This is a genomic window from Euzebya rosea (genome assembly GCF_003073135.1).
In the GTDB taxonomy this organism is placed as follows: Bacteria; Actinomycetota; Nitriliruptoria; order Euzebyales; family Euzebyaceae; genus Euzebya; species Euzebya rosea.
Map to the genome: position 1 here is coordinate 1 of NZ_PGDQ01000019.1, position 57,671 is coordinate 57,671.

The 57,671-nt window shown below is 71.2% G+C and carries 48 protein-coding genes (1 of these 48 running past the window's edge); 27 read left to right on the forward strand and 21 right to left on the reverse strand.

All coding sequences use genetic code 11. From position 1 onward, the window contains the following. Positions 1-83 precede the first annotated feature (83 nt). A complete protein-coding gene (locus tag CUC05_RS20895; RefSeq protein WP_108668081.1) occupies positions 84-1,019 on the forward strand; it encodes an RluA family pseudouridine synthase in 936 nt (311 codons plus the stop codon). 33 nt (positions 1,020-1,052) lie between these two features. Here the strand turns inward: CUC05_RS20895 and CUC05_RS20900 are convergent, their stop codons facing one another. Continuing rightward, entirely contained in the window at positions 1,053-1,643 is a 591-nt protein-coding gene (locus CUC05_RS20900) for an ATP-binding protein (RefSeq protein ID WP_157965843.1), read from the reverse strand. Positions 1,644-1,804: 161 nt separating this feature from the next. Between CUC05_RS20900 and CUC05_RS20905 the strand changes: the two genes are divergently transcribed. Continuing rightward, the gene (locus CUC05_RS20905) at positions 1,805-3,034 is read left to right on the forward strand and encodes a saccharopine dehydrogenase family protein (protein ID WP_108668083.1); all 1,230 of its coding nucleotides are present in this window, start codon (positions 1,805-1,807) and stop codon (positions 3,032-3,034) included. A gap of 56 nt (positions 3,035-3,090) precedes the next feature. Here the strand turns inward: CUC05_RS20905 and CUC05_RS20910 are convergent, their stop codons facing one another. The 4 genes from CUC05_RS20910 to CUC05_RS20925 all read right to left on the reverse strand — a co-directional run bounded on the left by CUC05_RS20910 (position 3,091) and on the right by CUC05_RS20925 (position 5,825). Continuing rightward, positions 3,091-4,182, reverse strand: a complete 1,092-nt coding sequence (locus tag CUC05_RS20910; protein WP_157965844.1) for a DUF3048 domain-containing protein — start codon at positions 4,180-4,182, stop codon at positions 3,091-3,093. A gap of 145 nt (positions 4,183-4,327) precedes the next feature. Beyond that, positions 4,328-4,936, reverse strand: a complete 609-nt coding sequence (locus CUC05_RS20915; protein ID WP_157965845.1) for an IMPACT family protein — start codon at positions 4,934-4,936, stop codon at positions 4,328-4,330. Positions 4,937-5,020: 84 nt separating this feature from the next. Then, entirely contained in the window at positions 5,021-5,263 is a 243-nt protein-coding gene (locus tag CUC05_RS20920) for a hypothetical protein (RefSeq protein ID WP_108668086.1), read from the reverse strand. A 91-nt stretch (positions 5,264-5,354) separates the two neighbouring features. Further along, positions 5,355-5,825 (reverse strand): Lrp/AsnC family transcriptional regulator, encoded by a 471-nt coding sequence (locus CUC05_RS20925; RefSeq protein ID WP_108668087.1) that lies wholly within the window; start codon positions 5,823-5,825, stop codon positions 5,355-5,357. Between the two features lie 64 nt (positions 5,826-5,889). On the opposite strand from CUC05_RS20925, the gene CUC05_RS20930 reads away from it, so the two are divergent. Beyond that, entirely contained in the window at positions 5,890-7,119 is a 1,230-nt protein-coding gene (locus tag CUC05_RS20930) for a trans-sulfuration enzyme family protein (protein WP_108668088.1), read from the forward strand. A gap of 151 nt (positions 7,120-7,270) precedes the next feature. Further along, complete coding sequence (gene dnaE / locus CUC05_RS20935; RefSeq protein WP_108668089.1) at positions 7,271-10,768, forward strand: DNA polymerase III subunit alpha; 3,498 nt, start codon at positions 7,271-7,273, stop codon at positions 10,766-10,768. Positions 10,769-10,828: 60 nt separating this feature from the next. Here dnaE and CUC05_RS20940 read toward each other — a convergent pair whose 3' ends face one another. The 5 genes from CUC05_RS20940 to CUC05_RS20965 form a co-directional block, all read right to left on the reverse strand. Next, entirely contained in the window at positions 10,829-11,965 is a 1,137-nt protein-coding gene (locus CUC05_RS20940; protein ID WP_157965846.1) for a CBS domain-containing protein, read from the reverse strand. A gap of 202 nt (positions 11,966-12,167) precedes the next feature. Further along, complete coding sequence (gene kaiC / locus CUC05_RS20950) at positions 12,168-13,661, reverse strand: circadian clock protein KaiC (protein ID WP_108668091.1); 1,494 nt, start codon at positions 13,659-13,661, stop codon at positions 12,168-12,170. Continuing rightward, positions 13,658-13,969: a circadian clock KaiB family protein gene (locus CUC05_RS20955; RefSeq protein ID WP_108668092.1), complete on the reverse strand. Its 312-nt coding sequence runs from the start codon at positions 13,967-13,969 to the stop codon at positions 13,658-13,660. Before CUC05_RS20955 ends, kaiC begins: the two co-directional genes overlap by 4 nt. A gap of 6 nt (positions 13,970-13,975) precedes the next feature. After that, the gene (locus CUC05_RS20960; RefSeq protein WP_108668093.1) at positions 13,976-14,779 is read right to left on the reverse strand and encodes a response regulator; all 804 of its coding nucleotides are present in this window, start codon (positions 14,777-14,779) and stop codon (positions 13,976-13,978) included. A 124-nt stretch (positions 14,780-14,903) separates the two neighbouring features. Further along, positions 14,904-15,128 carry a hypothetical protein gene (locus CUC05_RS20965; protein WP_108668094.1) on the reverse strand — a complete coding sequence of 75 codons (225 nt, stop codon included), beginning with the start codon at positions 15,126-15,128 and terminating at the stop codon, positions 14,904-14,906. A gap of 569 nt (positions 15,129-15,697) precedes the next feature. Here CUC05_RS20965 and CUC05_RS20970 point away from each other — a divergent pair. After that, the gene (locus tag CUC05_RS20970) at positions 15,698-16,654 is read left to right on the forward strand and encodes a sensor histidine kinase (protein ID WP_170128078.1); all 957 of its coding nucleotides are present in this window, start codon (positions 15,698-15,700) and stop codon (positions 16,652-16,654) included. 25 nt (positions 16,655-16,679) lie between these two features. On the opposite strand, the gene CUC05_RS20975 is transcribed toward CUC05_RS20970, so the two are convergent. Beyond that, positions 16,680-17,270 carry a DNA-3-methyladenine glycosylase I gene (locus CUC05_RS20975; protein WP_108668096.1) on the reverse strand — a complete coding sequence of 197 codons (591 nt, stop codon included), beginning with the start codon at positions 17,268-17,270 and terminating at the stop codon, positions 16,680-16,682. Positions 17,271-17,274: 4 nt separating this feature from the next. Next, positions 17,275-17,955 (reverse strand): LON peptidase substrate-binding domain-containing protein, encoded by a 681-nt coding sequence (locus CUC05_RS20980; protein ID WP_157965847.1) that lies wholly within the window; start codon positions 17,953-17,955, stop codon positions 17,275-17,277. Positions 17,956-18,033: 78 nt separating this feature from the next. Here CUC05_RS20980 and hisD point away from each other — a divergent pair, with 78 nt between their 5' ends. The 6 genes from hisD to hisF are packed head-to-tail and all read left to right on the forward strand — an operon-like array spanning position 18,034 to position 23,227. After that, entirely contained in the window at positions 18,034-19,386 is a 1,353-nt protein-coding gene (gene hisD / locus CUC05_RS20985; protein WP_205712468.1) for a histidinol dehydrogenase, read from the forward strand. Beyond that, complete coding sequence (gene hisC / locus CUC05_RS20990) at positions 19,383-20,465, forward strand: histidinol-phosphate transaminase (protein ID WP_108668099.1); 1,083 nt, start codon at positions 19,383-19,385, stop codon at positions 20,463-20,465. The genes hisD and hisC overlap by 4 nt, the downstream gene beginning before the upstream one ends. Then, complete coding sequence (hisB, locus tag CUC05_RS20995; protein WP_108668100.1) at positions 20,462-21,052, forward strand: imidazoleglycerol-phosphate dehydratase HisB; 591 nt, start codon at positions 20,462-20,464, stop codon at positions 21,050-21,052. The genes hisC and hisB overlap by 4 nt, the downstream gene beginning before the upstream one ends. Next, positions 21,052-21,705, forward strand: a complete 654-nt coding sequence (gene hisH, locus CUC05_RS21000; protein ID WP_108668101.1) for an imidazole glycerol phosphate synthase subunit HisH — start codon at positions 21,052-21,054, stop codon at positions 21,703-21,705. Before hisB ends, hisH begins: the two co-directional genes overlap by 1 nt. Continuing rightward, positions 21,705-22,430 carry a 1-(5-phosphoribosyl)-5-[(5-phosphoribosylamino)methylideneamino]imidazole-4-carboxamide isomerase gene (gene hisA / locus CUC05_RS21005; protein ID WP_108668102.1) on the forward strand — a complete coding sequence of 242 codons (726 nt, stop codon included), beginning with the start codon at positions 21,705-21,707 and terminating at the stop codon, positions 22,428-22,430. The genes hisH and hisA overlap by 1 nt, the downstream gene beginning before the upstream one ends. Positions 22,431-22,459: 29 nt before the next feature. Next, entirely contained in the window at positions 22,460-23,227 is a 768-nt protein-coding gene (hisF, locus tag CUC05_RS21010; RefSeq protein ID WP_108668155.1) for an imidazole glycerol phosphate synthase subunit HisF, read from the forward strand. Here the strand turns inward: hisF and CUC05_RS21015 are convergent. Further along, positions 23,224-23,922 carry an alpha/beta fold hydrolase gene (locus CUC05_RS21015; protein ID WP_108668103.1) on the reverse strand — a complete coding sequence of 233 codons (699 nt, stop codon included), beginning with the start codon at positions 23,920-23,922 and terminating at the stop codon, positions 23,224-23,226. The two genes, hisF and CUC05_RS21015, sit on opposite strands and share 4 nt — an antisense overlap. An 89-nt stretch (positions 23,923-24,011) precedes the next feature. Here CUC05_RS21015 and CUC05_RS21020 point away from each other — a divergent pair, with 89 nt between their 5' ends. The 5 genes from CUC05_RS21020 to CUC05_RS21040 are packed head-to-tail and all read left to right on the forward strand — an operon-like array spanning position 24,012 to position 32,613. Next, on the forward strand, positions 24,012-30,539 hold the full coding sequence (locus CUC05_RS21020; protein ID WP_108668104.1) for a tandem-95 repeat protein: 6,528 nt from the start codon (positions 24,012-24,014) through the stop codon (positions 30,537-30,539). Positions 30,540-30,553: 14 nt separating this feature from the next. Next, positions 30,554-31,054, forward strand: coding sequence for a phage tail protein (locus tag CUC05_RS21025; protein ID WP_108668105.1), 501 nt, complete (start codon positions 30,554-30,556; stop codon positions 31,052-31,054). 9 nt (positions 31,055-31,063) lie between these two features. Then, positions 31,064-31,585, forward strand: coding sequence for a phage tail protein (locus tag CUC05_RS21030; protein ID WP_108668106.1), 522 nt, complete (start codon positions 31,064-31,066; stop codon positions 31,583-31,585). Positions 31,586-31,594: 9 nt separating this feature from the next. Further along, positions 31,595-32,113, forward strand: a complete 519-nt coding sequence (locus CUC05_RS21035; protein WP_108668107.1) for a phage tail protein — start codon at positions 31,595-31,597, stop codon at positions 32,111-32,113. Continuing rightward, positions 32,110-32,613: a GNAT family N-acetyltransferase gene (locus CUC05_RS21040; protein ID WP_157965848.1), complete on the forward strand. Its 504-nt coding sequence runs from the start codon at positions 32,110-32,112 to the stop codon at positions 32,611-32,613. Before CUC05_RS21035 ends, CUC05_RS21040 begins: the two co-directional genes overlap by 4 nt. 3 nt (positions 32,614-32,616) lie before the next feature. On the opposite strand, the gene CUC05_RS21045 is transcribed toward CUC05_RS21040, so the two are convergent. Both CUC05_RS21045 and CUC05_RS21050 read right to left on the reverse strand, forming a co-directional pair. Then, positions 32,617-32,925 carry a DUF6916 family protein gene (locus CUC05_RS21045; RefSeq protein WP_108668109.1) on the reverse strand — a complete coding sequence of 103 codons (309 nt, stop codon included), beginning with the start codon at positions 32,923-32,925 and terminating at the stop codon, positions 32,617-32,619. Next, positions 32,922-34,025 (reverse strand): ABC transporter substrate-binding protein, encoded by a 1,104-nt coding sequence (locus CUC05_RS21050; protein WP_108668110.1) that lies wholly within the window; start codon positions 34,023-34,025, stop codon positions 32,922-32,924. Before CUC05_RS21050 ends, CUC05_RS21045 begins: the two co-directional genes overlap by 4 nt. A 140-nt stretch (positions 34,026-34,165) precedes the next feature. Here CUC05_RS21050 and hisI point away from each other — a divergent pair, with 140 nt between their 5' ends. From hisI to trpA, 7 genes are all read left to right on the forward strand, one after another. Beyond that, positions 34,166-34,507, forward strand: a complete 342-nt coding sequence (gene hisI, locus CUC05_RS21055) for a phosphoribosyl-AMP cyclohydrolase (protein ID WP_108668111.1) — start codon at positions 34,166-34,168, stop codon at positions 34,505-34,507. Continuing rightward, positions 34,504-35,994: an anthranilate synthase component I gene (trpE, locus tag CUC05_RS21060; RefSeq protein WP_108668112.1), complete on the forward strand. Its 1,491-nt coding sequence runs from the start codon at positions 34,504-34,506 to the stop codon at positions 35,992-35,994. The genes hisI and trpE overlap by 4 nt, the downstream gene beginning before the upstream one ends. Next, on the forward strand, positions 35,991-36,545 hold the full coding sequence (locus CUC05_RS21065) for a hypothetical protein (protein ID WP_157965849.1): 555 nt from the start codon (positions 35,991-35,993) through the stop codon (positions 36,543-36,545). The genes trpE and CUC05_RS21065 overlap by 4 nt, the downstream gene beginning before the upstream one ends. Further along, on the forward strand, positions 36,542-37,531 hold the full coding sequence (locus tag CUC05_RS21070) for a Ppx/GppA family phosphatase (RefSeq protein ID WP_157965850.1): 990 nt from the start codon (positions 36,542-36,544) through the stop codon (positions 37,529-37,531). Before CUC05_RS21065 ends, CUC05_RS21070 begins: the two co-directional genes overlap by 4 nt. Positions 37,532-37,550: 19 nt before the next feature. Next, entirely contained in the window at positions 37,551-38,360 is an 810-nt protein-coding gene (locus tag CUC05_RS21075) for an indole-3-glycerol phosphate synthase TrpC (RefSeq protein WP_108668156.1), read from the forward strand. A 128-nt stretch (positions 38,361-38,488) separates the two neighbouring features. Beyond that, complete coding sequence (trpB, locus tag CUC05_RS21080) at positions 38,489-39,637, forward strand: tryptophan synthase subunit beta (RefSeq protein ID WP_205712475.1); 1,149 nt, start codon at positions 38,489-38,491, stop codon at positions 39,635-39,637. Next, positions 39,634-40,449 (forward strand): tryptophan synthase subunit alpha, encoded by an 816-nt coding sequence (trpA, locus tag CUC05_RS21085; RefSeq protein WP_108668116.1) that lies wholly within the window; start codon positions 39,634-39,636, stop codon positions 40,447-40,449. The genes trpB and trpA overlap by 4 nt, the downstream gene beginning before the upstream one ends. A 21-nt stretch (positions 40,450-40,470) precedes the next feature. Here the strand turns inward: trpA and glgB are convergent, their stop codons facing one another. From glgB to CUC05_RS21100, 3 genes are read right to left on the reverse strand one after another with little or no spacing between them, the layout of a single operon-like run. After that, positions 40,471-44,124, reverse strand: a complete 3,654-nt coding sequence (gene glgB, locus CUC05_RS21090) for a 1,4-alpha-glucan branching protein GlgB (protein WP_108668117.1) — start codon at positions 44,122-44,124, stop codon at positions 40,471-40,473. After that, complete coding sequence (gene treS / locus CUC05_RS21095; RefSeq protein WP_108668118.1) at positions 44,124-45,770, reverse strand: maltose alpha-D-glucosyltransferase; 1,647 nt, start codon at positions 45,768-45,770, stop codon at positions 44,124-44,126. The genes glgB and treS overlap by 1 nt, the downstream gene beginning before the upstream one ends. A gap of 52 nt (positions 45,771-45,822) precedes the next feature. Further along, a complete protein-coding gene (locus CUC05_RS21100; RefSeq protein ID WP_108668119.1) occupies positions 45,823-47,862 on the reverse strand; it encodes an alpha-1,4-glucan--maltose-1-phosphate maltosyltransferase in 2,040 nt (679 codons plus the stop codon). A 111-nt stretch (positions 47,863-47,973) separates the two neighbouring features. On the opposite strand from CUC05_RS21100, the gene glgP reads away from it, so the two are divergent. Continuing rightward, positions 47,974-50,541: an alpha-glucan family phosphorylase gene (glgP, locus tag CUC05_RS21105; RefSeq protein WP_108668120.1), complete on the forward strand. Its 2,568-nt coding sequence runs from the start codon at positions 47,974-47,976 to the stop codon at positions 50,539-50,541. 208 nt (positions 50,542-50,749) lie between these two features. On the opposite strand, the gene CUC05_RS21110 is transcribed toward glgP, so the two are convergent. Then, a complete protein-coding gene (locus CUC05_RS21110; RefSeq protein WP_108668121.1) occupies positions 50,750-51,724 on the reverse strand; it encodes an aldo/keto reductase in 975 nt (324 codons plus the stop codon). A gap of 357 nt (positions 51,725-52,081) precedes the next feature. On the opposite strand from CUC05_RS21110, the gene CUC05_RS21115 reads away from it, so the two are divergent. Further along, on the forward strand, positions 52,082-53,656 hold the full coding sequence (locus CUC05_RS21115; protein ID WP_108668122.1) for an outer membrane protein assembly factor BamB family protein: 1,575 nt from the start codon (positions 52,082-52,084) through the stop codon (positions 53,654-53,656). On the opposite strand, the gene CUC05_RS21120 is transcribed toward CUC05_RS21115, so the two are convergent. After that, complete coding sequence (locus CUC05_RS21120) at positions 53,647-54,066, reverse strand: Lrp/AsnC family transcriptional regulator (RefSeq protein ID WP_170128079.1); 420 nt, start codon at positions 54,064-54,066, stop codon at positions 53,647-53,649. The genes CUC05_RS21115 and CUC05_RS21120 overlap by 10 nt on opposite strands. A gap of 110 nt (positions 54,067-54,176) precedes the next feature. On the opposite strand from CUC05_RS21120, the gene lat reads away from it, so the two are divergent. Together lat and CUC05_RS21130 are read left to right on the forward strand one after the other, a co-directional pair. Further along, on the forward strand, positions 54,177-55,490 hold the full coding sequence (gene lat, locus CUC05_RS21125) for an L-lysine 6-transaminase (protein WP_108668124.1): 1,314 nt from the start codon (positions 54,177-54,179) through the stop codon (positions 55,488-55,490). A gap of 13 nt (positions 55,491-55,503) precedes the next feature. Next, complete coding sequence (locus CUC05_RS21130; RefSeq protein WP_108668125.1) at positions 55,504-57,060, forward strand: aldehyde dehydrogenase family protein; 1,557 nt, start codon at positions 55,504-55,506, stop codon at positions 57,058-57,060. A gap of 13 nt (positions 57,061-57,073) precedes the next feature. Here CUC05_RS21130 and CUC05_RS21135 read toward each other — a convergent pair whose 3' ends face one another. Then, positions 57,074-57,671, reverse strand: partial view of an HAD family hydrolase gene (locus CUC05_RS21135; RefSeq protein WP_108668126.1) — the 3' portion only. Its footprint extends 128 nt past the window's final position; only the last 598 of its 726 coding nucleotides appear in the window; its start codon lies off the right edge, out of view; the stop codon is at positions 57,074-57,076.

The following is a 57,671-nucleotide window of genomic DNA, read 5'->3' on the forward strand; positions in this document are numbered from 1 at the left end:
CACCGAGCAGGCCCGCACCGAGCAGGCCCGCACCGACCGGTCCGACGACGCCGAGCGCCCCGTGCAGGTGCCGCCCGGCGACGATGCCTGACCCGGTGGCGGACGACACGACCATCCGCGTCGTCGGCCCCGGACACGCGGGCCAACGCTTGGACAAGGTGCTGGCCGCGCTGCTCGGCGAGTCCCGAGCCCACGTCCAGCGCCTGATCGACGCCGACCTCGTGACCGTGGACGGCGAGGCGGCGAACAAGTCCATGAAGCCCGAGGAGGGGCAGACGATCGCCGTCGGCACCCCCGCCCCCGTGGTCGTCGCACCGCCGCCCGAGGTCCCGATCCGCTGGGAGGACGACCACCTCGCGGTCGTCGCCAAACCTGCGGACCTGGTGGTGCACGCAGGAGCCGGTGTCCGCGGACCCACCCTCGTCGACGCGTTGCTCGCCCAGGGCATGGTGCTCGCGCCTGGCGAGGATCCCGAGCGACCGGGCATCGTGCACCGGCTCGACCGCGGCACGAGCGGCCTGCTGGTCGTCGCAAGGACCGCCGAGGCCATGGCCGGGCTGAAGGCCATGTTCCGAGTCCACGACGTCGACCGTGCCTACTGGGCGCTGGTCGAGGGCCTGCCCGACCCGCCCGAGGCCACCATCGATGCGCCGATCGTGCGGTCACCCCGCAACCGCACGACCTTCACCACGGGTGACGGCGGCCGTGACGCGGTGACCCACTACCGGGTCGAGACCCATCACCCCGTGACCGACACCACCGAGCTCGAGGTGACCCTCGAGACCGGACGCACGCATCAGGTGCGCGTCCACATGCGCGCGGTGGGTCGGCCGGTCGCCGGCGACATCGCCTACGCGGCCAACACCCTCCTCAGCCGACGGCTGCGCCTGGAACGCCAGGCCCTTCACGCCAAGCGGCTGTCGTTCGTCCACCCGATCACCGGCGAGGCCGTCGACGTGACCGAACCCCTGCCCGATGACCTGGAGCACGCCCGCCTCCGGGCGTCCGGGTCCAGCTGACGCACCGACCGCCCAACCCGACGGTCCGGCCGGTCAGCTGGCGGCGCCCTCCTCGACCAGCGTGTCGACAAGCGCCCGCACCAGGCCCGGGTTGCCGTCGGTGGCCCGCTGCACGGCACGGCTGACCCGGCTGCCGGGTGTCCCGAGCCCTGCGCTGGCGACCAGCTCGTCCACGTGGTGGGGCGACAACGGCGGCAGGCGCGTGACCTCCAGCCGCGGGTCCTCCAGCATCTCGTGCACGACGGTCGGCGTGGCGTCTGAAGTGCACAGCTGGGCGATGACCAGCAGCTGATCCGCCCGCACCGATTCGACGACGTCGGGCAGGGCCAGCAGTGCCGGCAACGGCAGCCGTTCGAGGTCCTCCAGCACGACGATGTGCGGGGCGGGAGGGACCACCGCCGGGGGGATCAGGTTGCGGAGCGCCGACAGCCCCCGGCCGGGCACGTCGGGATGGGCATGGCGCACCTCGACCGGGTCGTGATCACGCAGGCCGGACAGCACGACATCGACCAGCGCCGACTTGCCGATCCCCGGCGGACCGGCCACGACGAGGACACCGGCCTCGCCGTCCAGCCCGCGGAGGGCACGGGCAGTCAGGGCGTCGACCTCGCGTCGACGCCCCACGAACGGGCTCCTGGCGTGCAGCTGACCTTCTCCTCGGCGACGCACCGTCCAGCGGCGGGTGGGGGCGCCGGGCCGACGCGGCGACGACGGGGGCAGGGGGCGCGATCCCGGGATGGTGCGGTCGATAGCCTAGTGGCCTCCCGACCCGAGAGCGAGACACCGTGTCCGACCGTTCGTACGACCTCGTCCTGTGGGGCGCCACCGGGTTCACCGGCCGCCTCGTCGCCGCCCACGTCCGTGACCATGCCCCCGCCGACCTGCGGTGGGCCATCGGCGGACGTCGCCGCGATGCCCTCGAAGGGGTTGCCGGCGACCTCGGCCTGCCCGACCTGCGCGTCGTCGTCGCCGACGCCCACGACGACGCGGCCATGCGGACGCTGGCGGCCGACACCCGCGTCGTGTGCAGCACCGTCGGACCCTACGCCGTGCACGGATCGGCGCTGGTCGCCGCGTGTGCCGCGGAGGGCACCGACTACTGCGACCTCACCGGCGAGCTGCAGTGGATGCGCCGCATGATCGACGCCCACCAGTCCGAGGCGGAGGCGTCGGGGGCGCGCATCCTCCATGCATGCGGGTTCGACTCCATCCCCTTCGACCTCGGCGTCGTGTTCACCCAGCAGGTCATGGTCGACCGGCACGGGGCGCCCGCCACGGCCGTGCACGGACGGCTGAAGGCCATGCGTGGCAGCGCCAGCGGCGGGACCATCGCCAGCATGGTCAACATCCTCGGCGAGGCCGTCACCGACGCCGACACCAGGGCGCTGCTGCGCGACCCCTACGGGCTGAACCCGGCGGGGGAGCGGACGGGACCCGACGGGCTCGAGCGAATGCTGCCGCAGCGCGACGAGGACACCGGCCGCTGGTCGGGGCCGTTCCCGATGTCACCGGTCAACACGCGCGTGGTCCGTCGCACCCACGCCCTGCTCGGCCACCCCTGGGGCCGGGACTTCCGCTACGACGAGGCGATGGTGACCGGCAGCGGGCCCGTCGGGGCGCTGACGGCGGCCGGGATCGGCGTCGGCATGTCCGTGGGCGGCGTCGTCGGCGGCCTGCTGTCCGCAGCGGCGCCGACCCGCAAGCTCCTGGAGCGGGTCCTGCCCGATCCCGGTACGGGACCGTCGCCGGCCGCACAGGAGAAGGGGTTCTTCGACGTGCGCTTCGTGGCCGAGGGGCCCGCGGGTACCGACCGGACGCTGCGGACCCGTGTGCTGGGTGACCGTGACCCGGGGTACGGCGCCACGTCGCGGATGCTGGGCGAGACCGCCCTGGCGCTGGCCGCCGGCGAGGCGACGGTCGGCGGTGGCCACTGGACGCCCGGTGCGGCGCTGGGCGACAGCCTCCTGCGACGGCTCCCGGCCAACGCGGGGGTCACGTTCTCCGTCCTCGACTGAGGACCGGGACGCGCCGGCCCGGGGACCCCGGCAGACGGGGCCCCCGACCCCGGACGCTAGCCCTCGGTCGGGCCGCCCTCGACGACGGGCGCGCCCGGGACGTAGGTACCGCTGGCGGGATGGATCTCCAGCCAGGTCGTCCCGGGTGCGAGCGGCAGCTCGGTGCCGTCGGCGGCGAGGAAGCGGTACTGGTCCTCGGCCGTGGGCTTGGACCAGGTGCCCTCGAAGACCTGCCCGTCGCGGTGGATGCGGGCCGGGCCCTCGCCCAGGACGACAACCGGTTCGGCCTGGCTGCCGGTGGTCTCGACGGTCAGCACGACCACGTTGTCGGCCACGATCGGGTCGCCCTCGACGGTGCGGTCGGGCTCGCCCGAGCGGTGCGGCGTGCCGTCCTGGGAACGGACCCAGCCCTCGTCGGTCCAGGTCCAGCCGCTCAGGGTACGGAACCGGCCGTAGTCGACGGTGAACCCGTCGGTTTCCGTGCCGCCCGCAGGCGCGGTCTCGTCGAAGGCGAAGACGGGCGTGGCGCCGGGTCCCGCGGCGTCGGGGAACCGCTCCCGGATGGTCTCCAGCGGGATGAACAGGTTGTGCGGCGCCGAGCGGGTGCCCTCGCGGCGCCAGCCGGCCTGGTTGCGGTCGTTAACCACGGTGTTGGGGAACCCGCCGTCGATCGCCGGGTAGTTGGGGCCGGCGGCGCCGGAGAAGGCGAAGATCGGCTGGAACGCCCCGAACAGCTGCGGGTCGACCCGTCGGCCGCTGCGGACCGGTCCGACCTCGCCGCTGCCGTCGGAGTGGAGGATCGCCACGAGGCGCGTCAGGCCCTCGATCGGCTCGACGATGACGACGTCGGCGGCGTCCAGGCCCACCTGGGGGCGGGCGTCGATGTCGTTGTCGATCTTGACCGCCACGACCGGCAGCTCGAACAACGTCTCGTCGGTGATCGCCTCACCGGTCAGGGGCGCGACGGGGCCGGGTTCCTCCGTCGGCTCGGGTGTCGGCTTCACGGTCGGCGTCTCCGTCGGCTCGGGTGCCGTGGTGGTGACCTCGGCGACGGGGGTCCCGGTGGCCTCAACCTCGGGGTCGTCGCCACCGCAGGCGGCAAGGAGCGACACGAGCAGGAGCAGGGTCAGGAACGATCGCAGGCGCAACGGAACATCCAGGAGTCGGGGGCATGCAGGGCGGGCCAGCGGTCCTCACCCGCCGGTCGGCCTCCCATCTTGCCTCAGGACGCGCACGATTCCGCCGGGGGGGCATGCCCCTGGTGGACCGACCCCCGATCCCACCGAACGACACTCACCCGGCCGGGCGTGCCTCGACCCGTCCTGCCGTGGCCTCCTGGAGGGCGGCGGGGAACCCCTCGGCCAGCGCCAGCGGCAGCTGGACCCGCAGGCTGACGGCCGCCCCGTAGTCGGCGTCCAGCACGGTGGCGTCGTGGGCGGCCAGCACCCCCTCGATCGGGCCGGAGAGGTCGTAGGGGTGGTCCACGGCGAACACCACCACGCGTGGACGCACCACCCGTTCGGCGGCGTCGAGGACCGCACCCGCGCAGCCGCCGTAGGCGCGCACCAGGCCGCCGGTGCCGAGCTTGGTGCCCCCGTAGTAGCGGGTGACGACGACCACGACGTCGGACAGGTCCGCACCACCGATGCGGCGCAGGATCGGGGCGCCGGCCGTCCCACCCGGCTCCCCGTCGTCACTGGACCGCTCGCGTCCGTCGGCAAGCCTGAACGCCCAGCAGTGATGGGTGGCCGACGGCTCGCGTTCGCGGATCGCCGCCACGAACGCCAGCGCGGCGTCGTCGTCGCCGGCGGGTGCGGCGTCGCCGATGAACCGCGACCCCTTGATCCGGTCGATCTCGAGGGTCAGCGGCCGGCCGAGGCCGGTGATCTCGTGGCTGGACACGAGCCGAATGGTGGCACGAGTCGCTCGTCGGTCCCGGGGCGCGTCCCTGCGCCCGGTTCGAGGCCACGGCGCTGCGAACCGGCGTCAGGTGTCGTTGGCCTCCTTCTGGCGGATGAAGGCGATGAGGCCGTCGACGGTGCCGGTGCCCTCTCGCTCGACGTAGGCCGCGGCCCATTCGAACACCTGCTCGCGGGTGAACCCCGCGTCGGCCAGGCGGTCGGCGGCCTGGTTGGCCAGGAGGTGCACACCCTCCTGCTGGTCGGCGTCGGGATACGTCGCGTCGACGCCCTCGTCCGCCGGTCGTTCGGGATCGAGGTGATCGTCCATCTGGCGCTCCTGTTCGTTCGGTCGGGGATCGTGGTCGTCCCGACGGGTACCCGACCCCGGACGCCGGCAACCGACGGCCACCCGTGGGAGATCAGGACTCGTTGAGGTTGGGCCAGGCCGTGCGGTGGGTGTGGCTGAAGACCATCGACGTCTCGATGCTGTCGATGTGGGCCCACGACGTGAAGGCGTCCATCGCGAAGTCCCGCAGGTGGTCGGCGTCGCGCAGCACGACGTGCACCAGGAAGTCCCGGGCACCGGAGACGTGCCAGACCCCGACGACCTCCCGGAGGGAGACGGCGTGCTGCTGGAAGGCCTCCACGACGTCGCGGGTGTGCTTGGTCAGCCTGACCCCGACCAGGGCCTGCAGCCCCACGCCGAGGACGTGCGGGTCGACCCGCGCGTGGAATCCCTCGAAGGCGCCGCGCTCCTCCAGGTGTCGTACCCGCCCCAGGCACGTGGAGGGGGCCAGGCCGACCCGCCGGGCCAGCTCCTTGTTGGGGGTCCGTGCATCGTTCTGCAGAAGGGCCAGCAGGTCGAAGTCCGTTCGATCCAGTTCGCGCATGAGAGGACGATACCGTGAACTATTCGATGGACAGGTACCGGTATCGCACAGGATCATGGAATACATGAGCCACGTCGAACCCGATGCCGCCACGCACGTCCTCACCCGCACGGTGCACGCCGGTCGCGAGCAGCTGCGGTCCCTCGGGGTGCACACCCCGCCGCTGGACCGCAGCACCACCTACCCCCTGACCAGCCTCGACGGGGGAACCGAGTCGCTCGACCAGCTCGCCGGGGGTGCCCGCATCGCCGACAACCCCGTGTACCAGCGGCTGCACAACCCCACGGTCGCCCGGTGGGAGGACGCCATCGCCGGGCTCGAACACGCCGAGGCAGCCGTCGCCTTCTCCTCCGGCATGGCCGCGATCACCGCGACCGTCATGGCTGCGCGCCTGCGGGGCGGGGACCATGTGGTCGCCGTCCGTCCGATCTACGGGGGCACCGACCACCTGCTGGCCACCGGGTTGCTCGGCGGCAGCGTGACCTGGGCACGGCCCGACGAGGTCGCCGAGGCCATCCGACCCGACACCGGCCTCGTGCTGCTGGAGACGCCGGCCAACCCGACCCTCGCGACGGTCGACATCGCCCGTGTCGTCGCGCAGGCCGCAGGGGTCCCCGTCGCCGTGGACAACACCTTCGCCACGCCGATCCTGCAGAACCCGCTCGACCACGGCGCCGCCTACGCCATCCACTCCGCCACCAAGGCCCTCGGTGGGCACGGTGACGTGACCGGGGGAGTGGTGGCCTGCAGCGAGTCGCTCGCCCAGCCCCTGCGCCAGGTGCGAATCCTCACCGGTGCGCTGCTGGACCCGCAGGCTGCCTGGCTGCTGCACCGCGGCCTCCCGACGCTGGCGCTGCGCGTCAACGCCGCCCAGGACGGCGCCTGCACCCTGGCCCAGCGCCTTGCACTGCACCCCGACGTCATCGACGTCCGCCACCCCTCGCTGCCGGGACAGGACCCCCTCGACCTCGTGCCGAGGCAGATGGCCGGCCCCGGGCAGATGATCGCGTTCCGCGTCCGCGGTGGCTACGCGCGCGCCGCCCGCATCGTCGCTGCGGTCGACCTGATCACCCCCGCGGTCAGCCTGGGGTCGGTCGACACCCTGATCCAGCACCCGGCAGGCCTGACCCACCGCGTCGTCGACGCCGGTGCACGGGACGCCCACGGCATCGGCGATGACCTGCTGCGGCTGTCGGTCGGCATCGAGCACCCCGACGACCTGTGGCACGACCTGACCCGCGCGCTGGCCGTCTCCGCACCCGCGGATCGGCCCCTGGAGACCGCCTCCCGCTGACCCCCGACCGGGGGACGGGTTCGCCCTTGTCCGCCCCGGCCCGGACGGGTACCGTCCGAAGCGCTTCCCCCACGAACTCCATCCGTGTAATTCGCGGACCCTCGTCGCGCCGTTCGAGGGGGCACCCACCCGCGGGAAGGTCTTTGCGCACATGGGCGACTTCGCACATCTCCACGTCCACACCGAGTACTCGATGCTCGACGGCGCCAGCCGGGTCAACCAGCTGATGGAGAAGGTCGCCCAGATGGGCATGACGGCCTGCGCGATGACCGACCACGGCGTCATGTTCGGCGCCATCGACTTCCACCGGGCCGGCAGGAAGCACGGGGTCAACCCGCTCATCGGCTGCGAGCTGTACCTCGCCCCCGGGCCGCGGCACAACACCACCGAGCTGACGCTGGAGGGCAAGCGCTACTACCACCTGACGGTCATCGCGGAGAACCAGGTCGGCTACCGCAACCTGATGAAGCTGTCCTCCCGCGCCTACACCGAGGGGTACTGGTACAAGCCCCGCGTCGACCGCGAGCTGCTGGAGGAGCACAGCGAGGGCCTGATCGTCCTCTCCGGCTGCCTCGGTGGCGAGGTCAACCAGAAGCTGCTGGCCGACAAGCGCGACGACGCCCGCGACACCATGGGCTGGTACAGGGAGGTCTTCGGCGACCGCTACTTCGTGGAGCTGCAGGACCACGACATCCCCGAGCAGCACGCCACCAACGGGCACCTGATCGACCTGGCCGGCAAGCTCGACATCGGGCTGGTCGTCACCAACGACAGCCACTACACCGAGCAGGCCGACTACGACGCCCACGACGCATTGCTGTGCGTCCAGACGCAGTCACTGAAGGCCGACACCGACCGCTTCAAGTTCCACAACGACCAGTTCTACGTCAAGCCGGCCGAGCAGATGCAGTCGCTGTTCCCCGACCACCCCGAGACGTGGAAGAACACGCTGCTGATCGCCGAGCGGTGCAACGTCGAGTTCGACTTCGACACCATGCACCTGCCCAAGTTCCCGTGCCCGCCCGGGCACGACGAGAAGAGCCTGCTGCGCGAGAAGGTGCGTGTCGGTGCCGTCCGCCGCTACGGGGCCGAGGACAACTCCACCTCCTACGACGGCCTGCGCGACGAGGTCCGCCAGCGGCTGGAGTACGAGCTCGGCGTCATCGAGCAGATGGGCTTCTCCGCGTACTTCCTGATCGTCGCCGACATGATCGAGCACGCCCGCAACGTGGGCATCCGTGTCGGTCCGGGTCGTGGGTCGGCCGCAGGCTGCGCGGTGTCCTACGTCACGGGCATCACCGACCTCGACCCCATCCACCACGGCCTGCTGTTCGAACGCTTCCTCAACCCCGAGCGCATCTCCATGCCCGACATCGACATGGACTTCGACGAGCGCAGGCGCGTGGAGATGATCCGCTACACCGCCGACAAGTACGGCCAGGACCACGTCGCCCAGATCGTGACATTCCAGACCATCAAGGCGAAGCAGGCCATCAAGGACGCCACGCGGGTGCTCGGGCTGCCGTACTCCTTCGGCGACCGGCTCTGCAAGATGTTCCCGCCGGCGGTCCAGGGCAAGGAGGCGCCGCTCGACGATGCGCTGGAGCAGTCCGGCGAGCTGAAGGACGCCGCGACCAAGGACCCCGATGGCCGCAAGGTCATCGCGCTGGCCAAGGGCCTCGAGGGCCTGCGGCGACAGCATTCCATCCACGCCGCCGGTGTGGTGATCGCCGACGAGCCGATCACCGACATCGTCCCGACGCTGCAGGTCGACGGCAACGGCGAAGTCGTCACCCAGTACGACGGCCGCCAGGTCGAGGACCTCGGCCTGCTCAAGATGGACTTCCTGGGGCTGCGCAACCTCACGATCATCTCCGACGCGCTGGAGCACATCGAGGCCACGACCGGTGAGACCGTCGACATCGACCACCTGCCGCTGGACGACGAGAAGACCTACGCCCTGATCAGCTCGGGTGACACCGACGGCGTCTTCCAGCTGGAGTCCTCGGGCTACAAGGCGCTGTGCCGGCTGATGAAGCCCGACCGCTTCGAGGACATCACGGCGCTGGGTGCGCTGTACCGGCCGGGGCCCATGAGCGCCAACCTGCACACCGAGTACGCCAACCGCAAGAACGGCCTGGCGAAGGTCACCTACATCCACCCCGACGTCACCGAGATCCTCGAGGAGTCCTACGGCCTGCTGATCTACCAGGAGCAGGTGCAGAAGATCGCGCAGAAGATCGCCGGCTTCACGCTTGGCCAGGCCGACATGATCCGGAAGGCCATCGGCAAGAAGCTGAAGGACAAGATGGATGCCCTGAAGGGCGACTTCGTCGACGGCACGGTCGCCTCGGGGTACGACAAGAAGCTCGGCATCGACCTGTGGGCGCAGATCGAGGGCTTCGCCTCCTACGCGTTCAACAAGTCCCACTCGGCTGCCTACGGCATGGTGACGTACCAGACCGCGTGGCTGAAGGCCCACTACCCGGTGGAGTACATGGCTGCGCTGCTGACCAGCGTGAAGAACAACAAGGACAAGCTGCCCACCGCGCTGCACAGCTGCCGGACCATGGGCGTGGAGGTCCTCGTCCCCGACATCAACGACTCGATGATCAACTTCTCGCCGGTCATCGGAGTCGACGAGGACGGCAACAGGACCCGTCCCCGGCAGATCCGCTTCGGGATGTCGGCGGTCCGCAACGTCGGTGAGGCCGTCGTGTCGGAGATCATCAGGGCACGGACCAGCAAGGGGCTGTTCACCGACTTCCACGACTTCGTCGACAAGGTGCCGATCGGCGTGCTCAACAAGCGCACCATCGAGTCGTTGGTCAAGGCGGGCGGGTTCGAGTCGCTCGGCCACACCCGCAAGGGCCTGCAGATGGTCGTCGAGCCGATCATCGACAACGCGCTCACGATCAAGCGCAAGGAGGAGGAGGGGCAGTACGACCTCTTCGGCGGGCTCGGCGGCGGGTCCGACGACGCCGGCGACAGCGTGACCGTCGACATCCCCGAGATGGAGTACGACCGCAAGGAGAAGCTCAACGCCGAACGCGAGATGCTCGGCCTGTACGTCTCCGACCATCCGCTGTTCGGGCTCGAACGTGCCCTGTTCGAGCTGGCGTCCGCCCCGATCCCGTCGCTGCAGGAGGCCAAAGGCGGCAGCGAGGCGACGATCGCCGGCCTGCTGACGTCGGTCACCAAGAAGTTCACCAAGAAGGGCGAGACCTACGTCGTCGGCACCGTCGAGGACCTGGCCGGCGGCATCGAGGTCATGTTCTTCCCGTCGTGCTACCAGACCTACGCCGACCTGCTGGTCGAGGACGAGATCCTCGTGGTGCAGGGCCGGCTCGACGACGGCCGCGACACCATGCAGGTCATCGCCGACCGGGTGTCACGGCCCGACCTGTCGGAGGCCACCGGTGCGCCCATCCAGCTGCGGCTCGACCCACGCCAGTGCGCGCCAGAGCTGATCGGCCGCCTCAAGGGGGTCCTCGTCGAACACGCCGGGGCAGTCCCCGTGACGCTGACGGTCGCCAACGGCGGCCCTCGTGTCACCCAGCTGGCGGTGCCGGAGACCCTGGCGGTGACCCGCAGCCCCGGCCTGTTCGCCGAGCTGAAGATGCTCCTCGGGGCAGAGGCCGTCAGGTGAGTCCCGTGCCGGCACCCGTGGGTGCCGGCACGTCGAGGCGGTTGACGTCAGCGCCTGGTGTCAGGGCGTGACGTCATCGGTGGCCCAGCCGAGCTGGGAGCCGTCCACAAGCAGCACGCCATCGCACCGTTCCACCTCACGGCACACCGGCGTGACGCGGCTGCGCAGCTTCACGGTGCCGCTCAGGTGCACCCGCCCGTCCTCGACGGTGTGGCGCACGCCGTCCTCGCCGCGGTCGGCCAGGACGGCCGTGACCGCGGCGCTGATCTCCTCGTCGTCGCGAACCAGCACCCGCAACATGTCGGATCGGGTGACGATGCCGACGACCCTCGCGCCGTCCATGACGACCAGCCGGGCCACGTCGCGGGTGGCCATGAGCGTGGCGGCCTGCCGCACGCTGGTGTCGGCCTCCGTCGTGACCGCAGGCTTGCTGCAGGCCTCGCCGGCGTTGCGCGCCGACCACCGCTTCCACGCACGGTGGGCGGCCGGGCCGAGCCCCAGGCGTTCGTCGGCGACGCGATCCAGCAGGTCGCGTTCCGACAGCACGCCGATCACCTGGTTGCGGGCGTCGACGACCGGCACCCCACCGTGTCCCGCGGCGAGCAGGACGCCGGCGGCATCACGCAGCGATTCGCCCTCGGACACGACGACGAGCTCGGGGCTCATGACGTCGCGGACGGTCAGCGCAGCGCGGCTGGGGTCGGACTGGAGCGGCCGGTCGAGGTCGTAGACGTCCTCGACGAGCTCGCGTGCCAGGTGCCGCACCAGGCGGATGGCCGACGCCCGGGCGGTATCGCTGAGGTAGGTGTCCACCGCGTCCCCGATCGGGCCCAGCGGTGGCTCGTAGTACCCCACGAGGGACAGCTCGCAGCGCCCGTTGCCGAGGGTCAGCAGCTCGATGACGCCGTCGAAGGTGGGGAACAGGTGGGGGGCTGGATCAGCCCGCCAGCGCACCGGGATGCGGAGGACGTCCTCGCCCTCCACGCCCTGGTCGATGTGCACGCGGACACGCTTGTGGACGTCGACCCCGCCCCGGTTGCTGCGCAGCGTCATCAGCACGCTGCCGTCGCCGTCGGGCTGGGTGACGTCGTCACCCGCGGCCTGCTGGAGAAGCTCGGCGGTCCTCGTCATCAGCGCGTCCCGGAAACGTTTGGGTTCTCCGAAGATCTCGTGGCTCGTGGCGAGTGTGCGACGCACGGGCGATCACCTCCATGTCGGCAGGTGTCGATCGTGCACGGTTCGGGCCCGCCGGTCAGGGGCCGAAGGTCCCGCTGCCGCAGGGCCCCCCGTCGACCGCGACCCGCGACCCGCGACCCGCGACCCGCGACCCGCGACCCGCGACCCGCGACCCGCGACCCGCGACCCGCGACCCGCGACCCGCGACCCGCGACCCGAAAATCTACTCGGAGAACAACCCTCGGAGGCGGTCCTCGTCCTGGCCCACGCGGACCGGGGTGCCGCCGAGGATGCCCTCGACGAAGCGGAACGGCATCCCGATGTTCATGCCCTTGCCGTCGATGACGACCTCGCGGATCTCCTTGTCGTGGGCCGATCCACGCATCTTCAGCACCGTGAGGCCGCGCTTGATCTCGCCGTACACCTCCACGTACCGCAGCAGGATGATGGAGTCAGTCAGGGTGGAGATGTGGGACACCGTGATGGAGTCGCCACCAAGCAGGGTCGGCGTCGTCGCGGTCATGATCCCGGTGATCTGGCGCTCCTTCAGGATCGCCGTCACTCCCATCATGTACTGGCGGAACGCACGTGGGCTGGCGATGTGCTCCATCGCCGACAGGCTGTCCAGGGCCACACGGTCCGGCTCGAACTCGTCGATCTGTCGCTTCATGACCAGCAGGTGGTCCTCGAGGGACCGCACCTCCGGGTACTCACACACCACCCGGAGCTGCCCGGCCTCCTCGGCGCCCTGGAAGTCGAAGCCCCACCCGTGGGCGTTGCGGAACAGCTGCTCGCGGCTCTCCTCGTAGCCGAACAGCAGCGCGCGTTCTCCCTGCGCCACACCACCGGCCAGGAACGTCGTCGCGGTGAGGGTCTTGCCGGTGCCGGTCGCGCCGGACACCAGGATGACGGAGTCCCGCAGGACCCCCCCGCCGCACATCTCGTCCAGCACCGGATCGCCGCTCGGGACGCGTTCGGTGGTGGAGGACTCCTGGCGGGTCTGGCCCGTCACCGGGATCACGACCATGCCCTGCTCGGGGTCGATGGTGAACGGGAACTCGCCCTTGCGGTGGGTGGTGCCCCTGAACTTCAGGATCTGGATGGTTCGGCGGACCTCCTCCTGGCGGAGCACGTGGCGAAGTACGAGCACGTCGTCGGCCACGAACTGCTCGACCCCGAAGCGCGAGATGGCACCGTACTCGTCGTCACGCTCGGCGGTGACCATGCACGTGACCCCCATCCGGGAGAGCCCCTTCGCCAGGCGGTGCAGCTCGCGACGGACCGAGGAGGTGTCGTCGAACTCGGCGAAGACCGCGCCGATGGAGTCCAGCACGATGCGGGTGGCGCCCGTTCGCCGCACGGCATCCTCGATGCGGGCCATCAGCGCCGCGAAGTCGTACTCGCCGACGATCGTCGTCCCGACCGTGGTCTGCATGGACGCGTCGATGAACGTCCACTTGCCCTGCTCCGTCCAGCCGTCGATGTCCCAGCCGAAGCTGGACAGGTTGCGGGCGATGTCCACCGGTGGTTCCTCGAACGTCACGAAGACGCCCGCGGCGTCGTCCTCGGTGATCGCCGCGACCAGGTACTGGCCGGCCATCACGGTCTTCCCGGAACCCGCGGATCCCGACACCATGGTGGTGCGGCCCTTCGGCAGCCCCCCATGGGATATCTGGTCCAGCCCCGCGATGCCGGTGGTGGTCTTCTCGATGGTCATGATGGGTGTGGTCCTCTGTGTGCCTGAGGTGGCAAGGGGATGAGCAGCAGTTCGTGTGCCAGCACGTCGGCGGATCGTGGCATGCCGATGATCCGTCGACGGGGCAGGGGGGCGAGCAGGTCGTAGGTGGGCGTGGTGATCACGCCCGCGGCATCGGCCAGGGCCGGTTCGCTGGTGACGTCGATGACGGTGATCTCGGCGTCGCCCCCGAAGTGGGTGTCAGCGACGTCCCGGAGCAGGGCGACGGCTCGGGAGGCGTGGTTCGACCCGCCCACGACATAGACGTTGACTCGGAAGCGAAGTGGCACCGGACGTCACCGCTGCCCGCGGTTGTTGGCGTGCAGCCGGTAGTGCAGTGCGAGGTAGCCGACAACCTCCAGCAGCACCATCCGGCCTTCCTCCGCCAACGCCGACAACCGTTCGGGGTGCACACGGTCGCTGAGGCGGTGGAGGGCGCTGATGTGGACGTCGATGACGTCACGTGGCACGGCGTTGAGGATCCCGAACTCGCGGCCCAGGGTCTTCATCGCGGGGACCGGACGGCGTCCGTCGGCGTAGGCAAGGGCTTCCACGGTTGACTCCAGCAGCTCGACGTAGCGGTCCACCAGCAGGCCGTACACCTCGGGCAGGGCCGTCTTCAGGCGCTGGTCACCGAGCATCTCCAGCGTGATCGGCGTCGCCGACGCCAGGATGTCGTCGCCGATCTCCGGCTCGCCGATCTCCGCGTACTCCAGGGACACCGACAGGGCCCGTGCCACCGCGTGGTTGCGATGCCGCTGGCGGACGATGGCCGCCTCCACCCGAGGGGGCAGCCCCTCGATGTCGGACTTGAGCACGAAGTCCTGTGCTCCGGCCTCGATGGCCTGCGGCCCGATCGCAGGGTCCTCGTTGCCGGTCAGCACGACGACCGGGATCTGGGGTGCCTGCGCCAGCAGCTGTGCGAGCGTCTCGAAGCCCTCCGAGTCGGGCAACCCGAGGTCCAGCAGCACGACGTCGACGCCCTCGAGTCCGACGAGCGCCTTCGCGACGCTCCTGACGTGCTGGACGTCGAACGTCGGGAACTGGGCGGTCACGAAGGCGGCGTCGTCGGCTTCGTCCTCGACGAGGAGCATCTTCATCCAGTCTTGCTCCTTGGATCGACGGGGCGAACGGGCCGAGCTCGCCCTTGAATGTGGTTCATGGCGAAACTCGGCCCAGAAGGATACCGCACCGGTTGTGCACGTACCGTAGGTGATGCTGAGCTCACCGTAGCAGCGCCGTCGGGTCGACGAACCGAAGGCCAAGGCGGATCAGCGCCAGGCCCAGGGCCTGCCGCAGTCCACCTGCCAACGTGGTGGACAGGGATCGAGCGGTGCCGGCCCGACGGGCCGGCCGACGACTCGGGGGGTGCTGGCGGCGCAGCGCAGCGGCACGCGAGAGCTCCTCGCGGTGCAGCCGGGCCATCTCGCCGTGGATGTGGGGCAGCATGACTGAACAGACCTTTCGAGCAACGTGGGTCCTCGTGGACCCGGGAAGCACGCCACCGCGGGATGCGGCGGCCCGAGCCGTCGAGCGGCTCGTCTACAACGACGAGGCGTGGCCCGCCCACGGAGCTGGGGCGGGGGTCGTTGGAGCTGGAGGGGAGGGTGGGCGGCCTAGGCCGCGGCGCGACAGCCCGGACGGTTCGTCTGCGATCCGGCCTGATCGGTCGGTGCCGTGGTGACCACGGCCGTATCGAGCGACATCGAGGTGTCGAGGTGGGTGATACGCATTACGGGCTGCCTCCTTTCCGGTGCTCGGGGTTCGTGTAGCCGGCTGACATTGCCACGACGGTGACGGCGCTGTCAACGACCTTCCGCCAGAAAGTTCCTGCGGTCGCCTGCTGGGCCGTCCGGGGTAGGCTCCCGACGCCCCCTCCAGGAGACGAAGTGACGACAGCCCCGACCGACCCACCGCCCGACGCTGCCGCCGGCGTTGCGGGCACGGAAGTGTGGGTTCAGGCAGCGGACGCGGCCCGATCCGCGGCATTGCGAGACGCCATGCCGGAGGCGTACCGCGTGACCCACTTCACCGCGCATGACCTGCAGGAACGCCTGGCTGACGGGCAACGCCCGACCGCGCTGCTCGTCGACGGGGAGGAGCTCGACGCACGGGCGTTCGTGGTCCACGCACCCGCGACGGCGGTGCTGGTCGTTGGCGCCTCCGACCCTGCCGCTGGCCTCGGCGATCCGGCGACCGACGCCGTGCCAGCAGGGGTCCCGGTTGCCGAGGTGGTCGCACGGCTCCAGCGGGTCGTGCAGGCTCGGCAGCTGCGACGGGAGCTGACGCGCACCACCGAGGTGCTGACCCACACGAGCCATCAGCTGGAGCGGTTCGTGTACACGGCATCCCATGACCTCAAGGAGCCGTTGCGGGCGATAACGGGGTTCTCCAAGCTGCTGGTCACCCGCCATGCCGACCAGCTGGAGGACCAGGCCCGCACGTACCTCGACTTCGTCACCGACGGCGCGGAGCGCCTCGGGCGGATGATCGGGTCCCTCACGACGTTCTCGGTGCTCTCCCGCCACCAGGTCACGACGACCGAGGTCTCCCTCGACGCCGTCGTAGCTGACGTGCTCGAGCGGTTGGAGACCGACGGGACCGAGGTCACCGTCACCGACCTGCCCGCTGTCCGCACGGACAAGACCCTGGTCAGCGAGGTCGCTCGGGTCCTGATCGACAACGCAGTGCGGTACCGCACCGACGACCCCGGCCACCGCGTCACGGTCACGGCGACGGTGGGCCCCGAATCGTGGACGCTGGCCGTCGCCGACACCGGCATCGGCGTGGCCCCGTCCGACCAGGACCGCATCTTCGACATGTTCTCGAGGCTGCACACCCGCGAGGCCTACGACGGTCAGGGGATCGGGCTGGCGGTCGCCCGCATGGCCGCTGGTCGGCTCGGTGGTCGCATCCAGGTCGAGTCGCGCCCGGGGGAGGGATCGACCTTCACGGTCACCGTTCCCATCGTGTGAGACCGGTCCCGGACCGCAGCTGGGGTCAGCCGAAGTCGCAGGCGGCCAGGTGGTCGTTGACCATGCCCATGGACTGCATGAAGGCGTAGGCGGTCGTCGGGCCGACGAACCGGAAGCCGGCCCGTTTCAGGGCCTTGGACAGGGCCGTGGACTCCTCCGTCGTCGCGGGGATGTCGTCCCTCCGGGCGGGTCGGGGTCCGCGGCGGTCCGGCGCGAACGCCCACACGAAGGTGTCGAGGCTGCCGTGGCTGTCCTGGATCGCAAGGGTCGCCCGGGCGTTGGCGATCGTCGCCTCCACCTTGCCCCGATGGCGGATGATCCCCGGATCGTCGAGCAGTCGCGCGACGTCCTCGTCGTCGTACCCGGCAACAGCCGCAGGCTCGAAGCCGTCGAACACCTCGCGGAACCGTGGCCGCTTGCGCAGGATCGTCAGCCACGACAGGCCGGACTGGAAGCCCTCCAGGCACAGCTTCTCGAACAGGCGGATGTCGTCGTGGACCGTCCGGCCCCACTCGGTGTCGTGGTAGGCGACGTAGTCGGGGTGGGTTCCCGGCCACCAGCACCGCGCGGTCCCGCCCTCGTCGACGATGACGTCGTCCCGCGCCTCGTCGCCCATCGTGTCAGTTCAGCTGGGCGCCGCCGGGGCCGGCTGGGCGGAAGGACCCGACCATGCCGAGGTGGCGGATGATGCCGGTCTCGCGCCGGATGATGCGGGCGGTGGCGTCCATGCGCTCGGCATGGGTCGGCAGCTCCAGCAGCTGCTGCTGCACGGGCACCTCGACCTGCAGGGCGCTGCAGGCCATCCACGACAGCTCGCACGGGTCGACCGGCAGCCGGTCGGTGTACTCGCGCGGCACGCCCAGCCCCAGCAGGTACGGCACCAGGACGTCCCGAAGGTTCTCCGCGGCGATCCGGTCACGGGTCGCCGCGCGGTCCTCGGGCAGCACCTCGACGTCGGCCCGCAGGTAGGCACGGTCGTTGAGGGGCTGCACCAGCCGGAAGCGCTCCGACCCCTTGGTGATGATGTCGAACCGCCCGTCGGGCCGCTCGGCCACCGTGCGGATCTCCGTGACCGTGCCGACCTGGTGCAGCACCGAGTCGGCGGGCACGTTGTTGCCGTCGGCGTCGGTGTACCAGTCGCTGCCGACCTCCCGACCGGAGCGGATCGCGACCACGCCGAAGCGCCGGTCACCGTCCAGGCAGTCGCGCAGCATCGCCAGGTAGCGGGGTTCGAAGAGGTGCAACGGCAGCGGACGGCCCGGAAACAGCACCAGATGGAGCGGGAAGATCGGGAGGTCCACGAAGCGCCAGACTAATGGGCTTGCAACGATCCTGCTCCGCGTTGGGCAGCCCGTGCCCGCGCCTCTACCCTTGGCGAGGTGAAGCCCGAGGCCCCCTCCCTGCAACGCATCGACCTTCGCGGCGACCGCCGCCACCCCGGTGCCGACCTGCCGCGCCCACCTGCCGACACCATGCGGAAGGCCCGGGAGACCGTGGCCGAGGTGCTGGCGGACGTGCATGCCCGCGGGGACCGCGCGGTCGCCGAGTACACCGCACGCTTCGACGGCTGGGACGGCACCGAGTGGGAGGTGCCGCGGGCCGAGCTCGACGCGGCGCTCGCCGGCATCGACCCCTCGCTTCGTACGGCGCTGGAGACCGCTCGCGAACAGGTCCAGTGGTTCCACGAACAGGCCAGGCCCCGCGACTGGGCCGGCGTGCACGCCGGTGCGGAGATGGGGGTGCGTCACGCCCCGCTCAAGCGGGTCGGTGTCTACGTGCCCGGCGGACGGGCGGCGTATCCCTCCACCGTGCTGATGACCGTCGTGCCCGCACGCGTTGCCGGTGTCGACGAGGTCGTCGTCGCCACACCGCCAGGTCCCGACGGCCGCCCGAACCAGACCATCCTGGCTGCCGCCGCGCTGGTCGGTGCCGACCGGGTCCTCCGGATCGGTGGTGCGCAGGCCGTTGCGGCCCTGGCGTACGGCACCGAGCAGGTGCGACGCGTCGACAAGGTCGTCGGACCGGGCAACGCCTTCGTCGCCGAGGCCAAGCTGCAGGTCGCCGCGCAGGGGCTGGTCGGCATCGACGCCATGGCCGGGGTGACGGAGGTCATGCTGATCGCCGACGACTCCGCTGACCCACGGCTGGTCGCCACCAGCCTCATCGCCCAGGCCGAGCACGACCCGCTGGTGACCTCCATCCTCGTGACGCCGTCGGTCGAGCTCGCCGATGCCGTCGTGCCCCTCGTGGCGGAGGAGGTCGACGGGCTCGCCTCCCGTGACCGGCTGCTCGAGGCGCTGTCCGGGCAGGGGGCCATCGTCCTCGTCGACGACCTCGACCACGCCGTCGCCGTCGCCGACGACTTCGCCCCCGAACACCTGGAGATCCAGACCCGCGACGCCCGCGGTGTGGCCGACCGGGTGCGTGCGGCCGGCACCATCTTCGTGGGTGTGCAGACGCCGACGGCCCTCGGTGACTACTGCGCCGGTCCGAACCACACGCTGCCCACCGGCGGGACCGCACGGTTCACCGGGGGGCTGCGCACCGACGACTTCATGGTGCCGATCAACTGGGTCGAGTTCTCCGACGACGCCCTGACCCACATGGCTCCTGTCGTGCGGGCGCTCGGTGCCGCCGAGGGACTGCCGGCCCATGTCCGGTCCGTCGACGCCCGGCTCGCCGCCATGGAGCGGGCCCGCGACGCCGCCGCCACGGTGCCCTCCTCGCGATGACCGACCGACCTGCCCGTCGCCCCGCCGTCCGGGACGACCTCGCTGACCTGTCGCCGTACGGGGCTCCCCAGCTGGACGTGCCCGTCCGGCTCAACACCAACGAGACGCCGTGGGCCCCGCCTCCGGCGTTCACCGCGGCGCTGGCCGAACGGATCGCCGCAGGCCTGGACCTGCACCGCTACCCCGACCGTGACGCCGTGGCCCTGCGCACGGCCCTGGCGGGCCGCGAGGACCTGTCGCCCGACCGCGTCTGGGCGGCCAACGGGTCCAACGAGGTCCTCGTGCAGCTGTTCGGCGCCTACGCCGGCGCTGGCCGCACCCTGCTGCTGTTCCAGCCCGGCTACTCCGCCCACCCGCTGCTGGCCCGCGTCACCGGGACCACGGTGGTCACCGAGGACCTCGACGAGGACTTCCGGCTGACCCCCGAGGCGGCCCGCGCGGCCGTGGCGGCCCACCAGCCGGCCATCGTCTGCGTGGCGTCACCCAACAACCCGACCGGCATCCCGGTGGACCCCGACGCCGTCCGCGCGCTGCACGACGGCTTCGACGGCCTGGTCGTGCTGGACGAGGCCTACGTGGAGCTGGCCCCCGACCCGGGGGAGGGCCGGGCGCTGCTGGACGAGCTGGACCGGCTCGTCGTCGTCCGCACCTTCTCCAAGGCCTGGCGGATGGCCGGGCTGCGGCTGGGCTACCTGCTGGCCCACGACTGGGTCGTCCAGGACCTGCTGAAGGTCCGGCTGCCCTACCACCTGGACGCCATCACCCAGGCCGCCGGCTGCCTCGCGGTGGAGATGGCCGACGACGTCACCGCCCACATCGCCGACCTCGTCGCCGAACGCGACCGACTGCTGGTGGCGCTGGACGGCATCGACGGCGTGACCGTGTGGCCGTCGGCCGGCAACTTCCTGCTGCTCCGTGTCGACCGTGCGCGTGACGTCTTCGAGTCGATGCTCGCCGACGGGGTGCTCATCCGCGACTTCTCGACGCTTCCCCGACTCGAGGGCTGCCTTCGCGTGACGGTCGGCACCCCCGAGGAGAACGACCGCTTCCTCTCTGCCCTCAAGGAGTCCCTGCGATGACCCGCATCGGCCGCGTCGAACGCACCACCAAGGAGACCACCATCATCGTCGAGGTCGACCTCGACGGCGGCGGCAAGGTCGAGGTGTCCACCGGCGTGCCCTTCTTCGACCACATGCTGGACCAGCTCGGCCGCCACGGCCGGCTGGACCTGACCGTCCGCGCGGACGGGGACACCGAGATCGACGACCACCACACCGTCGAGGACGTCGGCATCGCGCTGGGCCAGGCGCTCGCCGAGGCATGGGGTGACCGGGCCGGCGTCGAGCGCTTCGGCGACGCGACCGTCCCGATCGACGAATGCCTGACCCGCACCGCCGTCGACCTCGCCGGCCGGCCGTACCTCGTCTGGGACGCCCCCGTCCCGCTGGAGGTCATCGGCACCTTCGAGACGTCGTTGGTCAAGCACTTCTTCGAGGCGGTCATCGCCAACTCGCGCATGACCCTGCACGTGAAGCTCCTGGAGCCCGGCAACACCCACCACGTCTTCGAGTCGGTCTTCAAGTCCTTCGCCGTGGCGCTGCGACGTGCCGTCGCGGTCACCGCGCCCGGCGCTGCCGTGCCGTCCACCAAGGGCGTGCTGCAGTAGTGGGCACGACCGCGGCCGTCCTCGACTACGACGCCGGCAACCTGCGGTCGGCGGAGAAGTCGCTGCAGCGCGTCGGCTTCGAGACCGTGGTGACCGCCGACGCCGACCGTGCCGCCGAGGCCGACCTGGTCGTCGTGCCCGGCGTGGGCCACTTCGGCCAGTGCGTCCGTCGGTTCGACGACGCCGGGTTCGCGCCGCTGATCCGCCAGCGCGTCGCCGCCGAGCAGCCGGTCCTGGGCATCTGCGTCGGCATGCAGATCATGTACGAGGGCTCCGACGAGGACCCCAGGGTCCCCGGCTTCGGCTTCCTGCCCGGCTGGGTGCGACGCATCCCGTCGACGACCCCGGACGGCAGGACGCTCGCCGTCCCGCACATGGGCTGGAACGTGCTGCGCGCGCGGCGCGACGACCCCCTGCTGGCCGGGATCGGCGGCGAGCGGGTCTACTTCGTGCACTCCTACTACGCCGACCCCAGCGACCACGACCACGTCATCGCCGAGTCCACCTACGGCGTGCCGCTCCCCGCCATCGCCCGCGAGGGCAGCGTCGTCGTCACCCAGTTCCACCCCGAGAAGTCCGCCGACGTCGGCCGGCAGCTGCTGGCCAACCTCCACGACGAGGTCTCGGCCCGATCCACGAAGGTCCGTTCCTGATGCCCCTCACCCTCTTCCCGGCCGTTGACATCAAGGACGGCCGAGCCGTCCGCCTCACCCAGGGCAAGGCCGACGCCGAGACCGTCTACGACGCCGACCCGGTCGCGGCCGCCCAGCGCTTCGCCGACGAGGGAGCCGAGTGGCTGCACGTCGTCGACCTCGACGCCGCCTTCACCGGCGAACCACGCAACCGCCACCTCGTGGCCGACATCGTCGAGGCCACCGGCGTACCCGTGCAGGCATCCGGTGGGGTCCGGACGCTCGCGGACCTCGACGCGGCGATCGGTTTCGGCGCCTCCCGTGTGGTCATCGGCACGATGGCGCTGGAGCAGCCCGACTTCGTCAGGGCCGCCCTGGACGCCCACGGCGACAAGGTCGCCGTCGGGCTCGACGCCGACGGGACCACGCTGAAGGCCCGGGGCTGGGTCACCGAGGGCGGCGACCTCTTCGAGGCCCTGGCGATGTTCACCGAGATGGGTGTCGCCCGCTTCGTCTTCACCGACATCGGACGTGACGGCATGCTGTCCGGCCCGAACGTCGAGCGGTTGACGCAGGTCGCCGAGGCCACCACGGCCCGGGTGACCGCGTCCGGCGGGGTGTCGTCGCTGGAGGACCTCCGGGTGCTCAGCAGCGCGCACGAACGGGTCGACGCCGCCATCGTCGGCAAGGCCCTGTACGCCGACCGGTTCACCCTCGCCGAGGCGCTGGAGCTGACGCGGGCGTGACCGCCGTGCCGACCGGTCCCGCCGACGGCCTGGCCGCGCGGGTCATCCCCTGCCTGGACGTCGACGGCGGGCGGGTCGTCAAGGGCGTGCAGTTCGTCGACATCCGCGACGCCGGGGACCCGGTCGAGCTGGCGCGGGTCTACGACGCCGAGGGCGCCGACGAGCTGGTGTTCCTCGACATCACCGCGTCCTCGGACCAGCGGGAGACCATCTACGACGTGGTCGCCGTCACCGCCGAGCAGGTCTTCATCCCCCTCACCGTGGGGGGAGGGGTGCGGTCGGTCGCCGACGCCCGCCGGCTGCTGCAGGCGGGGGCCGACAAGACCGCCGTCAACTCCGCAGCGGTGGCCGACCCGACGGTGCTGTCGGCCATCGCCGACGCCTTCGGCAGCCAGTGTGTGGTCGCCGCCATCGACGCCAAGCGACGTGATCCGGCCGACGCATCGGCCGGATGGGAGGTCTTCGTCCATGGTGGACGCACCGCCACCGGCATCGACGCGGTCGAGTGGGCCGCCGAGTGCGGACGGCGGGGGGCCGGGGAGATCCTGCTGACGTCGATGGACCGGGACGGCTCGAAGATCGGCTTCGACACCGAGCTGCTGCGAGCCGTCGACGACGCCGTCGGCATCCCGGTGATCGCCAGCGGGGGAGCAGGGACCATCGACCACATGGTGGAGGGCATCACCGAGGGCCGCGCGTCGGCGGTGCTCGCCGCCTCCATCTTCCACTTCGGGGAGCTCTCCATCGGCGAGGTCAAGGCCGGCATGGCCGCCGCCGGCGTGCCCGTGCGTCGTTAGGTCGCCGGGGCGGCCGGGATCGCGGCTGCCACCAGCTCGAGCAACGTGGCGGTGATCGCCTCCGGCCGGTTCAGCAGGTCCAGGTGCTTGCCGGCCTCGACGGCGACCGGCCAGCCGCGTTCCGCGGCGGCGGCCAGGTCGGCGCCGTAGGGGTCACTGAGCAGCAGGTAGGCGCACGGCGTGTGGGTCCAGCCCTTCGGCACCGGCACGGCCTCGGCGAAGTAGGACAGTGGCAGCTGCGGCAGCTCGGCCGCCGCTGCCGATCGCACCTCCGGGTCCTGCACCAAGTCGGACATGACGTCGTCGCCGAACCAGTCCGACCACCGCGGCAACCGGCCGTCGACCGACAGCCCGAGCAGGTGGTCGAAGAACGCCGGGGGCACCAGGTCGGCCGTGCCCGACGCCGGGGGGACGCCTGCATCGACGAACACCAAGGCCGCCGGGGTGGGGGAGATGCGCTTGGCGATCATCGGCAGCAACGGTCCGGCACCGCTGTGCCCCACCACGACATGGGCACCGGTCCCTTCGCAGGCCCCTGCGGCAGCCGCCTCGACGACCTGCTGCCATCGGCCCCGGGTGGCCACCGCCACGAGGGACGGCACGGCCACGTCGTGGCCCAGCTCGCGGAGTCGAGTCGCGACCAGGGACCAGGTCACCGGTCCGACCAGCGGGGAGTGCACGAGGGTGAAGCGCATGGGGTCGAGATATTACGTCTCCTCCATGGCTCCACGGGCTGGCCGCTGCCGGGGTAGCGTCCCGGAGTCCTCTGAAACGGAGCAGACAGTTGCAGAACCTCGTGTCCTTCACGGCGAGCCGGCTCGCCGTCCTGCTCCTGCTCGTGGCCAGCGTGCTGGCGTCCCCGTCGTCGGTGGCGGCCCAGGAACGCCAGCGCAGCGAGATCATCGTCCTCGGCGGCCCTGCCGCCGTCTCGGAGGAATCCGTCGAGTCGCTGCGCGACCTGGCCGACGACCTGACGGTCGTCGCCGGTGCGGACCGGTACGAAACGGCGGTTGCCATCGCGGCCGGGGCCTACCCTGACGGCGCAGACGTGGTGTTCGTCGCCACCGGCGAGGACTTCGCCGACGCCCTGGCCATCGGCCCCCACGCCGCGCGCAGCGGCGGACCGATCCTGCTGACCCGGCCCGGCGACCTGCCCACCTCCACCGAGGCAGAGGTCCGTCGACTCTCCCCCGAACGGATCGTCGTCGTCGGCGGGCCATCCGCGGTCGGACCGCAGGTCGAGGCGTCCCTGGCCACGATCGCGCCGGTCGTGCGGATCGCTGGTGACTCCCGCCTCACCACCGCGGTGGCCGTCTCCGCGGTCTCCCATCCCGACGGGACGGACGAGGTCGCCATCGCCCGGGCCGACGACTTCGCCGACGCCCTGGTGGCCGGGCCGCTGATGGCCGAGCGCAACGGGCCGATCCTGCTGACCGGCACCGACGAGCTGTCGGAGGTCACCCGTGCCGAGCTGCTGCGGCTCGACCCCACACGCATCACCATCCTGGGTGGGACCGCTGCGGTCGGCGCGGAGGTCGAAGCCGCGGTGGCCGACCTGGCCCCGACCGTCGAGCGGATCGCCGGGGAGAACCGGTTCGAGACCGCCCTCCAGATCGGGCTGGCCCTGTTCGGGGAGCACGGCGCCCAGCGTGTGTACGTCGTCAGCGGCGAGTCGTTCGCCGACGCCCTCGCCGGCGCCGCCATCGCCGTTCGCCCCGACTCGGGCGGCTTCGCCCAGACTGTCGGCGGGCTCCCTGGCCCCCTGGTTCCCGTGGGTCCGCCCATCAGTCTGGGCATCATCGCCCAGCTGCTCATCGAGGCGGACCTCGTGTTCGAACCCCCGACCGTGGCCGACATCACGGTGACCACCGACAAGGACACCCCGGTCGACATCACCCTCGACGGCACACCCAACCCCAGCGTCGACCTGCCGCTCACCTACGCCATCGATGACCTGCCGTCCGACGCCGACGTGACCCTCGATGGGGACATCGTCACCTTCGACCCGCTGGGTGCGCCGGGTGCCCGCACGTTCACCTACACCGCGTCGCAGGGCGACGAGACCTCCGAGCCGGCCACGGTCACCGTCGAGGTCACCGACCTGCCGGACACGCCCGGCAACCGTGCCCCCACCGCCACCGACCTCGCCGTGACCACCGACGAGGACGTCCCCGTCGTCATCACGATGACCGGCACCGACCCCGACGGCGACCCGCTGACGTTCACCGCAGGCGCCGCCACGTCGGGCACGGTCGTGCCCGGCCCCGGACCCGACGAGGTCACCTACACCCCGGACCCGGACACCAACGGGCCCGACAGCTTCACCTACACCGCGTCCGACGGCAGCCGTGACAGCGCGCCGGCCACCGTCGACATCACCGTCACCCCGGTGCCCGACGCCCCCGTGGCCATCGACGGGTCGGGGACGACCGACGAGGACGTCGACCTGGTCGCCAGCGTCTCCGGGACCGACGCCGACGGCGACGTGCTCGCCTTCGCCGTCGACACCGCGCCCACCGCGGGATCGTTGACCGCCTTCGACACCGCCACGGGCGCGTTCACCTACACCCCGACGCCCAACGCCAACGGCACGGACAGCTTCACCTTCACCGTCGACGACGGCAGCGGACCGACGGCACCGGGCACCTTCGACATCACCGTCACCCCCGTCGACGACCCGCCGGTGGCCAACCCGGACACCATCACCACCAACGAGGACACCCCGGCGGGCGGCACCGTGACCGCTACCTCCGTCGACGGGGGCACGATCACCTACGCGCTCGACACCGACGCCACGAACGGCACCGCGACCGTGGCAGCCGGCGGCGCCTACACCTACACGCCGGACCCCGACTACAACGGGCCCGACAGCTTCACCTTCAGCGCCACCGAGGACGGGTTGGCCTCCACAGCCACCGTGTCGATCACCGTCGACCCGGTCGCGGACGCGCCCACCGCGGACGACCAGACCCTCAGCACCGACGAGGACGTTCCGGTCAACGGCACGCTGACCGGTGACGACGCCGATGGCGACGCGATCACCTTCGCCGTCGACCCGGCGGACCCACGGGTCACCGGCCTCGACGTCAACACCGGTGACTTCACCTTCACCCCCGACGCCAACACCAACGGGTCGCAGAGCTTCACGTTCCGCACCAACGACGGTGCGCTCGACTCGCCGCTCGCCACGGTGACGATCGACGTGGCCCCCCTCCAGGACGCACCCACGGCCACCGCCCGCACGGCAGGGGTGGACGAGGACGACTCCGTCGTGATCGCCCTGGCCGGGACCGACGCCGACGGTGACCCGCTCGTCTTCGCGATCGACACGGATCCGACCGACGGCACCGTGACCGCGCCCGTGTCGACCGGGGTCACGTCGGCAGAGGTCACCTACACCCCGAACGCCGACTTCAACGGACCGGACAGCTTCACGTTCACCGTGGACGACGGCACCGACACGTCGGCGCCGGCAACCGTGGACATCACCGTGTCCAACGTCAACGACCCGCCCACCGTCGACGACGCCAGCGCGACGACCGACGAGGACGTCGCGGTGACCGTCAACCTCGTGGGTGACGACATCGACGGGGATGCGCTGACCTTCACGGTCGTGTCCGGTCCCACCAACGGCACCGTCGGCGCGATCACGCCGACGGGCAACGAGACCGCAACGGTGACCTACACGCCCAACGGCGACTACAACGGCTCCGACTCCTTCACGGTCAGGGCCAACGACGGCGCGCTCGACTCCAGCAGCAACGCCACGGTCACCATCACCGTCGACGCGGTCGACGACCCGCCGACCGCGACGGCCGGCAGCGAGAACGTCGACGAGGACGACTCGGTGCTCATCACCCTGGCGGGCACCGACGTCGACACGGCCGACCTGGCCTTCGCGCTGGGGACCGGACCGACGAACGGGACGCTCGGCGCCATCAGCGGCAGCGGGGTCGGCCAGTCCGCGACGGTGACCTACACGCCGAACGCGAACTACAACGGATCGGACAGCTTCACGTTCACCGTCTCCGACGGGACCACGACGTCGGCCGCCGCCACCGTGTCCATCACGGTCGACCCGGTCGACGACGCGCCGGCCGCGACCGCCGGCAACGCGACCGTCGACGAGGACGACTCGGTGCTGATCACCCTGGAGGGCACGGACCCCGACGGCGGGAACCTGACGTTCACGATCGGGACGGGGCCGAGCAACGGCGGGTTGGGCGCCATCGGTGGCAACGGGGCCGGCCAGTCCGCAACGGTGACGTACACGCCGAACGCGAACCACAGCGGGTCCGACAGCTTCACGTTCACCGTCTCCGACGGGACCACCACGTCGGCTCCTGCAACCGTCTCCATCACCGTCACCCCGATCAACGACCCCCCGGTCGCGGCCGACGACGACTACGACGCGTTCGGCAACACCGAGCTCATCGTGGTCACCGACCTCGCCGATGCCACCCCCGCGCTGCGTGGGCCGGGCGTCCGCATCCAGGGGACCCTGCTCGACGGGGACACCGACGTCGACGGCGACACGCTCTCGGCGGTTGCCGCGACCGGGCAGGCAACGACCCAGGGCGGCAGCGTCGACATCCAGGCCGACGGCACGTTCGTCTACACGCCTGCCGTCGGGTCGACCACCACCGACACGTTCACCTACACGGTCACCGACGGCACCGTGGACGATTCGGGCCTCGCGACCATCACGCTCTCGGAGCTGATCTGGTACGTCGACGCCGACGCGGCCGCCGGTGGCGACGGGCGGTCCCACACCCCGCTCGACACGATGCCCAGCACCGTCGGCGCGGCGGGCGACATCGTGTACGTGGGCGAGTCGGCGACCGCGGTCGGTGGAGCCGGTACGACCCTGCAGGCCGACCAGCAGCTGATCGGCGCCGGGGTCGCCCTCCAGGTCGGGCTTCCCTCGACCGAGCTCGCCCCGGCCTCGACCGCGCCGGTCATCACGAGCACCGCCGATGGCGTCACGCTGGGCGTCAACAACACCGTTCGTGGGATCGACATCGGCACGACGAGCGGCATCGGCCTCGTCGGCAACAGCGGCTTCGGGACCCTGTCGATGTCGGATGTCGTGATCAGCGGGACGGGGAGGGCCATCTCCCTGATCGGCGGCACGATGGGCGCCCCGCCAGCGGGGACCCGACACATCGACTCGGTGGACGTCGTCCTGGCAGGAGGAGCTGATCGCGCCATCCACACCAACCAGCTCAGCGGGGCTCTCCTGCTCGGGACGGTCGACGTGACGGGCACCGGCCACGGCCTCCGCCTCATCGACACGGGCGGCGTCAGCATCGACAGCCTCGACGTCGACGTCACCGGGATCGCGCTGCAGGCCCAGGACCTGACCACCCTTGCCATCCTCAACGGCACGGTCGAACAGGAACGGCTGCACAGCAGCGCCGACGCGGCCCTCGACCTGGACAACATCCGCCTCCTGTCGTTGACCACCGACAGCGTGTCGAGCAACTCCTCGGGTACGGGGGTATCCGTGTCCTCGACTGCAGGGGCGCTGACCGTGGAGGGCCCCACGACCGTCGACTCCGTCGCCACGACGGCGATCGACATCGACAGCGGACCATCCGTGACGTTCGGCGGCCTCGTCCAGGCAGCAGGCAGTAGCGGTCTCCAGCTGACCGGTGGAACGACCACCCTGAGCGCCATGGGTGGCCTTCAGGTGAGCGGCACGACCGGCATCGGCCTCGAGGTCGGGTCCGGCACGACGATCAACGTGTCCGGGCCGGGGTCCACCGCGTCCTCCACCAGCAACACGGCGGTCGACATCACCGGAACGATCGGTGGAAGCGGCGTCACCTTCGACAGCGTCACGGCCGGGGGTGGCACCCACGGCATCGTGTTGTCGAACACCGGCGCGGGGGCGTTCACCGTCACCGGTACGGGTGGCCCCGACAGCGGCGGCACGATCTCCTCCACGACAGGGGAGGGGGTGCTCCTGACCAACACGGGTGGCCCCATCAGCTTCACCGACATCCGGATCACCGGCACCGGCAACCACGGAATACGCGGTACCAGCCAGACCGGCGGGTTCACCGGTAACCGGCTGACCCTGACCACCATCGGCAACGCCGACGACGAGCGCGGCATCTGGTTGACCAACCCAGGCACGGTCACCATCACCGACCCGTCCCTCACCACGATCGCCGACACCGCGATCGAGATCGACCGGACCACTGCGTCGACGGGAGACGTGACAATCACCGCCACGACCCCCGGACCGCACATCGACACCACCGCCAACTCCGGCGCAGGCGTGGAGATCACGGCGATCGGTGCTGGAGCAGTCGTTCCGGGTGGGTCCATCGACGGGATCGACATGACCGGCATCGACGGCCCCGCGATCCGGCTGCTCGCCGGCGACACGTTCGGTTCGGCGGCTGGAGCCATCGGCACCCAGGGCACGGCCGGCACCGACTCGACCGGATCGTTCAGGATCTCCGACGTCGCCGTCGGCACGGTGGCGCCGTTCGTCGCGGGTGCCGGAGGTGGCGGCATCCAGATCCGCGGCGCCGGCAACGGCACCATGGACGTCGACATCAGCGACGCCGACATCGTCACCGACAACGCGTTCATGGCCAGCGCCGTCTCGGCTGACGAAGCCGATGTCGTGGTCGAGATCGCCGGCAGCACCCTCGCCATGGACAACCCCGCGTTCAACGCGGTCGGCGTCGGGGCCGCGCTGGTGGCCGACCCGGGTCAGTCCCCGGTCCTGCACACCACGATCACCAACACCGCGGTCGGTGTCGCCGGCCAGGTCGGGAGCGCCGGAAGCATCGGCGTCGCCATCGAGGGCAGCAACGGAACGGGTGCCATCGACGCGATCCTGTCCAGCACCACCATCGTCAACTCCAGCAGCACCGGGGTGCTCGTCGACAGGGGCATCGGCGCCAACGTCATCCGCAGCAGCCTCGCCACCCACACGGCACAGGACGGCGTCCCGGACATCGCCCTGGATGTCCGGTCCGACATCGGTACCGGTGGCACGCTCGACCTCGCGGTCACCAACAGCACACTCACCGGCCAGCGCGCCGGCATGTTCGCCACCATCGACGACGGTGCCGCGGGATGCCTCGACATCAGCGCCAACTCCCTGACATCCACGCTGGGCTTCCCCGGCGCGGACATCGCCGTCGGAGGAACCTCGACGCTCGAGTTCCCGGACTACGCCGGCGGGAACCCAGAGGCCTACCTGACGGGACGAAACACCCTCATCTCGGCAGCTCCGATCGTGACCGGGGCTCCCACCAACGGCGCGTGCATCCCGCCGGAGATCCGATAGGAGACGATCGCACCGTGTCCGAACCATTCCTCGCCGAGATCAGGATCGTCGGCTTCAACTTCGCCCCTCGTGGGTGGGCGCTCTGCGATGGCCAGATCCTGCCGATCAACCAGAACCAGTCGTTGTACTCGCTGCTCGGCACCACGTACGGCGGCGACGGACGGACCTCGTTCGGCCTGCCCGAGCTGCGGGGTCGGGCGCCGATGCACATCGCCGGCTCCCATCCGTGGGGTCAGAAGACAGGGGAGGAGACCCACACGTTGAGTCAAGCGGAGATGCCATCCCACGGTCACGGCGCGACGGGGCGGACCTCCGATGCCACCTCCGCCGACCCGACGACCAGCAGCGCCCTCGCCCGGGCCAGCACACCCATGTACGGCGACAGCGCCACGGGCCAGCTCGCCTCGACTGCGGTGGCCAACGCCGGCAGCGGCCAGGCGCACAACAACATGCAGCCCTACCTGGTCCTCAACTTCTGCATCGCGTTGCAGGGCCTGTTTCCGAGCCGGAACTGAGGAGCCCTCGTGTCCGAACCCTTCGTCGGTGAGCTGCGCATGTTCGCCGGAAACTTCGCCCCCCGGGGCTGGGCGTTCGCGGACGGCCAGCTGCTGGCCGTCTCCCAGAACGACACCCTCTTCTCGCTGTACGGCACCACCTACGGCGGGGACGGACGGACCACCTTCGGACTGCCCGACCTCCGTGGCCGCGTGCCGATCCACGCCGGCAGCGGACCGGGCCTGACCCCTCGATCGCTCGGATCGAAGAGCGGTGCCGAGACCGTCACGCTCACCACGGCCCAGCTCCCGTCCCACGCCCACGCCTGGCCGGCCACCAACAGCGCCGCCACCGAACGCGACCCCGGCGGGCACGTTCCGGCCGCGGCGGCAGGTACAGCCCGCGCCTACGGCACCACCGGAACCGCCATCACGCTCTCGCCGGACGTCGTCGAGTCCACCGGCGGCTCCAGCCCCCACACCAACATCCAGCCATTCCTGTGCGTCCACTTCATCGTGGCGCTGACCGGGATCTACCCGACCAGGAACTGAGGAGCCCTCGTGTCCGAACCCTTCCTGGCAGAGATCCGAATCTTCGCCGGCAACTTCGCCCCCCGCAGCTGGGCCCTCTGCAACGGCCAGCTGCTCCCCATCGCCCAGAACACCGCCCTGTTCAGCCTCATCGGCACCACCTACGGCGGCGATGGGCGAACCACCACCCAGCTCCCCGACCTGCAGGGACGGCTGCCCATGCACCCGGGTCGAGGCCCCGGCCTGACGGCCAGACAGCTGGGGGAGCGCGACGGGGCCGAGACCGTCACCCTCAACGCGTCCCAGGTTCCCAACCACGACCATTCCGCCACGGCGGTGGACGGGCTCGCCCGTGACAGCCGCCCCGAGGACAACCGCTTCGCGGCCGGACGCGCCATCGGACACTACGTTGACGCCACGGCAGGATCCGCCGCGGCCATGACCCCGCTGGGGTCGAGCGGGGGAGGGCAGGCGCACAACAACCTGATGCCCTCGTTGGCGCTCAGCTACATCATCGCGCTCGTCGGGCTGTACCCCTCGCGCTCGTGAACCGGCCTCGTCCGACAACTGCGGTGGACACCCCGCCGACCCTGCACCCGGCGTCAGCCGAGGACCGTCCGTTCCTCCTGGCGTTGTTCCGTAGCGTGCGGGGCGACAGGTTCGCCCTGCTCGACATGGCCGACGGCGATCGCGATGCCCTCGTCGAGCAGCAGTTCGTGGCGCAGGGCCGGGACTACCGCAGCCGGTTCCCCGGCTCCGACCACCTGATCGTGCGGCTCGGCACGCAGCCCGTGGGGCGGCTCTGGGTCGATCGTCGGCCGGAGGAGATCAGGTTGCTCGACATCGCCGTGCTTCCCACTCACAGAAACCTCGGGATCGGGACCACGCTGCTGCGGGGCCTCCAGGCCGAGAGTCGCCGGACTGGTGTGCCACTCGGCCATGCAGTGGACAACGACAACGACGCCGGCCTCCGCTTCTACGCCCGCCTGGGATTCGAGGTCGCCGGTCCCCTGGGGCACAGCCACGTGTTGATGCGCTGGCACCCGTGACGGTCAGGCAGGCAGGCGGGTGAACACGGCCTCGAAACGCGGTCGCCCGTCGGCGCCCGGTCCGATCGGGACCAGGAACAGCGGCAGGTCCAGGACGTCGTCCCCCAGGGTCACCATCGACTGTGGCAGGTCGAGGCCAGCGGGACCCGCGAACAGGACGGAGAAGGCCGATCCCGACGCCCCGTCGGGTCCGACCGTCCGCTCGACAGCCTCCAGCACCTCGAGCTCCAGTCCCTCCACCTCGGCCACCGACACCTGCTGGCCGGTCCGTTCGGCGAACGTGGCGAGTGTGACCTCGCTCGGGTCCGTCACAGGCACAGGAACTCGTTGGTGACGCCCGCCACCGGGAGCGAGAGGTTGCCCCGGTCGCCCGGCGGGACGGCCAGCGGCCGGCCGTCGGCCAGCATGGCAACCGGCCCGGCGGTCACACCCGTCGACGACACGCGCAGGCGTCCCCGGTCGGTGTCGAAGGACGTCCCCGGGAACACCACGCCGTGGCCGCCACCGCGTCGCAGGGCCGCCACCAGCAGGCTCCCGGTCTCCGCGCCGAGCACCCCGGCCGGGTCCGTGCCTCGGCTCCACGACGCGCAGGCAGGCAGGGCGTCGCCACCGGAGGCCAGCGGGTCGATGGTCACCGGCACGCCGCGGAAGGAACCGTCCTCGAGCAGGTCCAGGAACGGGGCGGCGTCCCTGCCTGCGACCTCGATGTGGAGGGCGTCCAGACCCGCCTGTTCGAGGCGGTCGGCGGCAGCCGAGAGCTCACCGGGCTCGCTGACGATCTCCAGCGCCGCCATCGTCCCGCCAGCACTGGTCACGCCTCGGCCCAGCTGACCGATCAGGTCGAACATCGCCTCCCTGTCCGAGGCGAGCACGCCCACACGCGGTCCGTGCTCGCGCACCGTCCAGGCGCCCAGCGCCGCAGCGGCGTCCGCCAGGTGCAGGCCGTGCACGGTTGCGGCGACGTCGCCGCGGCCGAGGCGACGCGGGGTCGTCGCGCCGAAGGTCGACACGAGCAGCGGTACCGACGCCGCTGCCGCCAGTTCGACGAGCGGGTCGGCCGCCAGCGGGTTCGTGGCCGCGAGCAGCACGTCGACGTCACGGGCCAGCAGGTCGGATGCGGCGCTGCGAATCCCGACCGTGCCACCCACGACCTCGCGTTCGACCATCTCGACCGACAACCAGTCCGGCGCCGACAGGGCGTCCCGCAACCCGGCAACGATCCGACGCGGGAGCTCGGCGTCCCACGGAGAAGTCGGCAGGATCGCGCCGATCCGAAGCGACGTCGGCTTCATCGCCCCGAGTCCCAGCCGCATGGGCGAGGTCCCCGTGGGCTGGAGGAGGGTCGAGGCAGCTGCTGCGGCGACCACCGCCGCACCGCCGAGGCCCAGCTGGCGTCTGGTCAGCGTCTGCACGTCATGCCTGTGGTCATGACGGCAGCCTAGGGGGCGCCGTCCGACGGCGGAGACCAGCGAGGACGATGTAAGGATTCGTCGTCCACGGCCCCGACGGCTGGGGAACGGGGCGACACGGGCCCGCTACCATTTCCCCCTCCATGGACGCCGACGAGTTGCGCTCGACCCTGACCCTGACCAGCGACGGCCTCATCCCCGCCATCGTGCAGCAGCACGACAGCGGTGAGGTCCTGATGATGGCGTGGATGACGCCGGACACGCTGGCCGAGACCCTTGCCCTGGGCGAGACCGTGTTCTGGTCCCGCTCGCGCAAGGAGCGCTGGCACAAGGGTGCGACGAGCGGCAACACGCAGAGGGTGGTCTCCGTCGACGCCGACTGCGACGCCGACACGCTGCTGATCCGCGTCGACCAGGGCCCCGACGGCGTGGCCTGCCACACCGGGGCGCGCAGCTGCTTCGGCACCCGGATCGCCTCCTCGTGAACGGCTATCGCCCGGACCGCGACACCTACGTCGCCCTCGCTGCCGACCACGTCCTCGTCCCCGTCGTGCGCGAGGTCCTCGCCGACGTCTCCACGCCCGTCAGCGTCTACGACCGCCTGCGCGGGCCCGGCACGTTCCTGCTGGAGTCCGTCGAACACGGCGAACGGTGGGGTCGGTACTCCTTCACGGGCCTCAACCCGCTGATCTCCCTCCGTGCCCGCCACGGCCAGGTGGCCGTCACCGGTCCCGTCCCGGACGCCGTCGCGACCGCCGCCGACACCGGTGACCCCCTCGCCACCATCGAGGCGCTGCTGGAGTCGCTGACGGTCCCCGAGCTCGACGACATGCCGCCGCTGTTCGCCGGGCTCGTCGGCTACCTCGGCTGGGACATCGTCCGCCACATCGAGGACCTGCCCGACGACACCCTCGACGACCAGGGCCTCGACGACGTCCGCATGATGCTGCCCGGCCAGGTCGTGGCCTTCGACCACCTGCGCCAGCGCCTGGTGGTCGTCACCAACACCATCCCCGGCGACGACCCGGGGGCCGACTGGGACCGCGCCGTCGCCGACACCGAGGCGCTCGTCGCCCGGCTGGCCGAGCCGATCACCGCACCGGTCATCCCGCCGCCGCAGCCCAGCCGGGTCGACCGAGCCGACGCCAACATGACCCCCGAGGCCTACATGGCCAGCGTCGAGGCATGCAAGGCCTACATCCGGGCCGGCGACGCCTTCCAGGTCGTCCCCTCCCAGCGGTTCTCCCTCGACACCGACGTCGACCCCCTGGCCGTGCACCGGGTCCTGCGGGTGATCAACCCCTCGCCCTACATGTACCTGTTCGACTACGGCGACCTGCAGATCGTCGGGTCCTCACCCGAGGCGCTGGTCACCGCCCGCAAGGGCGTCGCGGAGATCTGGCCGATCGCCGGCTCCCAGCCGCGCGGCGAGACCGAGGCGGAGGACGCCGCCTACGAGGCCACCCTGCGCGGCGACGAGAAGGAACGTGCCGAACACGTCATGCTCGTCGACCTGGCGCGCAACGACCTCGGCCGCATCTCCCGCACCGGATCGGTCCGCGTCGACGACTTCATGTCCGTCGTCCGCTACAGCCACATCATGCACCTGGTCTCACGCGTGCAGGCCCGGGTCAACGAGGGCATGGGCGCCGTCGACGTCATCCGCGCCACGTTCCCGGCCGGCACCCTGTCGGGCGCCCCCAAGGTCCGGGCGATGGAGATCATCGACGAGGTCGAACCCACCCGCCGTGGCATCTACGGCGGCGGGATCGGCTACGTCGACCTGGCCGGCAACGTCGACCTGTGCATCGCGATCCGCACCCTCGTCTTCCACAGCGGCCGTGCCCACGTGCAGGCCGGCGCCGGCGTCGTCGCCGACAGCGTGCCCGAGAAGGAGTACGAGGAGACACGAAACAAGGCCATGGCGCTGCTGTCGGCCGTCCGGGCAGCCGAGGCGTGGACGGCGGGATGAACGCTCGCAACGCCGCCCTGCTGACCCTCGCGGCGGCCCTGCTGCTGCTCGGCGCCAGCGTGGCGGACTGGGCCACCATCACCGTGGAGGAACCCTTCGGCGAGGAAGTCGTCGTCGAGCGCACCGAGACCGTCGCCGGCCCCGAGGTCGCCGGCAACCTGATCACCGTCGGCCTGGCCGCCCTCGTGGTCGCTGGCCTTGCCGTTCGCTGGCCCCGACTGGGTGGTGTCACGGTCGCCCTGGGGCTGGTCGGTGCCGTGTCGGCGATCGGCGGCCTCGATCCCGACGCCGGCGTGGCCACCAGCGCCCCCGGCATCGCGCTCGCCGCCTGCATCGGCATGGTCGCCAGCGGCAGCATGGCCGTTTCTACCACCCTCCGCCGACAAAGCACCGCCGCCGACCGGGCCGCCCCGGCTCGCCCCGACAGCCCCTCCCGCTATACGGTCGAGGCCGTTCGCGGTGACGCGGCTGCCGGCCCCGACGACTGGGACCTGGCCGTCGCCGACGACGAGACCGCCCACCCCGATGCGATAGCAGAGGACAACACGTGACCCGCCTGGCAGCCCTCGACCTGGGCTCCAACTCCTTCCACCTGCTGGTGGCCGACACCCGGCCCCGCGGACGGATCAAGCGGGTCACCACCCGCAAGAAGACCATCCGCCTGGGCGAGCCGGTGTCACGGACGGGTCGGCTCGGTCCCGAGGCGTTCGGTCGCGCCGTCGACGCCTTCACCGACCTGGTCGAGCTCGCCGACGACGAGGGGGCCGACCGGATCATCGCCGTCGGCACCGAGGCGCTCCGCGTCGCCGAGGACGGCCCCGAGTTCCTGCAGCAGATGAAGGACCGACACGGCGTGCCGGTGCAGCTGCTCGACGGGCTGGACGAGGCGGCCCTGTCGCTGAAGGGCATGGCGTGCGCCCTCAACCTCGCACCCGAGCAGGAAGTCCTCGGCCTGGACCTCGGCGGCGGATCACTCGAGGTCGCCCTGGGTGGTACCAACGGCATGGTGGCCGGCGCCACCTTCCCCCTCGGCGGGGCGAAGCTGGTCGACCGGATCTCCGATCCGCCGCGGCTGCACGAACGGGCCGCGTTGCACGCAACGGCGATGGAGATCATCCAGCCGGCCGCCGACAAGGTCCTCGCCGCACGCACCACCCCCGACGAGCCGCTCGTGGCGCTGGCGACCGCGGGCAGCATCCGTGACATCGCCCGGTTCGGCCTCGCGCTGACCAGCGGCTCGGCGCCGGCCAAGGTCCGCGGGATGATGGTCAGCAGGGAGCAGATGGAGCTGGCCTACGCCCGGCTGTGCTCCGTCGACGCCCACGACCGGATGGACCTGCCCGGCATCAGCTCCAAGCGCGCCGACCTGCTGCCCGCCGCCGGCATCGCCGTCCTGGCCGCCATGGAAGCCTTCGGCCTGCAGTCGCTGACCCTGTGCGACTGGGGGCTGCGGGAGGGCGTCCTGCTGGACCTCGGCAGCGACGGCCACATCGTCGATCCCGACTTCGTCGTCGACCAGGAGGACCGCCGTGGCTGACCGATCCGACTTCCTCGCCATGGTCTGCCGCGAGGCGGTCGACCGCGTCGCCGCCGACCGCGCGCACGAACCGACCGACGTGCTGCGCCGGCGGGTCGCCGAGCTGCCTTCGCCGCCGCGGTTCGCCGAGGCGCTGGGCCGCCCCGGCGTCCGGGTCATCGCCGAGGTCAAGCGGGCCAGCCCCTCACGCGGCCACATGACCGACATCCCCGACCCCGCGGGTCTGGCCGGCGCCTACGTGCGCGGGGGCGCGGCCGCGGTGAGCGTGCTGACCGAACCCGCCCACTTCGGTGGGTCGCTGGAGGACCTCCGTGCGGTCGCAGGTGCCGTCGACGCGCCGGTGCTCCGCAAGGACTTCGTCGTGGATGCCCACCAGCTGTGGCAGGCCCGCGACGCCGGCGCCGCCGCAGCGTTGCTGATCGTCGCCGCGCTCGACGACGAGACCCTGACCACGCTGATGGTCGCGGCCGACGAGGCGGGGCTGGACACCCTCGTGGAGACCCACTCCGCAGAGGAGGTCCGACGTGCCGTCGTCTGCCACGACCGCGCCGCCACCGGCCGAACCCTCGTGCTCGGCGTCAACGCCCGCGACCTCGTGACGCTCCGCGTCGACCGGGACCACATCGCCCGGGTCCGCGCCGAGGTCGAGCTGCCGCCCGGCGCCCTGCTGGTGGCCGAGAGCGGCGTCCGCGGCCCCGACGACGTCCGCGCCTACGCTGCGGTTGACGCCGATGCGGTCCTGGTGGGCGAGCACGTCGCCACCCACGCCGACCCCGAGGCGGCCGTCCACGAGCTGGCCACGGCCGTCCCCACCCCACACACCGCCTGATCGCCGGCCCGACCCGGACCGCCCCCATCCCCAACTTCGACGAGGAGTCATCCGTGAGCACCGTCGTCCCCCGCACCGAGGAGCCCCAGTTCGGGCGATTCGGTGGCCAGTACGTCCCCGAGGCCCTCATGGGGGCCCTGGACGAGCTGGACACCAGCTTCGCCGCCGCCATGGCCGATCAGGCGTTCCTGGACCGCATGAACGGCCTCCGCGCCGAGTACGGCGGCCGGCCGACCGCTCTGTACCGGGCCGACCGGCTGACCGAGCACGCCGGCGGGGCCACCGTCTGGCTGAAGCGCGAGGACCTGGCCCACACCGGCTCGCACAAGCTGTGCAACGTCCTCGGGCAGGGCCTGCTGGCCCAGCGCATGGGCAAGCCACGGCTGATCGCCGAGACCGGCGCCGGCCAGCACGGGGTGGCCACGGCCACCATCGCCGCGCTGCTCGGCATGGAGTGCGTCGTCTACATGGGCGAGGAGGACTGCCGTCGTCAACGCCTCAACGTCGTGCGCATGCGGCTGATGGGCGCCGAGGTCATCCCGGTCACCTCCGGCACCCGCACCCTCAAGGACGCCATCAACGAGGCCATGCGCGACTGGGTCACCAACGTCGAGTCGACCCACTACCTCATCGGGTCGGCCATGGGCCCCCACCCGTTCCCGACCATGGTCCGTGACTTCGTGAAGGTCATCGGCCAGGAGATCCGCTGGCAGATGATGGAGCGGACCGGCGGCCTGCCCGATGCGGTCGTGGCCTGCGTCGGTGGTGGCTCCAACGCCATCGGGGCCTTCCACGAGTTCATCGGCGACCCCGACGTCCGGCTCATCGGTGTGGAGGCGGGCGGCTCCGGCATCGCCTCCGGCGCCCACGCCGCCACCATCGGCGGGGGGACCGAGGGCATCCTCCACGGTGCCCGCACGATCGTGCTGCAGGACGACTTCGGCCAGGTCATCCCCACCCACTCGGTCTCGGCCGGCCTGGACTATCCCGGCATCGGCCCCGAGCACGCGTGGCTGGCCGACACCGGACGTGCCACCTACCTCAACGCCACCGACGAGGAGGCGCTGGACGGCTTCAAGCTGGTCTGCGAGCTCGAGGGCATCATCCCGGCGCTCGAACCCGCGCACGCGATCATCCCGGCGCTGCGGATCGCCCGCGAGGTGGGGGAGGGCGGCAACGTCGTCATCAACCTGTCGGGTCGTGGCGACAAGGACGTCGACGAGGTCGCCCGCGTGCTGGAGATGACCGACGTGAAGGCAAGCGAGGACCACGCATGAGCCAGACCCCGAAGGTGTCGGAGACCATCCGCGCCGCCAACGCCGACGGCCGGGCTGCGCTGGTCATCTACCTGCCTGCCGGTTACCCCGACATGGAGACCTCCCAGGAGTGCCTGGAGGCCGCGGTCGAGGGTGGTGCCGACGTGCTGGAGGTCGGCTTTCCCTACTCCGACCCGCTGATGGACGGCCCCGTCATCCAAGCCGCCAACCAGGTCGCCCTCGACGCCGGGTACACCCCCGTCGACGACGTCGCCATGTGCGACCGCCTGACCAGCCGCGTCGACGTGCCGGTGCTGGCGATGACCTACTTCAACATCGCGTGGCACTACGGCGGTGTCGAGCGCCTCGACGGGTTCGCCGACGACTGCGCCCGGGCGGGCCTGTCGGGTGTGATCCTTCCCGACCTGCCGGCCATCGAGGGCGGCCCGTGGCAGGAGACCGCCGACCGCGTCGGACTGCAGACGGTGTTCCTCACCTCGCCCGCCTCCACCGACGAACGGATCGGTGCGGTCGCCGACCGAACCACCGGCTTCGTCTACGCCACCTCCACCATGGGCGTGACCGGCGTGCGCGAGTCCCTGTCGGACCGTGCCGCCCCCCTCGTCGACCGCATCCGGTCGGTCACCGACAAGCCCGTGTGCGTCGGCATCGGCGTGTCCACCGCCGAGCACGCCCGTGAGGTGGCCTCGTTCGCCGACGGGGTCATCGTCGGCTCGGCAGCCGTGCGTGCGGTCACCGACGGCGGCCCGAAGGGCGTCCGCAAGCTCGTGGAGTCCCTCGCGAAGGGCGTCCGCGAGGCCGACCGGGGCTGATCCGCCCCGGCCGCGGTGGCCTCAGTCCTCGGCGACGAACCAGACGACGCCCAGCGGCGGTGCGCTGATCAGCGCCGAGGCGGGCAGGCCGTGCCACGGCTGGTCGGTTGCCTCGACCCGGCCCATGTTCCCGACGTTGCCGCCGCCGTAGATCTCGGAGTCGGTGTTGAGCGCCTCGCGCCAGCCACCCGTGTGGGGCAACCCGATCCTCAGGTCGTGCTGCGGCATCGGGGAGAGGTTGGCCACCACGGCCACCGCCGGATCCCCGTCGGCGCCGTACCGGACGAAGGCCAGCAGGTTGGCGTCGGCGTTGTTGGCGTCGATCCACTGGAAGCTGGTCGGGTCGTCGTCGCGTCGCCACAGGGCCGGCAGGTCGCGGTACGCCCGGTTGGCATCACGGACCAGGTCGCGGACACCCGCGTGTGCGCTGTCCATCAGCGACGGCCAGTCCAGCTCGCGCTCCTCCGACCACTCGCGCTCCTGGGCGATCTCGCCACCCATGAACAGCAGCTGCTTGCCGGGATGGCCCCACATCCAGCCGTACAGCGCCCGCAGGTTGGCGAACCGCTGCCAGCGGTCGCCGGGCATCTTGCCGATCAGGCTGCCCTTGCCGTGGACGACCTCGTCGTGGGACAGCGGCAGGACGAAGTGCTCGCTCCACGCGTACATCATCCCGAAGGTCAGCTGGTTGTGGTGCCAGCGCCGGTAGACCGGTTCCTTGGAGAAGTACGACAGCGTGTCGTGCATCCAGCCCATGTTCCACTTGAACCCGAACCCGAGCCCGCCGAGGTGGGTGGGACGTGACACGCCCGGCCAAGCGGTGGACTCCTCGGCGACGGTGAAGGCGTGCGGGTTGCGCTTGTAGGCGGTGGCGTTGACCTCCTGGAGCAGCTCGACGGCCTCGAGGTTCTCGCGTCCGCCGTGCTTGTTGGGCACCCACTCGCCGGACTTGCGGGAGTAGTCGAGGTACAGCATCGACGCGACCGCGTCCACGCGCAGGCCGTCGACGTGCAGCGACTCGAGCCAGAACAGCGCCGAGGCCATCAGGAAGTTCTTGACCTCCGTACGGGCGTAGTTGAACACCAACGTGCCCCAGTCGGGGTGTTCGCCCTGGCGGGGGTCGGCGTGCTCGTACAGCTTGGTGCCGTCGTAGTTGGCCAGGGCCCACTCGTCCTTGGGGAAGTGTGCTGGCACCCAGTCCACGATCACCCCGATGCCGCGATCGTGCAGGCGGTCGACGAGGTAGCGGAAGTCGTCGGGCGTGCCGAACCGCGAGGTCGGCGCAAAGTGCCCGGTGACCTGGTACCCCCACGAGCCACCGAAGGGATGTTCGGCGACCGGCAGGAACTCCACGTGCGTGAACCCCATGTCGGCCACGTAGTCACCGAGCTCGTCGGCCAGCTCGCGGTAGGTCAGCGGCCGACGGCCACCCTCGCCGTCGTCGGTCCAGCGCCACGACGCAAGGTGCACCTCGTAGATCGACATGGGACCGTGCAGGTGGTCCGTCGACGGGGGCGCGGCGGTCCACTCGTACTCGCCCTTCCAGACCCGGCTCGCCGTGCCCGGGGGAACGTCGGACCACTTGGCCCACGGGTCGGCGCGCAGGACCAGGCTGCCGTCGGCGGTGACGATCTCGTACTTGTAGTGGGCGCCGTTGGGCACGTCGGGGACGAACAGCTCCCAGATGCCCGAGGATCCCAGGGACCGCATCGGATGCAGCCGCCCGTCCCACGAGTTGAACGATCCGACGAGGCGCACCGACTGGGCGTTCGGGGCCCAGACGGCGAACGCGAACCCGTCGATGCCGTGCATCGTCCGGGGGTTGGCGCCCATCGCCGTCCACGCCTGCTCGTGCCGGCCCTCGGCCAGCAGGTGCATGTCGACCTCGCCGAGGGTGGGCTCGAAGGCGTAGGCGTCGACCAGCTCGAAGGCCTGGTCGTCGGGGTAGGTGATCCGCCATCGGTAGGTGCCGGGGTCGGGTTCGGACGTCGTGGTGGCCTGGAACAGCCCGCCCGTGACCTCCTCGGCCTGACCGGCGTCGGCGACGCCGACCAGCTCGGCGGACACCGCACCGGGACGCCAGGTCCGCACCACCCACGTGCCGTCGCCGAGCTGGTGGCGGCCCAGCAGCCGGTGCGGGTCGTGCAGCCGACCGTCACGGAGCGCCTGCACGTCCTCGCCGATGTCGGGAAGGTCCGGCTCGGCGGCGGCGGGCGCTGCGGGAGGGGCGGGTGCGGCTGTCGCCGGCGTCGTGGGGGCAGGACTGGCCTCGGGGGTGCTGGTCTCGGGGGCGCCGGCCTCGGTGGCGCCGGCCTTGCGGCCCTTCTTGGCCTTGCGGCCCTTCGACGACTCGGACGGGGTGGATGGAGTGGCCATGGTGGCTCCCAGCGGGGCGAGTGCCTGCAGGGGTATCTGCAGCCAGTCAGGACGGTTGGCGGCCTCGTAGCGGGCCTCGTACAGCAGCTTGTCCAGGACGAAGAGGTCCAGCCACGGACGGTCGACCGCACCGTAGCCATCGACGAACGCCTGCTCGGCCCGGTGTCGCCACCGGCCGGCCGCGTCCGGGTCGCCGCCAGCGCGCACGGCGGCGGCCTCGGCGTAGGCGAAGGACCGCAGCATCCCGGCGACGTCGCGCAGCGGGTGGTCGGGGCGTCGGCGTTCGCTGACGGGCCGGCCCGGTTCGCCCTCGAAGTCCAGGATCATCCAGCCGTCGTCGCCGTCGGTGATGACCTGCCCGAGGTGGAAGTCGCCGTGGATCCGCTGCAGGCGGCCCATCGTCGACGGCGTCGCGGCGCGGCGGTTGGCGACCGCGTCGACCAGGCCGCTGCCGACCTCCGGGACGGTCCGCTCGGTGGTGCGCGCGTCCTCCATCAGCCGGTTGCGCATGCGGTCGGCGTCCTCGACCGTCGACTGCCGGACCTCCAGGGTGGACGCCAGCGTCCGGTGCATCTCGGCGGTCAGCCGGCCGAGGTCGGCCATCCGGTCGGCGACCCCGTGGTCAGCGGTGCCGGCCGCCTCGGCGACCGCCAGCTCCCATGCGCCGTGCGAGCCGAGGACGTAGCCGGTCATGACCGCCATGGCGGTCTCGTCGGGGCCGGTGATGACGCCCAGCAGGGGAGGGGTGCCCTCGAACCCGGCCGTGGTCAAGGCCTCGGTGATCTCCACGTCGGGGTTCGGGCCGGGCTCCAGCCGGCGGATCACCTTGACCGCGACCTGTTCGCCGAGCACGACGGAGGTGTTGGACTGCTCGACCCCCATCAGCCGTTCGGTCGGCGCGGGATCCGGCGACCGGCCGACAGGTCTGGCGGTGACCGTCGCACCGGACGCGGCCGCAAGGTGCGCGCCCCGTCGGGCGCTGTCCAGCAGCGCGAGCGCTGCCCGTGGGGCCGAGACCAGCTCGGTGACAGGCACCCCGTCGACGGTGCCGAGCAGCGGCTCGGCCTGGTGCAGCCGCCGGGTCAGCACGAGCTGCCAGCTGGTCGACGGGCCGTCGTCGGCATGGTCCACGGCGACCGTCACGAGCCATGTCCGCGGGTCACCCGCCACCCGCAGCGGGACGGCGTCGGCCACCCGGGCCGCCTCGATCGGGCGGTCCTTGGCGGCGAACCAGCGCTGGCGTGTCAGCCACGCCGTCAGGTCGGGCAGGTCGGGCAGGTCGGGACGGGTCGTGGCCATCACTCCTCGGGTGGCAGCAGGTCGAACCAGTAGAACCCACGGCCGGTCATCGTGAGCAGGTAGCTCAGCTCACCGATCCGCGGGAAGGGCGTGCCGCCCAACAGCTCGACGGGCTGCCAGCCGGCGAACCGGCCCAGGTCGAGCTCGACGAACTGCGCGGTCGCGCCCAGGTTGGCGACGACCAGCACGTGCTGGTGGCTGTCCTCGCGGAGGAACGACAGGACCTTGGGGTTGGACGCGTCGAGCGCCTCGAAGGTGCCCGTGCCGAAGACGGGATGTTGCTTGCGTACCTCGATCATCGATCGCACCCAGTGCAGCAACGAGCTCGGGTGCCGCTGCTGCGCCTCGACGTTGGTGACCTGGTAGCCGTAGACCGGATCGACGATGGGCGGCAGGTTCAGGGCGGCGAAGTCGGCGGCGGAGAACCCGCCGTTGCGGTCGGGGGTCCACTGCATCGGGGTCCGGACGCCGTCGCGGTCACCGAGGTAGATGTTGTCGCCCATGCCGATCTCGTCGCCGTAGTACATGACGGGGCTGCCGGGCAGGGAGAACAGCAGCGAGTGGAACAGCTCGATCAGCCGGCGGTCGTTGTCCAGCAGGGGTGCGAGGCGTCGACGGATGCCCACGTTCATCCGCATGCGCGGGTCGGCGGCGTACACGGAGTACATGTAGTCGCGTTCCTCGTCGGTGACCATCTCCAGGGTCAGCTCGTCGTGGTTGCGCAGGAAGATGCCCCACTGGGCGGTCTCGGGGATGTCCGGCGTGGACCGCATGATCTCCACGATCGGCGCGGCCTCCTCCCGCCGGGCGGCCATGAACATGCGTGGCATCACGGGGAAGTGGAAGGCCATGTGGCACTCGTCGCCCTCGCCCTGCCCGAAGTACTCCACGACGTCCTCGGGCCACTGGTTGGCCTCGGCGAGGAGGATCCGGTCGCTGAACTCCTCGTCCACCACCCGGCGGACCGTCTTGAGGAACTCGTGGGTCTCGGGCAGGTTCTCGCAGTTGGTGCCCTCGCGCTCGAACAGGTACGGGACGGCGTCGAGCCGCAGGCCGTCGAGCCCCACGTTCAGCCAGAACCGGACGGCGTCGAGCATGGCCTCGCCGACCGCCGGGTTGTCGTAGTTGAGGTCCGGCTGGTGGCTGAAGAACCGGTGCCAGTAGAACTTCTCCGCCTTCGGGTCCCACGTCCAGTTCGACGTCTCGGTGTCGACGAAGATGATGCGGGCGTCCTCGTACCGTTCGTCGGTGTCGGACCACACGTACCAGTCGTGCTTGTCGGACTGCGGATCGCGGGCCTCCTGGAACCAGGGGTGCTGGTCGGAGGTGTGGTTCATCACCATGTCGGCGATGACCCGGATGCCGCGGGCGTGGGCGGCCTCGATCAGCTCGGCCACGTCGTCGACGTCGCCGTACTCCGGCAGGACCCTGTAGTAGTCGGCGATGTCGTAGCCGCCGTCGCGCAGCGGCGAGTCCATGAACGGGAGCAGCCAGAGGCAGTCCACGCCCAGCCACTCCAGGTAGTCGAGGTTGTTGGTCAGCCCGCGGATGTCGCCGGTGCCGTCGGCGTTGGAGTCACTGAAGCCGCGAACCACGACCTCGTAGAAGATCGCGTGCTTGTACCACTCTGGGTCCGGGGTGAGCATCGTCTGGTTCTGGCTCCTCTGGGTTCGGCCGGTGGTCGGTCAGCGGGGTCGGTCAGCGGGGTGGGCGGATCTCGAAGACGTGGAGGGGTTCACCCCAGCTCGGGTCCAGCCGTACCCAGTTGGCGTGGCTCTGCCACGTCCAGGTCTGGCCGGTCAGCAGGTCATGGACCTCGAAGGGCACCTCGCCGCCGTCGATGCCCAGCCACCACAGGTCCAGCCACGTCCATCCCTCCTGCGGGTGGTGCTGGTCGAGGTTGACGATCGTCAGCAGGACCCTCGTCCGGTCCTCGCTGGCTCGCGAGAACACCATCAGGTTGTCGTTGTCGATGTGGTGGAAGCGGATGTTGCGGATGTCGCCGAGGACGTCGCGGTGCTCGCGGCGGATCTCGTTGATGCGGGTCACGAACGGCGCGATGGAGTGGGGTGCGTCGAAGTCACGCGGTCGGTAGGCGTACTTCTCGGAGTTGAGGTACTCCTCGCTGCCGGGTCGGACCGGGACGTGCTCGAGCAGCTCGTAGCCGGAGTAGATGCCGTAGTTCGGGCTGGTCAGCGCCGCCAGCGCCAGCCGGACCTTGAACGCCGCCGGCGACCCCGACTGCAGGTACTCGTGCAGGATGTCGGGGGTGTTGGGCCAGAAGTTCGGGCGGAAGTAGTCGGCCTGGTCGGTGTGGGCCAGCTCGGTCAGGTACTCCGTCAGCTCGCCCTTGGAGTTGCGCCAGGTGAAGTAGGTGTAGGACTGCGTGAAGCCCAGCTTGGCCAGCCGCTGCATCATCACCGGGCGGGTGAAGGCCTCGGCGAGGAACAGCACGTCGGGGTGGTCGGCGTGGACCTCCGCGATCACCCACTCCCAGAACGGCAGCGCCTTGGTGTGGGGGTTGTCGACGCGGAAGATCCTGACGCCGTGACCGATCCAGAAGTCGAGGACCGCCTTGAGCTCGGCGGTCAGCCCCTCGATGTCGGGGGTGTCGAAGTCGATCGGGTAGATGTCCTGGTACTTCTTCGGCGGGTTCTCGGCGTAGGCGATGGTCCCGTCGGCGCGGTGGCGGAACCACTCGGGGTGCTCGGTCACCCATGGATGGTCGGGGGAGCACTGGATCGCGAAGTCCAGGGCGATCTCCACGCCGGCGTCCTCGGCGGCCGCCATGAAGTCGTCGAAGTCGTCGATCGTCCCGAGGTCGGGGTGGACCGACATGTGCCCGCCGTCGGGCGACCCGATGGCCCAGGGGACGCCCGGGTCGTCGGGACCGGCGTGAAGGGTGTTGTTCGGCCCCTTGCGGTGGCTGTGGCCGATCGGGTGGATCGGCGGCAGGTAGACGACGTCGAAGCCCATGCCGGCGATGGCCGGCAGGCGCGTGGCGGCCGTGGCGAACGTGCCGCTGCGGACCCCGTCGGAGCCGACGGACCGCGGGAACATCTCGTACCACGCGCTCCAGCAGGCCCGGTCGCGGTCCACCCACAGGGGCAGCTCGGCGGTGGCCGTGGCGTCGCGCCGGTCCGGGTGCTGTCGGAGCAACTCCAGCAGCTCCGGCGACCGGGCGGCCTCCACCCGCTGGTGGACCGGCACGGCGTGGTCGCGCAGGATTGCGGCGACCTCCTTCAGCCGCGGTGGCACCGGGGCAGGGACCCCGGCCGGCGCCGCGTGGGCTTCCAGGAGCAGCGCACCCTCCTCCATCTCCCCGGAGAGGTCGGCGACCCCCGCACGGTGCTTCTTGACCAGCCCGTCCAGCCACGAGGCGTAGTGGTCGGTCCACCCGACCAGCTGGTAGACCCACGCCCCGTTGCGGTCCGGGACGAAGCGTCCCGTGAAGGCGTCGTGTTCGTGGGCGTCGAGCATCGCGACGTTCCACCGGTCGTCGTCGACCATGCGGTAGCGGACCATCGCCGCGACCTTGTCGTGGCCCTCGCGGAAGATGGTGGCGGCGACGTCGACGGGCTGGTCGACGCAGCCCTTGGCGGCGTAGCGGCCACCGTCGATGCAGGGCCGGATGTCGTCGAACTGGATGCGGTTCCTCACAAGCACGGTTGTAGAGGACGCCGACGGTGCGCGCACACGTACCGGCAATATCGCATGCCGAGCCGGGGCTCCGTCCATCCGCGTGCGGCGGCTCCGCTCGACGACACCCGCCCGAAACCTGGAGGTGGTTCCCTGTCGCGCTGGCCGCCAGTACGCTGCGACACCCCCCGATGATGCCTGGAGCTGGACATGGTCAAAGCCGTCCGAACCTTTCGTGTGAGCCCCTCCCTCCCCGAGGAGCTCGGCCCCCTGGCCGAGCTCGCTGCCAACCTGCGCTGGGCGTGGGATCCGGCGACGCGAGAGGTGTTCAAGTGGGCCGACAAGCAGCTGTGGGAGGCCGTCGAGGGCAACCCCGTCGGGCTGCTGGGTCGGCTGGGGCGTGACCGGATGGCCGAGCTGGTGGCCGACAAGGCGTTCCTCGGGCGGCTCACGGAGGTCCGCGCGGACCTGGAGACCTACCTGACCGGGGCTCGCTGGGCACAGGCGCAGGAGCCCGCCCCACCCGGGGTGGCCTACTTCTCCGCGGAGTTCGGCATCACCGAGGTCATGCAGACCTACTCCGGCGGCCTCGGCGTGCTGGCCGGTGACCACCTGAAGGCCGCCAGCGACCTCGGCCTGCCGCTGGTCGGCATCGGCCTGCTGTACCGCCACGGCTACTTCCGCCAGCTGCTGGACCACGACGGCTGGCAGCGCGAGCAGTACCCACACGTCAATCCCCACGACCTGCCGCTCACCCGGCTGGAACGTGACGGCGAACCGTTGCTGGTCGAGGTCGACCTGCACGGTCGCACCGTGCAGGCGCAGATCTGGAAGGCCGACGTCGGTCGGGTGCCGTTGCTGCTGCTGGACACCGACGTCCCGTCCAACCACCCCGACGACCGCCTGGTCACCGACCGCCTGTACGGCGGCGACAGCGAGCACCGCCTGCGTCAGGAGATCGTGCTGGGCATCGGCGGGGTCCGGGCCCTGTACGCCGCGATCGAGGCCGGTGCCGTCGGCGTCGAGCCCGTCATGTTCCACGCCAACGAGGGGCACGCCGGGTTCCTGCAGTTCGAGCGCATCCACCGGCTGATGAGCGACGGGGGGCTGGACTTCGACCAGGCCATCGAGACGGCTCGTGCGTCGGTGCTGTTCACCACCCACACCCCCGTGCCCGCCGGCATCGACCGGTTCCCTCGCGACCTCATGGAGCGGTACTTCTCGGGCTACGCCGACATGGTCGGCGTGTCGATGGACCGCCTGCTGGCCATCGGCCGCGAGCCCGGCGACCAGTCGGGCAGCATCTACAACATGGCGTTGATGGGCCTGCGCCTGTCCGCCGGCGCCAACGGCGTGTCGAAGCTGCACGGCCAGGTGTCGCGGGAGATGTTCAGCGACCTGTGGCCGGGGGTGGAGTCACCCGAGGTGCCGATCACCTCGATCACCAACGGCGTGCACGCCTCGACGTGGATCGGCCCGGAGATGGCCGCCGTGTACGACCGCGTGCTGCCGCCGGACTGGTCGCACAACCCCGACGCGTGGACCCTCGCTGGCGGCATCGGGGACGACCAGCTGTGGCGTGCCCGCGGCCGGGCCCGCGAACGGCTGGTCCAGACCGTCCGGGAGTGGGCGCGCGCCCAGGGTCGTCGTCGCGGCGAGAGCAACCTCGGCTGGACCGACGCGATCCTCGACCCCGAGGCGCTGACCATCGGCTTCGCACGCCGCTTCGCGACCTACAAGCGGGCGACCCTCCTGCTGAGCCAGCCCGAACGGCTGCGCGAGCTGCTGCTGTCCACCGACCGCCCCGTGCAGTTCGTGTTCGCCGGAAAGGCCCACCCCCGCGACGACGGGGGCAAGGGCCTGATCCGTGACATCGTGCACTTCAGCCGTGACCCCGAGATCCGCACCCGGCTGGTCTTCGTCGAGGACTACGACATGCGGATCGCCCGCACGATGCTGGCCGGCTCCGACGTGTGGCTGAACAACCCGCGGCGACCCCACGAGGCGAGCGGCACGAGCGGCGAGAAGTCCGTGCTCAACGGCGGGCTGCACGCCTCGGTGCTGGACGGCTGGTGGGACGAGATGTACGAGCCGTCCGTCGACGGGGTCGCCAACGGCTTCGCCATCGGTGGCCGCGGCAACGGGTCGGACCCGGGCCATCAGGACGCCGCCGACGCCGCGTCGTTGTTCGACGTGCTGGAGCGCCAGATCGTCCCGGCCTTCTACGACCGTACCGACGGGCAGCTGCCGCGTCGCTGGCTGGCCCACGTCCGCGCGTCGATCACGACGCTCGGCCCGAAGGTCCTCGCGACCCGCATGGTGCAGGACTACACCACCCAGCTGTACACGCCGCTGGCCCAGCGGGCGATGCGCCTGACCGCCGACGGCGGCAAGCGCGCGCTCGAGCTCGGGGCGTGGCGAGGACGGCTGGCCACGACCTGGGACGGCATCTCCATCGAGGACGTAGAGCTGGAGAAGGCGTCGGGCACCCTCGGCGACGACCGCGACGTCGTCGTCGACGTGCGCCTGGGCGACATCTCCGCCGACGAGGTCGAGGTGCAGATCGTGCACGGCCACGTGCGCGCCGACGGCACCATCGAGGCACCCCGCGTGGCCACGCTGGAGCCCGGCGACGGCCACGACGGCTGCATCCGGTACCGCGGGACGATGTCGCTGGACATCTCCGGTGAGTACGGGCTGGCCGCACGGGTCGTCCCGCGCCACGAGGACCTGCGCAGCTGGGCCGAGACCGGCCTGGTGACCTGGGCAGGGGAGTAGCCGCCGTCCACACGGGTGCCCGGCCCCACCCGGCCGTGCCCGACGCCACCCGGCCGTGCTGGACGCCACCCGGCCGTGCCCGACCCGATGTGCAGTTCGCTCGATGCGTTGGCCGAGCTGCACAACCCGGCGTCCCGCTCGTGCAGCTTGGCCGGGTTGGGCGCACAGCTGCACGATCCGGGGGAGGAGGGGGGCGCCGGCCGTCCCCTCAGCGGTGGCCGAGGACCGGCAGCGGTCGGTAGCCCTCGGCCAGCAGCGCCAGCTGGTCCTCGTCGAGGGACAGCGTCGTCGCAGCGACGGCGTCGTCGAGGTGGCCGAGCTTCGTGGCGCCGATGATGGGCGCGGTCACGCCGGGCTGGTGAAGCAACCAGGCCAGGGCGACCTGCGCCCGGCTGGCACCGAGCTGATCGGCGACCGTGCCGACCGCGTCGACGACCTCGCCGGAGGCGTCGGCGTACAGGGTGGGGGAGATGGTGTCGCTGGCCCCGCGTGACGTGGCGGTCGCCTCGGCCCGTGGACGGGCGAGCAGGCCCCGGGCGAGCGGTGACCACGGGATGACGCCGACGCCCTGATCGCGGCAGAGGGGGATCATCTCGCGCTCCTCCTCGCGGTACAGCAGGTTGTAGTGGTTCTGCATCGACACGAACCGGGTCCAGCCGTTGACGGTCGCGACGTGCTGGGCCTTGGCGAACTGCCAGGCGTGCATCGACGAGGCGCCGATGTAGCGGACCTTGCCGGCCCGGATGCAGTCGTGCAGCGCCTGCATCGTCTCCTCGATGGGGGTCTCGGGGTCCCATCGGTGGATCTGGTACAGGTCGATGTGGTCGGTCCCCAGGCGTCGGAGGCTGGCGTCGACCGCGTCCATGACGTGGCCGCGCGAGAGGCCGCCGTCGTTGGGTCCCTCGCCCATCGGGAAGTTGACCTTGGTGGCCAGCACGTAGTCCTCGCGACGGTCGAACACCCGGGCCAGCAGCCGGCCGGTGACCTCCTCGCTGACCCCCAGCGAGTACATGTCGGCGGTGTCGAAGAAGGTGATGCCGGCGTCCGCGGCACGCTGCACGAACGGCAGCGAGTCCGGCTCGGGCAGCACCCACTCCCGCCAGCCCGGATCGCCGTAGGACATCATCCCCAGGCAGATCCTCGACACCTTCAAGCCGGCCGAACCGAGACGCACGTAGTCCATGGTCGGCAGCGTAGGCCCCTCGCGAACCGTCATGCCCGAACACCGTCCCGACGAGCGTCCCGGACACACATCCGGACAAGAGAAGGGCCACGGTGGACCGAGCCGATAGCCCACCGTGGCCGTGGGGTGCACTCGTGAACGAGGACCACCGGCGAGCAAGGTACGGGTGGTCCGTGGCCGGCAGGTGGCGCCGTCGTTTCGTGTGCGTAACAGGTTCCGGAGCGGGCTCGGTCGGGCCGTCCACCCGTACAGGGCAACGCCGGTTGCCGAGCTGCCCCCCACTTCGTGGAGGACTCCCTGCCGCCCACGACGAACAGCCGAGCACACCACAAACCACATCGACCGGGGGGAACCGCCATGGCCAGCTCACTCGTCATCCGGATGGCACTGTCCATCGTGCTCGCCGCAACGGCGGTGGCACCCGCCGCCGCGCTCCAGCCGGAGGAGGAGCGGTGCCTGCCCGTGCCGGTGGTCGACGACCGGTGCGAGTCGTGGCAGCTCGTCCACGACCCCGTCGCCGACGCCGACGAGCCGTACCAGCAGCCCTCGGCCATGGTCACCTCCACCAGCGCCGACCTGATCGCCGTGGCCGGCTACGGCGCCCAGGACCTGTTCGACACCCAGGGACAGGCCCACAGCGCATGGCGCATCCTCGGCATCGACCCCGACACCGGGGAGGTCCGCTGGCTGAGCCGACCCGGCCTGACCGACGCCTACAGCCGGCCGCTCGGCATCCACATCACCGACGACGGCTCCACGGTCCTGGTCGCCGGGTACCGCGCGTCGGCCTTCGGGCAGGCCGACGCCCTGATGGTCGTCATGGCGCTGGACGCGGCGACCGGTGCGGTCCGCTGGAGCACGACGGTCGACGGCGGTCGTGCAGACGCGCGCAGCGCGGATGCCCGCGGCTGGTTCGTTGCCGAGGCCGACGGCTCCGTCCTCGTCCTGGGCACGCATCGCCAGGCACCGCCGGCGGTCGCCCAGGGCCTGGTCGTGGTCCGCCTCGACGGGGCCACGGGCGAGCCGACGGCGATCCGCCTCGTCCCCGGCGTGATCCCCACTGGCACGTCGGTCCCGGCTGGCCTGGCCGTCAGCGCCGACGGCAGCCACGCGGTGGTCGGTGCCACGGTCGACGGGGTGGGCACCTACGACCTGGACATGCTGGCGGTGGGCCTCGACCTGTCCGGCGGCGGCCTCGACGTGGCCTGGTCCCACGCGTGGGACGGCGTCGGCGCCAACGCCCCCGACCGCGTGCACGGCATGGCCGCCGACCCCGAGGACGGGCTCGTGGTCCTCACCGGCATCTCCAGCAACGACGTCGACGGCCCCCCGTTCGACGTCGACTACGCCACCGCGACCATCGCCTACGACATGCAGACCGGTGCACGCCGCTGGCTGTCGCGCGAGATGCTCGCCGAGCGGATCGCCATGCCGTCGGGCGTTGCCGTCGACGACGGACGCGTCGTCGTCGTGGGCGGCAGGTCCGTGGACGGCACCGGTCAGGGCTACGCCCTCGGCCTCGACGCGACCGACGGGTCCACGGGCTGGGTCGCGCCCATCGACACGCCCGACCGGGATCGGGAGACCGCCACGGCCGTCGCGGTCAGCGGCGACCACGTCGTGGTGACCGGCAGCTCGTCCTCGTCGGTGGCGGCAACCGTCATGCCCAACCGCGCCACGATCTCCGACACGCTGACGGTCGCCCTGTCCGCCAGCGACGGCGCGCCTCGCTGGACCGCCCGCCACAACAGCACCGACATCGGCGACGACGCCGGCCGCGCGGTGACCGTCACCCCGTCGGGCGACGCCCACGTCCTCAGCCAGGTCACCCGCAACATCGACATGGACGAGAACTTCTACGACCTCGCCGTGCTCGGCTACCTGCACACCGCCACCCCGCTGGCGCTGCCCGACGCGATCGGTCAGTCGTAGCGCCTGAGCACCACGAACGTCGTCGTCCGGGTCGTGGCTGGCCAGCGCTTGATCTCGTCGAGGGTCGCGTCGAGGTCGGCAGCGGTCGGTGCCTCGAAGCGGACCAGCAGGTCGTAGGCCCCGGCCACCGCCTCGGCCTCACGGAACGCCGGCATGGCCGACAGCCGACGGACGTACCGGGCGGTGTCGCCGGTGTCGGTCTCGATGCCGACCCGGGCCACGTGCGCCGCCGGATCGTCGGGCAGGGCCACGTCCGCGTGGTACCCGCGGATGATGCCGTCGCGTTCCAGCCTGCGCACCCGGGCAAGCGCCGCGGTGCGCGACAGGCCCACGGACCGACCCAGCTCCGCCATCGTCAGGCGCGCGTCGTGCCGCAGCTCGCGGACGATCGCGTGATCGAGGTCGTCCACGTGCCCGCTCCTTCCGTCCCGGCCCGGCTGCTGACGATCCGTCGGCATGTTGCCATCGACTCGACGGAATGGCTAGCCGATCTGACACTCCCTGCCCGCACCATGCCCCCATGCGACCCAACGACGTCCACGACTCCCTCCGCGCCCACGTCCTCGTCGACGGCTACGACATGGTGCTCGACACCGCGGCCTCCCGGGGGTCGTGGCTGGTCGACGCCCGCACGGGCGACCGCTACCTCGACGTGTTCACCTTCTACGCGTCCTCGCCGCTCGGGATGAACCACCCCGACCTGCTGGAGGACGAGGACTTCCGCGCCACCCTCCTCGAGGTGGCCATGAACAAGCCGGCCAACTCCGACGTCTACACCGTGGAGATGGCTCGCTTCGTCGACACCCTCGCCCGGGTCCTCGGCGACGACGCGCTGCCGCACTACTTCTTCATCGAGGGCGGGGCCGCCGCCGTCGAGAACGCCCTGAAGGTCGCGTTCGACTGGAAGTCCCGCCACAACGCCATGCACGGGCGGGCCGCCGCAGGCAGCCGGGCGATGCACCTCACGGGTGCGTTCCACGGCCGCAGCGGCTACACGATGTCGCTGACCAACACCGACCCGGCCAAGGTCGCGAAGTTCCCCAAGTTCGACTGGCCCCGGCTGACCACCCCGATCGTGCGCCACCCGCTGGCCGACCACGCCGACGACCTGGCCCGCCAGGAGGCCGTCGCGCTGGCCGAGGCCGAGGCCGCGTTCGCCCGCTACCCCCATGACATCGCCTGCATCATCGCCGAGCCGATCCAGGGCGAGGGCGGCGACAACCACCTGCGGCCCGAGTTCCTCCGCGCCCTGCAGGAGCTGGCCCACGCCAACGACGCCCTGTTCGTCCTCGACGAGGTCCAGACCGGCGCCGGCATCACCGGTCACGCCTGGGCCCACCAGGGCATGGGCCTCGAGCCCGACGTGATCGCGTTCGGCAAGAAGCTGCAGGTCTGCGGCGTCATGGCCGGCCGACGTGTCGACGAGGTGCCCGACAACGTGTTCCGTGTCTCCAGCCGCATCAACTCCACCTGGGGCGGCAACCTCACCGACATGGTCCGCGCCCGCCGGATCCTCGAGGTCGTCGAGTCCCGGGACCTGATCACCAACGCCAAGGTCCAGGGCGAGCACCTGCTCGGCCGCCTGCTCGACCTCGCCGAGACCCACCCCGAGCTGGTCAGCAACGTCCGCGGCCGTGGGCTGCTGTGTGCCGTCGACATGCCCGACAGCGACACCCGTGACCGGGTGACCACCCGCCTGATGGCCGAGGAGAAGGTCATGATGCTGGGCTGCGGCACCCGCACTCTCCGCTTCCGCCCGTCCCTCGCCGTCACCGCCGAGGAGCTCGACATCGCCGTCGACGCCCTCGACCGCGTCCTCTCCACCATCCGCTAGGAGCATCCGCACCATGACCCGCACCGTCACCTCCGTCATCAACGGCAAGGCCGTCACCGACGCCGCCGGCACGATGACCCTCAACAACCCCGCCGACCTGTCCGACCACGTCGCCGACGTCACGCTGGCCAGCTCGCGCACCTTCCTGGACGCCTGCCGCGCCGCCAAGGACGCGCAGGCCGAATGGGCCGCCACGCCCGCCCCGACCCGCGGCCGTGCCATCCAGCAGATCGGCCGGCTGATCGAGGCCAACAAGGAACGGCTGGCCACGCTGGTCACCCGCGAGATCGGCAAGCCCTACCCCGAGGCGCTCGGCGAGGTCCAGGAGATGGTCGACACCTGCGACTTCTTCCTGGGCGAGGGACGCCGGCTGTACGGCCAGACCGTCCCCTCGGAGATGCACGACAAGCAGCTGTTCACCTTCCGCCGTCCGGTGGGGTCGCTGGCGATCATCACCGCCGGCAACTTCCCCGTCGCCGTGCCGTCGTGGTACCTCGTGCCCGCGCTGCTGTGCGGCAACAGCGTCACCTGGAAGCCCGCGGAGTACGCCGCCGCCAGCGCACAGGCGACGGCGGAGCTGTTCTGGCACGGCGGCCTGCCCGAGGGCCTGCTCAACCTCGTGATCGCCGACGGCCCAACCACCTTCGAGGGGCTGGAGCTCGGCATGGACGCCGGCGTCATCGACAAGGTCGGTTTCACCGGCTCCGTCGAGGTCGGCCGCCGCATCGGCGAGCTTGCCGGCCGCAACCTGCAGCAGGCCACCCTGGAGCTGGGCGGCAAGAACCCGCTGGTCGTCATGCCCGACGCCGACCTGGACCTGGCCGTCGAGGGGGCGCTGTTCTCCGGCTTCGGCACCTCCGGCCAGCGGTGCACGTCGCTGGGCACCGTGTTCGTCCACGAGTCCATCCACGACGAGTTCCTCCGTCGCTTCGACGAGGCCACCCGGGAGGCGAAGGTCGGCGACCCCATGGACCCCTCGGTGCTGTACGGCCCGATGATCTCCCAGAAGTTCTGTGACAACGCCGAGCGCTGGCTGGACGCCGTGGAGGGTCACCACACCCTGCACGGGTCGACGGGCACCGGCCGCATCACCGCCGACAACCCCCGTGAGGGTTTCGTCGGCGACCCCGACGCCGGCATCTTCATGCACCCCACCATCGTCGACGGCATCACCGCCAAGGACGAGCTGTACCGCAACGAGACGTTCGGCCCGATCGTCGGCGTCGGCACGTTCGCGGACTTCGACGAGGCCATCGAGCTGGCCAACGGCCACGGCTACGGGCTGTCGTCGTCGATCTACACCACCGACCCCAGGACCGCGTTCCGGTTCGCCGAGCGGATCAGCGCCGGCATGACGTCGATCAACAACTCCACGTCCGGCGCCGAGGCACACCTGCCGTTCGGCGGCAACGGCAAGTCGGGCAACGGCTCTCGCCAGTCCGGCATGTGGGTCATCGACCAGTTCACCCGCTGGCAGTCGGTCAACTGGGACTACGCCGGCAAGCTGCAGAAGGCGCAGATGGACGTCACCGACGTCTCCGCCGACCTGGACTTCCGCCTGGCCGACTGACCCCCGGCCGGCCTCAGGCCAGCCCCAGCACCCCGGGCAGCTCCGACAGCGCGTCGATCACGGCGTGGGCGTCGGAGGGATCGCCCGGGGTGTGGTCGTTGCGGACCCACACCGCCGACATCCCCGCTTCCACCGCACCCTGGATGTCGTCGATCGGCCGGTCGCCGACGAAGACACACCGTTCCATGGGGACCCGCAGGCGCTGCACGACGGTGGCGAACGGCTGGATGTGGGGCTTCACCCAGTCGATCTCGGAGGTGTAGAGCCGCACGTCGATCAGCCCGTCGAGGCCGTCGCGCTCCAGGAACCGTTCGTGGAAGCTGCGTGGCCAGTGGGTGTTGGAGAGCATCCCGATCCTCAGCCCTGCCGCCCGCAGCGCCTGCAGCGTGGGCACCGCGTCGTCGCGGTGGCGGATGGTCGGGGTCCACGCGTCGAGGTGGGCCTCCTGGGCGGCGTGCAGGACCGCCTCGGCGACGTCGACGTCCAGCACGTGACCGGCCTCCAGCAGCAGATCCATCAGCCGGGAGGACCGCATGGTCGTGGTCGTCTTGGCCCACGACGCCGCCTCGATGGCGACCAGCTGCTCGGTCAGCTCCTCGGCCCGCTCGGGG

Coding starts and splice junctions, on each gene's coding strand:
- CUC05_RS20895 (WP_108668081.1), top strand. CDS start 84: ATGCCTGACCCGGTGGCGGACGACACGACCATCCGCGTCGTCGGCCCC.
- CUC05_RS20920 (WP_108668086.1), bottom strand. CDS start 5,263: ATGGACGATCACCTCGATCCCGAACGACCGGCGGACGAGGGCGTCGAC.
- CUC05_RS20925 (WP_108668087.1), bottom strand. CDS start 5,825: ATGCGCGAACTGGATCGAACGGACTTCGACCTGCTGGCCCTTCTGCAG.
- CUC05_RS20930 (WP_108668088.1), top strand. CDS start 5,890: ATGAGCCACGTCGAACCCGATGCCGCCACGCACGTCCTCACCCGCACG.
- dnaE (WP_108668089.1), top strand. CDS start 7,271: ATGGGCGACTTCGCACATCTCCACGTCCACACCGAGTACTCGATGCTC.
- kaiC (WP_108668091.1), bottom strand. CDS start 13,661: ATGACCATCGAGAAGACCACCACCGGCATCGCGGGGCTGGACCAGATA.
- CUC05_RS20960 (WP_108668093.1), bottom strand. CDS start 14,779: ATGAAGATGCTCCTCGTCGAGGACGAAGCCGACGACGCCGCCTTCGTG.
- CUC05_RS20965 (WP_108668094.1), bottom strand. CDS start 15,128: ATGCTGCCCCACATCCACGGCGAGATGGCCCGGCTGCACCGCGAGGAG.
- CUC05_RS20975 (WP_108668096.1), bottom strand. CDS start 17,270: ATGGGCGACGAGGCGCGGGACGACGTCATCGTCGACGAGGGCGGGACC.
- hisC (WP_108668099.1), top strand. CDS start 19,383: ATGACCGACCGACCTGCCCGTCGCCCCGCCGTCCGGGACGACCTCGCT.
- hisB (WP_108668100.1), top strand. CDS start 20,462: ATGACCCGCATCGGCCGCGTCGAACGCACCACCAAGGAGACCACCATC.
- hisA (WP_108668102.1), top strand. CDS start 21,705: ATGCCCCTCACCCTCTTCCCGGCCGTTGACATCAAGGACGGCCGAGCC.
- CUC05_RS21015 (WP_108668103.1), bottom strand. CDS start 23,922: ATGCGCTTCACCCTCGTGCACTCCCCGCTGGTCGGACCGGTGACCTGG.
- hisI (WP_108668111.1), top strand. CDS start 34,166: ATGGACGCCGACGAGTTGCGCTCGACCCTGACCCTGACCAGCGACGGC.
- CUC05_RS21065 (WP_157965849.1), top strand. CDS start 35,991: ATGAACGCTCGCAACGCCGCCCTGCTGACCCTCGCGGCGGCCCTGCTG.
- CUC05_RS21075 (WP_108668156.1), top strand. CDS start 37,551: ATGGTCTGCCGCGAGGCGGTCGACCGCGTCGCCGCCGACCGCGCGCAC.
- trpB (WP_205712475.1), top strand. CDS start 38,489: ATGGGGGCCCTGGACGAGCTGGACACCAGCTTCGCCGCCGCCATGGCC.
- trpA (WP_108668116.1), top strand. CDS start 39,634: ATGAGCCAGACCCCGAAGGTGTCGGAGACCATCCGCGCCGCCAACGCC.
- glgB (WP_108668117.1), bottom strand. CDS start 44,124: ATGGCCACGACCCGTCCCGACCTGCCCGACCTGCCCGACCTGACGGCG.
- treS (WP_108668118.1), bottom strand. CDS start 45,770: ATGCTCACCCCGGACCCAGAGTGGTACAAGCACGCGATCTTCTACGAG.
- CUC05_RS21100 (WP_108668119.1), bottom strand. CDS start 47,862: ATGGACGGAGCCCCGGCTCGGCATGCGATATTGCCGGTACGTGTGCGC.
- glgP (WP_108668120.1), top strand. CDS start 47,974: ATGGTCAAAGCCGTCCGAACCTTTCGTGTGAGCCCCTCCCTCCCCGAG.
- CUC05_RS21110 (WP_108668121.1), bottom strand. CDS start 51,724: ATGGACTACGTGCGTCTCGGTTCGGCCGGCTTGAAGGTGTCGAGGATC.
- CUC05_RS21115 (WP_108668122.1), top strand. CDS start 52,082: ATGGCCAGCTCACTCGTCATCCGGATGGCACTGTCCATCGTGCTCGCC.
- lat (WP_108668124.1), top strand. CDS start 54,177: ATGCGACCCAACGACGTCCACGACTCCCTCCGCGCCCACGTCCTCGTC.
- CUC05_RS21130 (WP_108668125.1), top strand. CDS start 55,504: ATGACCCGCACCGTCACCTCCGTCATCAACGGCAAGGCCGTCACCGAC.